Source organism: Luteolibacter arcticus (assembly GCF_025950235.1).
GTDB classification, from domain to species: domain Bacteria; phylum Verrucomicrobiota; class Verrucomicrobiia; order Verrucomicrobiales; family Akkermansiaceae; genus Haloferula; species Haloferula arctica.
This window is the reverse complement of record NZ_JAPDDT010000001.1, coordinates 746,512-802,988: the sequence shown is the minus strand read 5'-3', so window position 1 is coordinate 802,988 and position 56,477 is coordinate 746,512. Positions and strand designations below refer to the sequence as shown.

At 63.8% G+C, this 56,477-nt stretch carries 54 protein-coding genes (2 of these 54 only partly in view); 22 read left to right on the top strand and 32 right to left on the bottom strand.

The annotated features are described in order from the left end of the window. On the bottom strand, window positions 1-21 hold the 5' end (the start) of the coding sequence (locus tag OKA05_RS03305) for a leucine-rich repeat domain-containing protein (protein WP_264485674.1). Its footprint begins 3,393 nt before the window's first position; 21 of the gene's 3,414 nt are visible here — the first part of the coding sequence; it begins with the start codon at window positions 19-21; its stop codon lies beyond the left edge, outside the window. Between the two features lie 189 nt (window positions 22-210). Here OKA05_RS03305 and OKA05_RS03300 point away from each other — a divergent pair, with 189 nt between their 5' ends. Both OKA05_RS03300 and OKA05_RS03295 read left to right on the top strand, forming a co-directional pair. Continuing rightward, window positions 211-957: a CorA family divalent cation transporter gene (locus tag OKA05_RS03300; protein ID WP_264485673.1), complete on the top strand. Its 747-nt coding sequence runs from the start codon at window positions 211-213 to the stop codon at window positions 955-957. Next, the gene (locus OKA05_RS03295; RefSeq protein WP_264485672.1) at window positions 954-1,760 is read left to right on the top strand and encodes a M90 family metallopeptidase; all 807 of its coding nucleotides are present in this window, start codon (window positions 954-956) and stop codon (window positions 1,758-1,760) included. Before OKA05_RS03300 ends, OKA05_RS03295 begins: the two co-directional genes overlap by 4 nt. Window positions 1,761-1,779: 19 nt before the next feature. Here the strand turns inward: OKA05_RS03295 and OKA05_RS03290 are convergent, their stop codons facing one another. Continuing rightward, entirely contained in the window at window positions 1,780-2,109 is a 330-nt protein-coding gene (locus OKA05_RS03290) for a HigA family addiction module antitoxin (protein ID WP_264485671.1), read from the bottom strand. Window positions 2,110-2,122: 13 nt separating this feature from the next. Beyond that, entirely contained in the window at window positions 2,123-2,428 is a 306-nt protein-coding gene (locus OKA05_RS03285; protein WP_264485670.1) for a hypothetical protein, read from the bottom strand. A gap of 197 nt (window positions 2,429-2,625) precedes the next feature. Here OKA05_RS03285 and fabV point away from each other — a divergent pair, with 197 nt between their 5' ends. The 7 genes from fabV (at window position 2,626) to mnmE (ending at window position 11,164) form a co-directional block, all read left to right on the top strand. After that, window positions 2,626-3,813: an enoyl-ACP reductase FabV gene (gene fabV, locus OKA05_RS03280; RefSeq protein ID WP_264485669.1), complete on the top strand. Its 1,188-nt coding sequence runs from the start codon at window positions 2,626-2,628 to the stop codon at window positions 3,811-3,813. A 12-nt stretch (window positions 3,814-3,825) separates the two neighbouring features. After that, on the top strand, window positions 3,826-4,314 hold the full coding sequence (locus OKA05_RS03275) for a GYF domain-containing protein (protein WP_264485668.1): 489 nt from the start codon (window positions 3,826-3,828) through the stop codon (window positions 4,312-4,314). Window positions 4,315-4,329: 15 nt separating this feature from the next. Next, on the top strand, window positions 4,330-4,974 hold the full coding sequence (locus OKA05_RS03270; protein WP_264485667.1) for a GYF domain-containing protein: 645 nt from the start codon (window positions 4,330-4,332) through the stop codon (window positions 4,972-4,974). A 12-nt stretch (window positions 4,975-4,986) separates the two neighbouring features. Then, a complete protein-coding gene (locus OKA05_RS03265; RefSeq protein ID WP_264485666.1) occupies window positions 4,987-5,376 on the top strand; it encodes a DUF2752 domain-containing protein in 390 nt (129 codons plus the stop codon). Window positions 5,377-5,432: 56 nt separating this feature from the next. After that, window positions 5,433-6,536, top strand: a complete 1,104-nt coding sequence (gene hisC / locus OKA05_RS03260) for a histidinol-phosphate transaminase (protein WP_264485665.1) — start codon at window positions 5,433-5,435, stop codon at window positions 6,534-6,536. Between the two features lie 156 nt (window positions 6,537-6,692). Next, window positions 6,693-9,821 (top strand): hypothetical protein, encoded by a 3,129-nt coding sequence (locus OKA05_RS03255; RefSeq protein WP_264485664.1) that lies wholly within the window; start codon window positions 6,693-6,695, stop codon window positions 9,819-9,821. After that, entirely contained in the window at window positions 9,818-11,164 is a 1,347-nt protein-coding gene (gene mnmE / locus OKA05_RS03250; protein WP_264485663.1) for a tRNA uridine-5-carboxymethylaminomethyl(34) synthesis GTPase MnmE, read from the top strand. The genes OKA05_RS03255 and mnmE overlap by 4 nt, the downstream gene beginning before the upstream one ends. Before the next feature lie 142 nt (window positions 11,165-11,306). Here mnmE and OKA05_RS03245 read toward each other — a convergent pair whose 3' ends face one another. Continuing rightward, complete coding sequence (locus tag OKA05_RS03245) at window positions 11,307-12,149, bottom strand: sugar phosphate isomerase/epimerase family protein (protein WP_264485662.1); 843 nt, start codon at window positions 12,147-12,149, stop codon at window positions 11,307-11,309. A gap of 107 nt (window positions 12,150-12,256) precedes the next feature. Between OKA05_RS03245 and OKA05_RS03240 the strand changes: the two genes are divergently transcribed. The 4 genes from OKA05_RS03240 (at window position 12,257) to OKA05_RS03225 (ending at window position 16,977) form a co-directional block, all read left to right on the top strand. Beyond that, window positions 12,257-13,360, top strand: a complete 1,104-nt coding sequence (locus tag OKA05_RS03240; RefSeq protein ID WP_264485661.1) for a hypothetical protein — start codon at window positions 12,257-12,259, stop codon at window positions 13,358-13,360. A 63-nt stretch (window positions 13,361-13,423) separates the two neighbouring features. After that, a complete protein-coding gene (locus OKA05_RS03235; protein ID WP_264485660.1) occupies window positions 13,424-14,425 on the top strand; it encodes a sugar phosphate isomerase/epimerase family protein in 1,002 nt (333 codons plus the stop codon). Window positions 14,426-14,468: 43 nt separating this feature from the next. Beyond that, window positions 14,469-15,779, top strand: coding sequence for a hypothetical protein (locus tag OKA05_RS03230; RefSeq protein WP_264485659.1), 1,311 nt, complete (start codon window positions 14,469-14,471; stop codon window positions 15,777-15,779). Window positions 15,780-15,828: 49 nt separating this feature from the next. Next, window positions 15,829-16,977, top strand: a complete 1,149-nt coding sequence (locus tag OKA05_RS03225) for a Gfo/Idh/MocA family protein (RefSeq protein WP_264485658.1) — start codon at window positions 15,829-15,831, stop codon at window positions 16,975-16,977. A 160-nt stretch (window positions 16,978-17,137) separates the two neighbouring features. On the opposite strand, the gene OKA05_RS03220 is transcribed toward OKA05_RS03225, so the two are convergent. The 6 genes from OKA05_RS03220 to OKA05_RS03195 form a co-directional block, all read right to left on the bottom strand. Further along, window positions 17,138-18,049 carry a LysR family transcriptional regulator gene (locus tag OKA05_RS03220; protein ID WP_264485657.1) on the bottom strand — a complete coding sequence of 304 codons (912 nt, stop codon included), beginning with the start codon at window positions 18,047-18,049 and terminating at the stop codon, window positions 17,138-17,140. A 38-nt stretch (window positions 18,050-18,087) separates the two neighbouring features. Then, entirely contained in the window at window positions 18,088-19,626 is a 1,539-nt protein-coding gene (locus tag OKA05_RS03215; protein ID WP_264485656.1) for an FG-GAP repeat protein, read from the bottom strand. A gap of 141 nt (window positions 19,627-19,767) precedes the next feature. Then, window positions 19,768-20,778 (bottom strand): hypothetical protein, encoded by a 1,011-nt coding sequence (locus tag OKA05_RS03210; RefSeq protein ID WP_264485655.1) that lies wholly within the window; start codon window positions 20,776-20,778, stop codon window positions 19,768-19,770. Between the two features lie 132 nt (window positions 20,779-20,910). Then, the gene (locus tag OKA05_RS03205) at window positions 20,911-21,567 is read right to left on the bottom strand and encodes a phytanoyl-CoA dioxygenase family protein (RefSeq protein ID WP_264485654.1); all 657 of its coding nucleotides are present in this window, start codon (window positions 21,565-21,567) and stop codon (window positions 20,911-20,913) included. A gap of 1 nt (window position 21,568) precedes the next feature. Then, entirely contained in the window at window positions 21,569-22,594 is a 1,026-nt protein-coding gene (locus OKA05_RS03200) for a zinc-binding alcohol dehydrogenase family protein (RefSeq protein WP_264485653.1), read from the bottom strand. 9 nt (window positions 22,595-22,603) lie between these two features. Continuing rightward, window positions 22,604-24,787 (bottom strand): sulfatase/phosphatase domain-containing protein, encoded by a 2,184-nt coding sequence (locus OKA05_RS03195; protein ID WP_264485652.1) that lies wholly within the window; start codon window positions 24,785-24,787, stop codon window positions 22,604-22,606. Window positions 24,788-24,894: 107 nt separating this feature from the next. Between OKA05_RS03195 and OKA05_RS03190 the strand changes: the two genes are divergently transcribed. Further along, a complete protein-coding gene (locus tag OKA05_RS03190) occupies window positions 24,895-25,335 on the top strand; it encodes a DUF5069 domain-containing protein (RefSeq protein ID WP_264485651.1) in 441 nt (146 codons plus the stop codon). A gap of 103 nt (window positions 25,336-25,438) precedes the next feature. Next, window positions 25,439-26,833 carry an ROK family protein gene (locus tag OKA05_RS03185; protein ID WP_264485650.1) on the top strand — a complete coding sequence of 465 codons (1,395 nt, stop codon included), beginning with the start codon at window positions 25,439-25,441 and terminating at the stop codon, window positions 26,831-26,833. A 233-nt stretch (window positions 26,834-27,066) separates the two neighbouring features. Here the strand turns inward: OKA05_RS03185 and OKA05_RS03180 are convergent, their stop codons facing one another. Together OKA05_RS03180 and OKA05_RS03175 are read right to left on the bottom strand one after the other, a co-directional pair. Beyond that, the gene (locus OKA05_RS03180; RefSeq protein ID WP_264485649.1) at window positions 27,067-27,840 is read right to left on the bottom strand and encodes a 3-keto-disaccharide hydrolase; all 774 of its coding nucleotides are present in this window, start codon (window positions 27,838-27,840) and stop codon (window positions 27,067-27,069) included. A gap of 71 nt (window positions 27,841-27,911) precedes the next feature. Next, the gene (locus OKA05_RS03175) at window positions 27,912-28,904 is read right to left on the bottom strand and encodes a hypothetical protein (protein ID WP_264485648.1); all 993 of its coding nucleotides are present in this window, start codon (window positions 28,902-28,904) and stop codon (window positions 27,912-27,914) included. 170 nt (window positions 28,905-29,074) lie between these two features. On the opposite strand from OKA05_RS03175, the gene OKA05_RS03170 reads away from it, so the two are divergent. Then, on the top strand, window positions 29,075-29,779 hold the full coding sequence (locus tag OKA05_RS03170) for an outer membrane lipoprotein-sorting protein (RefSeq protein ID WP_264485647.1): 705 nt from the start codon (window positions 29,075-29,077) through the stop codon (window positions 29,777-29,779). 6 nt (window positions 29,780-29,785) lie between these two features. Here the strand turns inward: OKA05_RS03170 and OKA05_RS03165 are convergent, their stop codons facing one another. Beyond that, window positions 29,786-30,100, bottom strand: coding sequence for a type II toxin-antitoxin system RelE/ParE family toxin (locus OKA05_RS03165; protein ID WP_264485646.1), 315 nt, complete (start codon window positions 30,098-30,100; stop codon window positions 29,786-29,788). Continuing rightward, complete coding sequence (locus OKA05_RS03160) at window positions 30,097-30,312, bottom strand: hypothetical protein (protein ID WP_264485645.1); 216 nt, start codon at window positions 30,310-30,312, stop codon at window positions 30,097-30,099. Before OKA05_RS03160 ends, OKA05_RS03165 begins: the two co-directional genes overlap by 4 nt. Before the next feature lie 94 nt (window positions 30,313-30,406). Between OKA05_RS03160 and OKA05_RS03155 the strand changes: the two genes are divergently transcribed. Continuing rightward, a complete protein-coding gene (locus OKA05_RS03155) occupies window positions 30,407-31,573 on the top strand; it encodes an RsmB/NOP family class I SAM-dependent RNA methyltransferase (RefSeq protein ID WP_264485644.1) in 1,167 nt (388 codons plus the stop codon). A 27-nt stretch (window positions 31,574-31,600) separates the two neighbouring features. On the opposite strand, the gene OKA05_RS03150 is transcribed toward OKA05_RS03155, so the two are convergent. From OKA05_RS03150 to OKA05_RS03125, 6 genes are all read right to left on the bottom strand, one after another. Then, complete coding sequence (locus OKA05_RS03150) at window positions 31,601-31,831, bottom strand: DUF2905 domain-containing protein (RefSeq protein WP_264485643.1); 231 nt, start codon at window positions 31,829-31,831, stop codon at window positions 31,601-31,603. A gap of 9 nt (window positions 31,832-31,840) precedes the next feature. Beyond that, entirely contained in the window at window positions 31,841-32,773 is a 933-nt protein-coding gene (locus tag OKA05_RS03145) for a TIM barrel protein (protein WP_264485642.1), read from the bottom strand. A gap of 54 nt (window positions 32,774-32,827) precedes the next feature. Beyond that, complete coding sequence (locus OKA05_RS03140; RefSeq protein WP_264485641.1) at window positions 32,828-33,622, bottom strand: cysteine peptidase family C39 domain-containing protein; 795 nt, start codon at window positions 33,620-33,622, stop codon at window positions 32,828-32,830. Further along, on the bottom strand, window positions 33,619-34,404 hold the full coding sequence (locus OKA05_RS03135) for a thiazole synthase (RefSeq protein WP_264485640.1): 786 nt from the start codon (window positions 34,402-34,404) through the stop codon (window positions 33,619-33,621). Before OKA05_RS03135 ends, OKA05_RS03140 begins: the two co-directional genes overlap by 4 nt. 171 nt (window positions 34,405-34,575) lie before the next feature. After that, entirely contained in the window at window positions 34,576-35,322 is a 747-nt protein-coding gene (locus tag OKA05_RS03130; protein ID WP_264485639.1) for a DUF2071 domain-containing protein, read from the bottom strand. Window positions 35,323-35,392: 70 nt separating this feature from the next. Next, on the bottom strand, window positions 35,393-36,385 hold the full coding sequence (locus OKA05_RS03125; protein ID WP_264485638.1) for a malate dehydrogenase: 993 nt from the start codon (window positions 36,383-36,385) through the stop codon (window positions 35,393-35,395). A 246-nt stretch (window positions 36,386-36,631) separates the two neighbouring features. Between OKA05_RS03125 and OKA05_RS03120 the strand changes: the two genes are divergently transcribed. The 3 genes from OKA05_RS03120 (at window position 36,632) to hpt (ending at window position 38,468) form a co-directional block, all read left to right on the top strand. Then, on the top strand, window positions 36,632-37,441 hold the full coding sequence (locus OKA05_RS03120; protein ID WP_264485637.1) for a hypothetical protein: 810 nt from the start codon (window positions 36,632-36,634) through the stop codon (window positions 37,439-37,441). Between the two features lie 123 nt (window positions 37,442-37,564). Continuing rightward, window positions 37,565-37,885, top strand: coding sequence for a hypothetical protein (locus OKA05_RS03115; RefSeq protein ID WP_264485636.1), 321 nt, complete (start codon window positions 37,565-37,567; stop codon window positions 37,883-37,885). Window positions 37,886-37,934: 49 nt separating this feature from the next. Then, on the top strand, window positions 37,935-38,468 hold the full coding sequence (gene hpt / locus OKA05_RS03110; RefSeq protein WP_264485635.1) for a hypoxanthine phosphoribosyltransferase: 534 nt from the start codon (window positions 37,935-37,937) through the stop codon (window positions 38,466-38,468). Window positions 38,469-38,656: 188 nt separating this feature from the next. Here hpt and OKA05_RS03105 read toward each other — a convergent pair whose 3' ends face one another. From OKA05_RS03105 to OKA05_RS03050, 12 genes are all read right to left on the bottom strand, one after another. Next, window positions 38,657-39,448 carry a hypothetical protein gene (locus tag OKA05_RS03105; protein ID WP_264485634.1) on the bottom strand — a complete coding sequence of 264 codons (792 nt, stop codon included), beginning with the start codon at window positions 39,446-39,448 and terminating at the stop codon, window positions 38,657-38,659. 227 nt (window positions 39,449-39,675) lie between these two features. Beyond that, the gene (gene aroC / locus OKA05_RS03100; RefSeq protein ID WP_264485633.1) at window positions 39,676-40,779 is read right to left on the bottom strand and encodes a chorismate synthase; all 1,104 of its coding nucleotides are present in this window, start codon (window positions 40,777-40,779) and stop codon (window positions 39,676-39,678) included. A gap of 43 nt (window positions 40,780-40,822) precedes the next feature. Next, a complete protein-coding gene (locus OKA05_RS03095) occupies window positions 40,823-42,064 on the bottom strand; it encodes a glycosyltransferase (protein ID WP_264485632.1) in 1,242 nt (413 codons plus the stop codon). Between the two features lie 94 nt (window positions 42,065-42,158). Further along, a complete protein-coding gene (locus tag OKA05_RS03090) occupies window positions 42,159-44,867 on the bottom strand; it encodes a vWA domain-containing protein (protein ID WP_264485631.1) in 2,709 nt (902 codons plus the stop codon). Beyond that, window positions 44,864-45,253 carry a hypothetical protein gene (locus OKA05_RS03085; protein WP_264485630.1) on the bottom strand — a complete coding sequence of 130 codons (390 nt, stop codon included), beginning with the start codon at window positions 45,251-45,253 and terminating at the stop codon, window positions 44,864-44,866. Before OKA05_RS03085 ends, OKA05_RS03090 begins: the two co-directional genes overlap by 4 nt. 5 nt (window positions 45,254-45,258) lie before the next feature. After that, on the bottom strand, window positions 45,259-47,088 hold the full coding sequence (locus OKA05_RS03080) for a vWA domain-containing protein (protein ID WP_264485629.1): 1,830 nt from the start codon (window positions 47,086-47,088) through the stop codon (window positions 45,259-45,261). A 32-nt stretch (window positions 47,089-47,120) separates the two neighbouring features. After that, a complete protein-coding gene (locus tag OKA05_RS03075; protein ID WP_264485628.1) occupies window positions 47,121-48,002 on the bottom strand; it encodes a DUF58 domain-containing protein in 882 nt (293 codons plus the stop codon). After that, entirely contained in the window at window positions 47,999-49,546 is a 1,548-nt protein-coding gene (locus OKA05_RS03070; protein ID WP_264485627.1) for an ABC transporter permease, read from the bottom strand. Before OKA05_RS03070 ends, OKA05_RS03075 begins: the two co-directional genes overlap by 4 nt. Further along, on the bottom strand, window positions 49,546-50,565 hold the full coding sequence (locus OKA05_RS03065; protein WP_264485626.1) for an ABC transporter ATP-binding protein: 1,020 nt from the start codon (window positions 50,563-50,565) through the stop codon (window positions 49,546-49,548). Before OKA05_RS03065 ends, OKA05_RS03070 begins: the two co-directional genes overlap by 1 nt. After that, window positions 50,562-52,370, bottom strand: a complete 1,809-nt coding sequence (locus OKA05_RS03060) for a hypothetical protein (RefSeq protein WP_264485625.1) — start codon at window positions 52,368-52,370, stop codon at window positions 50,562-50,564. Before OKA05_RS03060 ends, OKA05_RS03065 begins: the two co-directional genes overlap by 4 nt. Window positions 52,371-52,443: 73 nt before the next feature. Next, a complete protein-coding gene (locus OKA05_RS03055) occupies window positions 52,444-53,451 on the bottom strand; it encodes an AAA family ATPase (RefSeq protein ID WP_264485624.1) in 1,008 nt (335 codons plus the stop codon). Between the two features lie 318 nt (window positions 53,452-53,769). Continuing rightward, window positions 53,770-55,332, bottom strand: coding sequence for an NAD(P)/FAD-dependent oxidoreductase (locus OKA05_RS03050; protein WP_264485623.1), 1,563 nt, complete (start codon window positions 55,330-55,332; stop codon window positions 53,770-53,772). 594 nt (window positions 55,333-55,926) lie between these two features. On the opposite strand from OKA05_RS03050, the gene OKA05_RS03045 reads away from it, so the two are divergent. After that, window positions 55,927-56,079, top strand: a complete 153-nt coding sequence (locus OKA05_RS03045; RefSeq protein WP_264485622.1) for a hypothetical protein — start codon at window positions 55,927-55,929, stop codon at window positions 56,077-56,079. Window positions 56,080-56,359: 280 nt separating this feature from the next. Further along, on the top strand, window positions 56,360-56,477 hold the beginning of the coding sequence (locus OKA05_RS03040) for a hypothetical protein (RefSeq protein WP_264485621.1). It continues 305 nt past the right edge of the window; 118 of the gene's 423 nt are visible here — the first part of the coding sequence; the start codon lies at window positions 56,360-56,362; its stop codon lies off the right edge, out of view.

Here is a 56,477-nt window from a genome sequence, read left to right as displayed (position 1 = left end):
GGCGAGGCAATTCTGGCTCATGGTGCGTCAGGTTCGGGGATGAATGACGCAGGAATCGAGAGGCATGAGCAGGCGCGGCTCCCTTTGGGACGGTCCCGCTGCGACCGTCGGACGGGTTTTCCGCATGGAGGCGTGCGATCCACGTCATGGTGTGCCGTGCAACACTTTGGGATTTCCGATTCGCGTCCGCCGGATTGAAATCCAGCCGCGATGTCGAAGTGCAGCGACTTTCCCTACCTCCCGCAGTTCTTCGAATGCGAGGACGAGATCTTGGATCAACTGAGCAACCGTCCCGGCAACCAGCGTTGTGTGGTCGGGCGAGATGAGTTGTTGCTGGTGGTCCACGAGGTCCCCGAAGCGGGTTCTCCAGACCGCGTGCCGCTGATCTTCTGGCGGAGGCAGGATGAGACGTGGATCGATAACGGCGGGCACAAGGGGCTGCGCAAGCTCGGCGAGCTGCTCGACCGCTATACCAAGCTCCTCGACGAGAAAGAGGATATCATCGACGAGGCGGACACCGCGCAGGAGATCTTCGACCTCGCGAGGATCGCGGCACCGCTGGGCCGGGCGTCCCGCAACCTTGGCCTGGCGATCGACCAAACGCTGGTGCACGATGAGGATAACCGCGAGTTGAGATCCTACCGCGACCGCGCCCGGGAAGTCGAACGTGCGTCCGAGCAGCTCAGCCACGACGCGAAGCTGACACTGGAGTTTTGGAAAGCCGAGCGTGGCGAGGAGCAGCAAGCGACGGCGGAGAAGCTCAACAAGATCGCGTTTCGACTGAACCTGCTCGCGGGCTTTTTCCTGCCCTTGGTGGCGCTTGGCGGACTCTTCGGCATGAATGTCGATCTCCCAGACTTCGTGGACGGCTGGTTCTGGGTGATCTTCTGCGGTGGCCTGACGCTCGGTGGCACCTTGGTGTGGCTGGTAGCTCGCAAGACGGGAGCGGGATCATGACCGATGGCTTGTGGATTCTGCTAGGTGGGCTGGCTGTGGTGGCGGTCCTTGTCTTCTGGCACGCCGGTTGCGCCGCGCGCCGTCGTCGCAAGCTGCAGTCGTTGCGCCTCGATGCGCGGCAGCGGGGGATCGTGGCCGAGGCCTTTCCGCTGTGGGAAGAGGTCCCCGAAGAGATCCGGATGGAGACCGAGGGGTGGATGCATGTCTTCCTGTCCGAGATGACTTTCGAGGCCTGCGGCGGTCTCGCCGAGGTGACGGAAGAAATGCGCCTCGCGATCGCGGCACCGGCCTGCCTGCTGATCGCGCGGCGACCGCAGGACTTCTACGAGAGGCTTCGTAGTATCCTCGTCTATCCGGATGCCTTCACCGTGAAAGACGAGTGGGGGATGGAAGACATCCGCCTCGGTGAATCGTGGGGCTACGGCAGCGTGGTGCTATCGTGGGAGACCGTGAAGCAGGGCGACCTGAATCCCGAGGACGGCCTGAACGTGGTGCTGCACGAGTTCGCCCATCAACTCGACCAGAGCGATGGTGCCGCGGATGGGGTGCCGGAGTTGGAGGAACTCGAGGACTACGGCAAGTGGTCGGAGGCCTTCCTTCCGGCGTACGATGCCTTCTGCGAGCGGGTGAATGCCGGCAAGCGCAGCGTGTTGGACGACTACGGTGCGGAGAGTCCGGCCGAGTTTTTCGCGGTGGCCACCGAGACCTTCTTCGAGCGCGCCAAGGGCCTGAAGCGCGAGGAGCCGGAGATTTATGCGGAATTGGTGAGGTTCTATGGGATGGATCCATCCGAGTGGAGGTGATCCATCTGCGCGGCGGAACTCAGGTGAGGGCTTTGACCTCCTGGCGGATTTCCGGCCCCTTGGTGTGGTAAGCCTTTTGGAAATCGTGCTGCGCTTGCAGGCGGATGATGAGGTCCGCCGGGACGCCGAAGCAAAACTGGAAGCGCAGGGCCATGGCGGCACTGACTCCCTTGCGCTGCCGGATGACGTCGCTGAGTTGGGCGGTGCTAATCTTCATCGCCTTTGCGGCCTCAGCTTGCGAGACGCCATGATGCTCAAGCGTGTCCCTGATGACGGCGGCGGCGGCGTTGGAGAGGGGCTTGGGGACCTTGAGCGGATCCCGGGCGATGGCGGTGACTTTCGTTTTCATGTCCGGTGAGGTTTCAGTGGATGTCTTCGATCTTGACCAGTTGGACGTCCTTCATCACCGAGTTCTCCCACTGGAAGGTGATGCGCCATGGGGATCTTCGCGAGTCCGCGTCGATGGAGTATCTGGAGCTGCCCTTCAGGCGGTGGTAGTGGAGGAAGGGCGTCAGGAGCAGGGTTTTCTCATCCGCTTCGTTGAGGATTGCGAGGCGTTCGAATGCCTTGGTCGTGTCGAGGGTTCCGAGTCGCTTGGCTTCCTTGCGGTTGAGTTCCCCGCCGAGAAAGATCGTCTCGGTGGTGGCGTCCGCAAAGTTCCTGATCACCGGGAGGAAAATACACGAAAAGGCGAACGTGACAAGCTTTAGGAGCTGGCCGGAGGTGCGAGGGCGGGGTGGAGGCGATGCGGGCCTGAACGGGAGGCGGGCTTTTGCGGTGCTTCTGCGGGCCGGAGGCTCCGCGGACCCAGCGGGGCAAGCTGCTTGCCTCCCGTGAGGAAAGCGGTCAGAAAACCCGGGCCGATATGATCATTTCCCCGAAAATCCGCGGATTCATCTGCACCACCGCTCATCCCGACGGGTGCGCCGCCCATGTCCAGGAGCAGATCGACTACGTGAAGTCGAAGCCCCCGCTGAAGAATGCCCCGAAGCGCGTGCTGGTAGTTGGGTCCTCAACGGGTTACGGGCTTTCCTCGCGGATCGTGCCGGCGTTCGGCGGCGGAGCCTCGACCATCGGGGTGTTCTTCGAAAAGGAGAGCAGCGAAGGCAAGTGCGGCACGGCCGGCTGGTACAACTCGGTCGCCTTTGAGAATGCCGCTGCCAAGGAAGGCCTCTACGCCAGGAGCTTCAATGGCGACGCCTTCTCGAATGAGATGAAGCAGCAGGTGATCGACGCCATCAAGGCCGACCTCGGCCAGGTGGACATGATCATTTACAGCCTCGCCTCACCGCGGCGGACCGACCCGAATACCGGCGAAGTTTACAAGTCGGTGCTCAAGCCGACCGGCGAGACCTACACCAACAAGAACCTCAACACCGACAAGAAGCAGGTCGATAGCGTGACCATCGAGCCCGCAAACGCGGACGAGATCGCGCAGACCGTGAAGGTCATGGGCGGCGAGGACTGGAAGCTGTGGATCGACGCGATGAAAGCTGCCGGCGTGCTGGCGGACGGCTTCAAGACGGTGGCTTATTCCTACATCGGCCCCGAGCTGACATGGGCGATTTACACCGATGGCACGATCGGCCGCGCCAAGCTCCACCTGGAGCAGACTGCCAAGGATCTGAACGCCGCCTTCGGCGAGGGCACCGCGGTCGTTTCGGTGAACAAGGCGCTCGTCACGCAGGCCAGCTCGGCGATCCCGGTGGTGCCGCTATATATCTCCATCCTCTACAAGATCATGAAGGCGAAGGGCCTCCATGAGGGCTGCATCGAGCAGATCCACCGCCTGTTCGCCGATCACTACGGCGCGGATGGCGGGCCTCAGCTCGACGAAAAGGGCCGCGTCCGCATCGACGATTGGGAGATGCGTCCCGAGGTGCAGGCCGAGGTCGAGAAGATCTGGGGCACGGTGACCACCGAGACGCTTGACGACGTGGCGGATTTCGAGGGCTATCAGAAGGAGTTCTACCGCCTCTTCGGCTTCGGCCTCGCTGGCGTGGACTATGCTGCCGAAACCGATCCTACCCGCTCGCTGCCGAGCGCTTCCTAACATCATAACGTCATGCCCCACTGGTACTACGGATCCTCGGCCGGTCAGAGCGGCCCGGTGGAAGAGCAGGAACTCCGGGCGCTGATCGCCTCCGGCGGCGTCAGCCCCGAGACGCTGGTCTGGCGTGACGGCATGAAGGATTGGCTGCCGCTCAGCTCGGTTCCGGAACTACGGGGGGATGTTGTGACCCCGTATATCACGCCGGGCCCTGGTGGCTACGTGCCGGGCTACTATCAACCGGTCGCGCCGACCAGCGGCTTGGCGATTGCCAGCATGGTCTGCGGGATCGTCGGGATCGTCGCGTGCTACATCCACGGGTTGTTGGGGCTGCCCGCCGTCATCTGCGGGCATCTCGCCCTTTCCCAGATCAATGGCAGCTCCCTGCCGATGGCCGGACGTGGCATGGCCATTGCGGGATTGGTGCTGGGCTACATTGGCATCGCCATGAGTGTGGGATTCATCCTGTTTTTCGTATTCGCCATTTCCTCGGCGTATCCCTAGATCATTCCCGACATCATGAACTGGTTTTACGCAAAGAACGGCTCGCAGCAGGGGCCGCTGTCCACCGAAGACATGAAAAGCCGAATCGCCATGGGCGAGATCGGACCAAACGATCTGGGGTGGTGCGAAGGCATGTCCGACTGGCTGCCGGTCGGACAGATCCCCCAGCTCAAGATCGAGGCACCCGTGAGGGAGGAAGGGCCGCCGCCGTCGGTATTCGGCGGAGCTCCGTCGCCTTACCAGGCCCCATCGTCGCCCGCGGGCTCGCCGACTCCAGCCCAGATGATCCCGGGCCAGCCCCCCTCCCAGGGCCTGGCGATCGGATCGATGGTCTGCGGCATTCTCGCATTCCTCGGGTGCTGTGTGTGGTATCTCGCCGGTCCGTTGGCGTTGGTCGCGGTGGTCCTCGGACACATCGCCATCTCCAAGGTCAAGGCCAATCCGGCGGCGAACGGTGGCAAAGGCATGGCCCGCACGGGGCTGATTCTCGGCTATCTGGGTTTGCTCGGAGCCGCTGTCTTCGCGGCATTGACCATTTGGGCATCGACCCTTTCTCCGCAAGAAACGGAGGACATGATCCTCAAGTGGATCCCCGAAGCACAGCGTCAGGAGTTCCGCGAGAAGTTCGAGGCGGAAAAGGCCAAGCAGCAGCAGCGCTGAATGATGCGCGGAGTGCAGCGCCCCTGGACCTTGCTGGCAGTGGCCGGCGTGGCGGGTGCGCTGCTCCTTCGCGTGTCGAGTTCCTGGTGGTCCACGGCCTTGCCGGGCTGCCTGATCCATGAGTGGACGGGCCTGAGCTGTCCCGGCTGCGGAGGGACGCGTTGCGCGGTGCGTTTGCTGCAGGGCGATCTGGCCGGCGCGTTGACGATGAATGCCGCGGTGGTGCTGATCGCCGCCGCGGGATTTGGCGTGGTCGGCAGGGCGGTGTGGCGTGAGTGGAAGGGGCAACCGGTCCATGGCGTGCCGCCGTGGCTCGCGTGGTCGTTGGCGGGGCTCGTGGTGGTTTTCGGCCTGGTGCGCAACCTGCCGTGGTGGCCCTTCACGCTGTTGGTTCCGTCGTGACGACGCTGCCCATCTTGCGGGTTGCGGGGCGGAAAACCGCCGCCTAGCGTCCGCGCATGGCCATCGAGCAATTCGCCAACCGCTTCGTCTGCGACCTGATCGCTTACGAGCCCGGAAAACCGATCGACGAGACCGCACGCGAGCTGGGACTGGATCCCTCCGACATCGTCAAGGTCGCCTCCAATGAGAACCCGCTGGGCCCGTCGCCGCTGGCGAAGGAAGCCATGCGCAAGGCGCTCGACGAGTCGCACATTTACCCGGATGGCGGCGGCTGGAAGCTGCGCAGCGCCATCGCGAAGAAGTTCGACCTGGAGCTTTCCAATGTGGTGCTCGGCAACGGCTCCAACGAGATCATCGAGATCCTTTGCCACAGCTTTCTCAATCCGAAGGCCGAGCTGATTGCCGCCGAGCACGCCTTCGTCGTCTACAAGCTGATGGCCACGCTGTTTGGCGCGAAATACGTGGAAGTGGCGGATCCCGGGTTTGTTCACGATCTCGAAGGGATGGCGGACGCGATCACGCCGGACACGCGGCTTTTGTTCATTGCCAATCCCAACAATCCCACCGGCACGATGGTCGGCCAAGAGGCGCTCGACCGATTCATGGCCCGGGTGCCGGAGCACGTGGTGGTGGCCTTCGACGAGGCCTACCACGAGTTCCTCGACGATGCCCCGGATGTCATCAAATACATCCGCGAAGGCCGCAATGTCTGCGTGCTGCGGACCTGCTCGAAGATCCACGGCCTCGCCGCGCTGCGGATCGGCTACGGGCTCGCGCCGAAGCACCTCGCCGAAGTCCTCCAAAAGGCACGCCAGCCTTTCAACACAAACGCCATCGCCCAAGCCGGCGCGCTCGCCGCGTTGGAGGATGCCGACCACGTCAACAAGACCAAGGCGATCAACAAGGAAGGTCTCGCCTTTTACGAGGCTGCTTTCCGCGAGCGCGGGCTGGAGTTCGTCCCGAGCGTGGCGAATTTCATCCTCGTGAAGGTCGGCGAAGGCGACCGGGTGTTCCGCGACATGCTCAAGCACGGCGTGATCATCCGTGCCATGAGTGGCTACAAGCTGCCGGACTGGGTCCGCATTTCCATCGGCACGCCGGCGCAGAACCGCCGCTGCCTGGAGGTGCTCGACAGTGTGCTATCAGCCGCAGCCGTCTAAAGATATCCCTTTAGGTGGTTTGACAGTCGAGACGGCTGGGCCTATTTCTAACGGCCTCAAAAGCTGATGCCGGGATCTGTCGCCTTCCAGGACCAGCGGGAATTCCGCTGCAATCATTGCAGCGGGAGGATTCTCGTCCCCAAAGACATGCCCCCAATGACCGGGCCGTGCCCGCATTGCGGCGGTACGATCACGTCGCCGACGGGCAATGAGGCGGAACCGCAGCGACTGGAGGCCAAGGTCGAAGTGCCGGCAGTGGTGGTGACCGAGAAGGCCGTGCCAGTGCCGGTGCCTGTGCCCGTGGCGGAGTCGAGCAAGCCGGTGGCTCCGCCGCCTTTGCCACCGTCGTATCTGGCGCGCTCGCCTTTTGCCGAGGAAGCTTCTCGCGTCGAAGAAGCGCCAAAGCACGACGCTTGGTCGCGGGCCGAGGAATTGGCCAAGTCTCATGTCCGTGAAAAGGCCCAGGCCGAGGAACGTGCGGCAGCCGCCGAGCGGGCCTTGGCGGCCGAACGGGCACTCGCTTCGGAAAGAGCCCGTAGCGGCGATTTGGCAGCGGAGGCAGCGAGGGCCAAGCAGAAGGCGGAGTCGGATGAAAGAGCCGCCGTGGCCGAACGGGCGCTCGCCGCCGAGAGAGCCCGGGTGGCCTCGATCGCCGCGGAAGCCGAGAAGGCCAAGGCGAACCAGCAGGTTTTCGCCGACGAAAAGGCTGCGTCCGCCCAGCGCGCCCACGCGGCCGAACTTGCGCTCGCGGCCGAGAAGGCTCGCGGTGCCGAGATTGCCGCGGAGGCGGAGAAAGTTCACGCCAAGCAACTGGCCGAAGCCGAAGCCAAGAATGCCGCCATGGAGCGGGCATTGGTCGCGGAACGTGCGCTCGCCGAGGAGAAATCCCGCGCCGAGGAACGCACCCGCGAAGCTGAGCGTGCCTTGGCATCCGAACGCGTGCTGGCCGAAGAGAAGGCCCGCGCCGAGGCAAGGGCCCGGGCGATCGAGGAAACGCTGGCCAAGGAAAAGGCCGAAGCGGAAGCCAAGTCCCGCGCTGCCGAGGAATCGCGGCAAGCCGAATTGGTGCTGGCTGCCGAGAAAGCTCTGATTGAAGAACGGGCCGCTGCTGCCGAGCGCGCCTTGGCTCACGAAAGGGCCCGTGCTGCGGAGACTGCCGCCGCCGCGGAACGTGCGCTCACTGCCGAGAAGGCGTTGGCCGAAGAGCGCGCCAAGGCCGAAGCACGGATGGCCGAGATCGAGCAGGCTTTGGCCATGGAGAGGGCCCGCGCCGAAGCGCAGGCAGTCGCGACCCGCAAGGCACTCGAGGAAGAACGAATCAAGGCCGAGGAGAATGCCCGCGCCGAAGCACGGGCCGCCGCCGAGAAGGCATTCGCCGCCGAGCGTGCCAAAGCCGAGGAAGAGCGCCGTCTCGCCGAAGAGAAGGCCCGTGCTGAAGCCAAGGCTGCCGCCGAGAAAGCTCTCGCTGCCGAACGTGTCCGGGCCGAGGAAGAGCGGCGTCTTGCCGAGGAAAAGGCTCGCGCGGAGGCTCAGGCGGCTGCCGAGCGAACCCTTGCTCTTGAGCGTGCGAAGGCGGAGGAGGAACGCGCCCGGGCCGAGGAAAGGGCTCGCGCCGAGGCCAAGGCCGCGGCCGATAAAGCTCTCGCCGCCGAACGTGCCAAGGCCGAGGAGGAACGACGCCTCGTTGAGGAAAGGGCACGTGCGGAAGCTCATGCAGCGGCCGAGCGCGAACTCGCTGCGCAACGCGCCCGCGACCAAGAAAAATTTGCTGCCGCCGATCGGGCGTTGGCGGCCGAGAAAGCTCTCGCCGAGGAGAAGGCGCGTGCCGAGGAAAAGGCGGCCGTGGCGGAACGAGCCTTGGCTGCCGAGCGCGTCATGGCTTCCGAGCGCGCCCGCGCTGCTGCCCAGGCCCTCGCCGAAGAGAAGGCAATGACCCAGGCGATGGAGAAGGCCCGGGCTGCCGAGAAAGCGGCCGCCGAAGAACGGGTCCGCACCGCCGAACGCGAGCAGGCAGAATCCGCCCGCAAGGCGCATCTTGCCGAGCAGGCGCTGCAATCAGAGAAAGCTCTGGCGGTGGATCGCATGCTTGCCGCGAGGCAGACGCTCGAAGTCCAGAAAGTGATGGCGCAGGAACAGGCGCTAGCCGTTCCGCGGCCGGCATCGGTGGCGTCTCCCGCCTCGATGGCCGCTGCGCCGGTGGGTGCCGCTCCTGGATCCTCTGCGGGCATGCCACCCGGCCCGGGACCGGTCAAACCTGCTCCGCCAAGGGAGTCCGTCTCCCACGACAGACCCGCTCCACAGCTCAAGGCAGCTCCCGCATCCCGCCGCAAGATCGTGGTACCCTGTCTGGTGCTCCTGGCGCTGATGGCCCTCGCCATGGGCACCTGGTGGTTCCTTTCCAACTCGATGAACCAGCAGCGGGCGGTCGCAAGGCCGACGCTCAATCCGAACATTCAGGCCCAGCTCCGGGAGAAGGAGTATTTGGAGACCGGTTGGCAGGCGGAAGCAAAGCAGATCCTCTCCGAGTTCCTTGCCGCCGATTCCGCTCCGGGCAAGGCCGCCTTTTCCATCAACGGCAGCGACTTGCTGATGACCATGGAGCAGTTTTACGGCCCCGGTCGCATTGACGACTCGGACACGCCGTTGTCGGGCTTCTCCGTGGAGCAACTCCCGCCGGAAGATCGCAAGCGCGGCATCTTCATGATGCGCTACGATCAGCCGCCGCAGTTCGAGATGCGCGATTTCTTCCGCCCGCTCGCCCCGGTCGAGGTCCAGACCGGCCTGGATGAGCCGGACCTGTTGCTTTCGTCGCTCGCTCGCGCGGACAATTTCACCTCCGAGCCGGTCAAAGTCCACGTCTTCCTCAAGCGTACGCCTGATGGCCTGCGCCTCGACTGGGAGACCTTCATTCAGACCAAGCACCGCACGTTCCGGAATTTCACCGAGCTCGCCAATCCGGGTGCCAGCGGCGTCTTCCGGCTGTTCGTGGTGGAGGACGTGCCCCAGCAGGGAAAGGACCGGACTGGCATGAAGACCTACCGCATGGTCGATCCCGCCCATAAGACGGACTCGATGCGGGTGGATGTCCCGGTCGATTCCGAGGCCGGCCGCTCGCTTTCCATCCTGAACTGGCGCGGCGTGAAGGATGCGCGGCCCAAGACCCGCACCGCCACGATCGAACTTGAGTGGACCAAGGATCCGGTGCCGGAACTCTCGGTGAAGCGATTCATTTGCTGGGAATTCCTTGGCATTGGTGGCCAAGCGGTGGACACACCGCGCAAATGACCGCGTCCACCACCGAGACCATTGTGGCGCTCGCCAGCGGCGGCGGCACCGCGGCGGTTGCCCTGATCCGCCTTTCCGGTCCGCAGGCAGAGGAAATCGCCGACCGCGCTTGTCGCGGGGCCGCGGGCCGCGCCGAAGAACGCCGGGCCACCCGCGCCAAGGTCCGCGACGCCGAGGGACGCGTGCTTGATGATGTCCTTCTGACCGTCTTTCGCGACAGCCGTAGCTTCACGGGCGAACCGGTCGTTGAGATTGCCTGCCACGGTGGCCGCCTCGTTACCCGCCGGGTGCTGGAGCGATTGTTGGAGTGTGGTGCACGATCTGCCGGTCCCGGCGAGTTCACCGAGCGCGCTTTCCTTCACGGCAAGCTCGACCTGACCCAGGCCGAGGCGATCATGGATCTGATCTCGGCGCAGAGCGATCTGGCCCTGCGCGCCGCCCATGAGCAGCTAGAAGGCGGCATCGGTCGCGAGGCCGTCCGCTTGCGGGAGGATCTCATCGGCGTGGTCGCCCACCTTGAGGCGTGGATCGACTTTCCGGAGGAGGACATCGATCCCGACACCGGCGCTCTATTCATGGCCCGCGTGGCCGCCGCCCGTGACGGGATTACGAAGCTGCTCGCCACGGCAGAGCAGGGGAGAATCCTCCGCGAAGGCGTCCGCACGGTCATCTGTGGCCGGCCCAATGCGGGCAAATCCAGCCTGCTCAATCTCCTGCTCGGCAGCGAGCGTGCCATCGTCAGCGACGAAGCGGGGACCACCCGCGATACCATCGAGGAAACGATCATTCTCGATGGAGTGCCGCTCCGCCTGGTCGATACCGCCGGCCTGCGCGCGGAAGCCGGTGGCGTGGAGCAGGAGGGGATCCGCCGCACGCTTCATGAGGCCGGCCGGGCCGATCTCCTGCTGGTCGTGCGCGACGCCTCGCTGCCTGCCGCCGAAAGCGCCGTCGAGCTGCCGGAGAGCAACCGCACTGTAACCGTTCTCAACAAGTCCGACCTCGGCGAACATGCCGACTGGTCGGACCACGGCGGTGTCCGGCTTTCATGCAATACGGGCGTCGGCCTCGATCAGCTCCGCCGCGTCATCCGCGAGGCGCTCGACCTCGGCGAGGCCGACTGGGGTGAACACGCGGTGGCGATCAATACCCGCCACCGCGACTGCCTGCGCCGCGCCGACGAATCGTTGGAGGCGGCGGAGGTCTTGCTAGAAAGCGCCGCTGCGCCTGAACTCGCCGCGCTAGAACTGCGGGGCGCTCTCGATGCCCTAGGCGAGATTGTTGGTAAGGTGGATACCGAGGCCATCCTCGGTGCCATTTTCAGCCAGTTTTGTATCGGGAAGTAGGGAAGGGCTTCGCTTGAAGTCTCAAGTCCCAACGAAAGCCGCGGAAACGCCAAACCCGCTGGCATTTCTTGGCAGTTCATTGCGCCCTCCAAGCGCTGACGCTGGAGGGCTCACCGAAAATCAACTGCAAGTAGCCAACGAGCTACTTCAGGCACTCGCGGATATACGCGATGCCCTTGGTGTAAACTTCCTCCGGTGAGGGGAACAGGTCGCGCCAGACGCGGGTCGCGGCGGCCAGCTCGGGCAGCGCGCGGCCGAAGGCCTCGATGGTCAGCCAGCCGGTGTAGCCTTCTTCCTTGAGCACCTGGATGCTTTCGCGTATCGCGGCGTGGCCGGTGCCCGGGGTGCCGCGGTCATTCTCCGAGATGTGCACGTGGCCGACGCTCTTGATGTATTTCATCAAGGTGGCGGCCGGGTCCTTCTCCTCGATGTTCGCGTGGAAGGTGTCGAACATCGTCGTGAAGTTCGGGTGGTTCACCAGCGCGGCATATTCGGCGCCCTGCCCCATGGTGGTGATGAAGTAGCACTCGAAGCGGTTCAGCCACTCGATCACCAGCTTCACCCCGGCCTGCTGGGCGTAGTCCGCGACCTCGCGGTGCACCTCGGCAGCCCACTGCCATTCGTCCTTCGTCGGGCTGTTGCCGGAAAACACGCCTAGCGGCTGGTGGTAGGGGCCCATCAGGATCTCGGTGCCGGCGGCGTGGCAGGAATCGACGATTCCCTTGAGGAAATCCACCGCTCCGGCGCGGTTGGCGGCTTCGGGGCTGCTCGGGTTGTGGGCTTCGTCAGGAATCACGGTCACCGCGGTCGAGCGCAGGCCTTGGTCGGCGAGGGCCTTGCCGACGACCTTGTAGTGATTGGTGTCGGCCGAGAATACCGGCAGTTCCACGCCGTCATAGCCGGCATTCTTCAGGGAGGTGAGGAGGTGAAACTGGTCTTCCTGAAGGGCGGGGGTCCAGAGGAGCAGGTTGAAGCCGATGTTCATGGTGGATTTGTGAGTAAAGGACCGGGGCTCGGGAGGGCTACACATTTTTGTAGGTCATGTGATTTTGCTTCCGTTTTTGTGAGATTTTTTCTGAATCGCCTGCATTGATGAACGATCTTGTCCACGGCGAGCCGAGCTGGAAGCTAACCCTAGACCGGGTAACGCTGTGGATTTCCTGCCGCGCGGGGCATATGGCACCGGTCGAGTTCAGGCTCGGCGACCGCACCGTTTCGCCCTACGCGCTGGCCCCGTGGACGCCCGATGAGGTGGACGAGGCACTCCCGCCATTGCTGACGGTTCTGCGGGGTGACTTCCTCTGCTTCCCCTTCGGTCCGCAGAAAAGCGCCCCGCCGCACGGTGTCGCGGCGAATGCCGAGTGGAAGATCGTCGCCGGCGGTGATGACCGGCTCCACCTCGGCATGGATGACCCAGATTCGGGTGGCTGGCTGGAGAAAATTGTCATTCTTCGGGAGGGTGAGACAGCGATCTACTGCGAGCATCGTATTTCAGGAGTCGAGGGCCACTACAGCTACGGCAATCATCCGGTGATCGACTTCTCATTGCTTACCGAAGGAGAGGGTTTGGTCAGCGTTTCGCCATTCCGCTGGGGCTCTGTTTACCGCGGTTTGTTTTCGAATCCCCTCAATCGCGAATATGGTGCGCTGAAGCCCTCCGGGACTTTCACCGACCTTCGCGAGGTTCCTCTCTCCACGGGCGGGACGACCGATGTTTCGAAGTATCCGGCGCGCCAGGGTTTCGAGGATCTCGTGATGATGCACGCGGCGCCCGCCACGGCGGAGCAGCCCTTTGCGTGGTCGGCTGCGGTGCTCGATGGCTACGTGTGGTTCTCGCTGAAGAATCCTGCCGACTTCCCCTCGACCATTCTGTGGATCTCCAATGGCGGCCGCCACGGCGCGCCATGGAATGGCCGTCACCTCGGCCGCATGGGCATCGAGGAGGTCTGTTCGTACTTCGCCGATCCCGTGGACGTTTCCCGCACCAACCCGCTCGCTGCGGAAGGCGTGCCCACGACGCGTCATTTCCGAAAGGATGAGACCGTCTCGCTGCATCTCGCCCAGGCAGTCGCCGCCGTGCCGGAGAAGTTCGGCCGCGTGACATCCATCGTTCCCGCCGGTCCCGGCAAGGTCGTGATCACCGGTGAATCCGGCGCAACTATCGAGTCGGCCGTCGACTGGAATTTCGTTCTCTAACATCAAGGCATCCGCAAACAGGACTTTGAGTCACCTACCACCCAACATCTACCACCCAAGATCATGAAACTTCACAATGCCATGTGGCCCGGCCTGGTCGGGAAGGAACCCGGCACCGACCATCCGCCGATCTCGCTCGAGCGCATGCTCGAAATGACCGCCGCCGCCTCCGTCAATGGCCGCAAGTACGACGGCGTGGACCTGTTCCTGTTTCACCCACACACCGATCCCGACGCTTCCGACGACGCGATCAAGGCGATGGCCGACCAGATCGCGGCGCACGGCCTGAAGGTCGGCTCGCTGGTGGCCCCGGTCTGGCCGGGCACCGTCGGCGGCCCGGCTTTCGGCTCCGATGACGACCGCAAGAACTTCGTTCTCGCGGTCGAGAAAGCCTGCCGCATCGCCGACATCCTCAAGGCGCACGGCGTGCGCGAGTATGGCCTCATCCGCATCGACTCCGCCGGCGGCGTTCACGACTGGTCGGAAGATCCTGCGGGTAATACCAAGAAGATCGCCGAGACCTGGCGTGAAGCTGGCAAGGTCGCTGCCCAACACGGCGAGCGCCTCGCTGCCGAGGGCGAGATCTGTTGGGGCGGCATGCATTCGTGGAAGGCGATGATCGACACGCTTGAAGCGACCGGCATGCCGGAGACCGTTGGCTTCCAGGCCGACCTCGCCCACACCTACCTCTACCTCATGGGCTACAATGCGCCCGAGGCCGCCTTGCTCAAGGAAGGCTACACCGACGAGGAATTCTGGCCCGCCTACAAGACGCTCACCGACGCGCTGCGCCCGTGGACCATCGACTTCCACGTCGCCCAGAACGACGGCACCGTCCACGGCACCGGCAGCCACGACAAGACCGGCCGCCATTGCCGCGCCGACGATCCAAACGGCAAGCTCGACATCGCCAAGTGCTCGGCCTTCTGGCTCAAGGACGCCGCCGCCCGCGGGATGAAGCACTTCTGTTGGGACGGTTGCATGTTCTCCAACGAGATCCTCGAGGACGCCCACACCTGGGAGACCATCCTCGGCAAGATGATCGAAGTCGACGAGGCGCTCTGAAGCGGCGGCCACTCCATTCACCATTCTTCAGTATCCATCTGCCATGGCTGCCCCGACTTCAATTCTTGCGGAGAAACTGCACGAGTATCCTCATCACGATGTCATCGACGGAGGATCGGATTCGATTCTCGATGATTGCCTCAATCAGAACGACGGGGTGCTGCAGCTTCTGCACCGCTACGCCGGCCGGACATTCTGCACGCCGGGCAAACGCCTTCGCCTGGACGAGAAATCCTACTATCCGGACTACATGGGCGGAACCGGCCTCGATGAAGTCTGGATGTGCTGCACCGTGCCCATTGTGACCGGCGTCCTGGATACCCGCACGGGAAAGGCGCCGTTCCGTGAAGGAGAAGCTCACGTTCTCACTCCGGGCGGGCAAGTCATCTCGCTTCAGGATCTGATCGAGACCAATCCTGAAGCCGTCATGGGAGAAAAGCTCGTGGCGCTTTCCCAATCCCTGTTCGGCAGGGTCACCTGGCCCATCGTGTCCAAAAAGTTCGACAACCTGAACCCCATTCCCCATCACCTTCACTGGTCGAAGTGGGAGGTTTACGACATCAATTCCTTCGACAACCCCGGAGTAAGCCCGTCGCACTACCACACCACGGCCATGGGGCTGTATCCGTTCGTCACCAAGGACCAGTTCCTTGCTTGCATGCAGCGTTGGGGTCAGGGCGAATACAACGGGGTGCGGCACTTGTCGCCGCACACGATGATGAAACTGGATGACGGCTTCGTGATGCCGAATGGCGTGCTGCACTCGCCGACGGATCTTTGCACGCACGAGCTTCACGTCACGATGGACGAGCATTTCCTGGCCGAGGACCTGACGCTCGACGGAAGGATCGGAGCGGCCGATGCATTCTACGCCTGCCGGGAAGAGGACTATCCGAAAGACCGGCACGAAGATTGGGAATACTTGGTGGACAAGTTCGACTTCGAGGCGAACCAGGATCCCGACTTCGTTCAGAAGAATTCGCGTCCGGCCATCACCGCCAAGGAATTTGCCGGCGACGGAGTGGACGCACGGTGGATTGTCTACGGTGACATCCTCGGTGACCAGAAGTGCTCCATTCTCCGTCTCACCCTTGCACCCGGAGCCAGGACGAGTTTCCGCCCGGAAAGCCCCGCGCTGTTCCACACGAACGGCGGACGCGGCCGGGTCGGAAAACTCGAAGTGCGCTATCACCAGGACATGAAGCTCGGCGAAATCTATCCCGAAATCGGATTCATCACCCAGGCCGCGATGAATCGCGGTGGTGTGGAAATCGAGAACACGGGAGATGAACCGCTCGTGCTGACCTTCGACTTCCCGCAACACGCGCATTCCCAAACACCCGGCGCTGCATGACGCCGTTTGAATCAAACATCAACCCAGCAGACGCACCCTCTTCCCCATCATGAAAAAGGAAATCCGCATCGGTCTCATTGGCTACGGCTTCATGGGCCGTACCCACTCGAATGCCTACTCGCAGCTCAGCCACTTCTTCGACACCACTCACGTCCCGGTCCGCCAGGCCGTCTGCGGCCGCGACGAGGCGAAGGTGAAGGCCTTCGCCGAAAAGTGGGGCTACGCGTCCTACGAAACCGACTGGCGCGAACTGGTGAAGCGCGAGGACATCGATGCCGTCGACATCTGCACGCCGAATGACTCGCACGCCGAGATCGCCCTCGAGTGCATCAAGCACGGCAAGATGATCCTCTGCGAAAAGCCGCTCGCCCTGAACGGCGCGCAGGGCGAGGAAATGGTCAAGGCGGTCGAGGCCTCCGGCCTGCCGAACTTGGTCTGGTACAACTACCGCTTCCTGCCCGCCGTCACGCTCGCGAAGAACATCGTCGATGCGGGCGAGCTCGGCCGCGTCTTCCACTACCGCGCAAACTTCCTGCAGGACTGGACGATCTCCGAAGAACTCCCGCAAGGGGGCGCCGGCCTCTGGCGCCTGGATGCCGCCGCGGCCGGTTCCGGCGTCACGGGTGACTTGCTCGCCCACTGCATCGATACCGCCCGTTGGATCAATGGCGACGTCGTCTCGGTCAGTGCGATGACGGAGACCTTCATCAAGGAGCGCGTTCACACCGCCACCGGTGAAAAGCATCCCGTGACCATCGATGATGCCTGCGCCTTCCTCGCGCGCTTCGAGAACGGTTCACTGGCGATCTTCGAAAGCACCCGCTACGCTCGCGGCCACAAGGCACTCTATACATTCGAGATCAACGGTGAGAAGAAGTCGCTGGCGTGGGATCTCCATGACCTGAACTACCTCTCGTACTTCGATCACGGCGTCCCCGGAGATCGCCGCGGCTGGACCAACATCCACGCCACCGACGGCGATCACCCTTACTCCGGCAACTGGTGGGTCCCGGGCCTCTGCCTCGGCTACGAGCACTCATTCACTCACGAGCTGGCGGAGTTCTTCAAGTCCCTCGATGACCCGACGGCCGAGAAGCGCTACCCCGACTTCCGCCACGCCCTCGGCACCCAGTATGTCTGCGACGCCGTCCTCGAGTCGGCCAAGACCGGCCAGTGGGTGAACGTGAAGAAGGCCTGAGCCAACGGATTCCCGAACGCCACCGGTCCGCATGGGCCGGTGGCGTTCTTGTCTTTTGCGAAGGCGCACTGGTGACAGTGCGGAGTGGTCCATGGAAGCGGTCCGTTCCGGTGCTTCCGCATTGTCACCAATGCGCCTACCCTAAGAAGCCTCGCTCCCTTCATCTAACACCCGCCGTCTTCACTTCGGCGAGTTGTTTCACGTAGCCCTTCAACTCCCGGAGGAACCACGCCACGATCGGCTTGGGCTCCCTGAGATAGACGGCCACGACCTGCACCGGGGCGAAAGCCGGGATGGGGATTTGCCGTAGTCCGCCGGAAGCCTGGACCCCGGGGATCACCACGGACATGCCCACGCCGAAGCCGTGTTTCACGTAGTCGCGGATCACGTCGAAGTTGCCCACCTCCACCTCCGTCTCCCAGATCAGTCCCGCGGTGGTGAGCCCTTCCCGGAAGCGCCGCGTGATCACGCTCTGCACGGGCGGCGCAATGAGTGGCAGGTCGAGGCTGCCGTCCTTGCGCTTGTGGCGTGCCATCACCTGCTTCCAGGTGGTGCAGGGGAAATCCTCCGGCACGAGCAGGGCGAGGGGCACCCGGAGAAGCTCATCCACCCGCAGCGGCGGAGGGAATGCACCGAGCACCGCGCCCACCGAGATGTCCGCGATCTGCTTCACCAGATGCTCTGCGATCTCGTCCATCTGGATCTCCTTGAGGCTGATCCGTAGCCCGGGTTTGCGGGCTTTCATGGCCAGCATCAACCCGGGAAGATGATGCCGCAGCACGGAAGGGCACGCGCCCAACTTCAAGTGGAGCGATCCCTCCTGGCGGATCTCGCCGGCGAGGTCGGGAAGCTGCGAGAAAAAAGGCTGGATGCGCTCATAGAGCATCTCGCCTTCAGGAGTCAGCTTGAAGGGACGGCGGATGAACAGCGTTACCCCGAGGTCCTTTTCCAAGCGGCAGATCTGGGCACTCACGGAAGGTTGCTGGATGCCGTAGGGCATGCTGCGCACTGCCGCGGTGATGCCGCCGAACTTCGCCACGTAGTAGAAAAGCTCGAGGTGATGGACGTTCATGCCTCTTTCGCTACATGCGCTCGCTGTCACGGACAAGCTCACCTGCTTTCAATGCGGAAGAAGCGTTGCTGGGGACCGACAGGGACACCTGTCTCGATGATCACGGGCAAGCCGGAAGTTCCTGGGAATACCGCTCCTTGGTCGGACCAGACCTGAAGGTCGGTGCTGGTGCGCAATTGGTAGTTGCCGGTGCCCGCGGGAGTGAAGGTAAGGCGACCCTGGCGGCTGAAATCGACCCTGCCGATCGTCGTGTGCGAGGGAAACCCGGTGAGCGCGATATCCGTGACGACCCGTTCAAGGCTGGAGGTGCGCGACCAGAACATCAGACGCTGCTCGTCCATGAAGAGCTCTGAATCGAAGCCGGTGTTCACCAAGGTGATCCCCGGCACGACGTCGATGGAGAACTTCCCGCCATTGACGGCCTGCCAAGCGCCCGACGACGCCTTTTCGAAGAGATAGATCGATCCTGCGTCGTTGACTCCCGCCACATCATCGTTGTTGGCGCAGACGGCGAGAACGTTGTCACGCAGCACCACCACGGCCCCGAATTCATCTCCGCCCGCCGCGTCCGGAGCGGTGATGCGCGCGGGGGTGAATCCCCATGCACCGGGACCGCCTTGATCCTTGGACAGGATGTAAACGACGCCCGCATCCTGTTGGGAGGGGGAGAGATCCCTGCCGATCGCGCCCACCGCGATCTGATCGCCCGAGATGGAAATGGTGCGCCCGAAGTTGTCGGACGTGGCTCCATCGGGCGCATACCGCCGGCCATTGGGGAGAAGTCCCCACCGGTCGGTGCCGCCCTGATTCCTGCTGAAGAAGAAGAGCGCCCCGCGGCCCAGGTCGGCGGGAGCTGAAGGAGTTTCCCGGTAGCCTTCGAATGGGGAACCCACGACGATGGTGTCTCCAGTAACCGCGAGGGTGTAAGCGAACTGGTTCAAGCTCACATCGGTGCCTACAAGTTTCACTCCGGGAACCTGGCCCCATTGGTTGGGACCGCCGCGATCCTTCTCGAAGACGTAAAGGAATTTCACCGTCGAGTTGCTCGCCTTGGCAGAGACGACCAATCGGCCGTCCCCGTAGGCCATGACGTCTCCTAGACTTTTCGAGAGCGCGCCATTCGGGAGCTGGTGATCCGTCGCGGTGATCTGCTTGATGAGTCCCCAATTGTTGTCCCCGCCGACATCCCGACCGAAGACGTAGACGGCACCCTGGTCGTTGTTCGTTCCTCCCGACGGAGTCAGGGCGTTGAACAGGGGATCGGATACGATCAGGGTGTTCCGGTCGGGCATCAGGACGTATTGGCCGAATTCGCCGGAGTTGCTTCCGGGGGAGGTCAGCATGTTCTTGCGCGCGAAGATCTCCCAAGTCCCGCCATTCCGCTCGTAGAGATAAACCCGGTTGTTTTCCGAGACCGCCATGAAGTTCCCGACGGCGACGATGTTGTCGCCGAAGGAGTTGTTCACCCTGAGTCCCCGGACGTTCTGGTCGAAGGCGGCGGTGAGGGATGTTCCTGCCTCGGAAAGCGATGCGAGGAACGTGGCAGCGAGGGCGATTCTTCTAACAGTCGTGATCATCGCCCGAGCTTAGGCTCCGGCGATACCGTTCAGTTAATCGAAAGAAATCCTCGCCTCCATAGATTCTATCTATGGAGGAGGACGGGTTGAGAACCGCTTTCAAGTGGCGGGTTCTTTGGGGCAAGGGAAGCGGGGCGCGTGCTAGTTCACCGGCACGAACTTCTCTCCACCATGCTCCCTGAGCTCAGTCCAGTGCCAGTTGAACTGATACCTCTTCTTGTTCCCGGCGCTCCACTCGACGTTGAAGAAGTAGATCCCGTCCGGCTGCCACTTGCCGGTCACGTCCTTGACCTTCACGTCCGAGGCGCTCTTGAAAAACAGCTCGCGGGTCTCAGACTTCCACGTGGATCCCGTCAGCCACGCCGCCAGCTCTTTCCCGTCCTGCGGACCGGTGAAGGACACCGCGAGCACGGTCTCGTTTTCGCCGCGGTGCTGCTCCCGCTTGATGCCGTCCTTCTCGTAGGAAATCTTCAGATGCTTCCGGTGATAGGGCTTCGGGTCGACGCCCATATCCTTGGGGCTCGCGGAGAAGTCCCTGCCATTGGCGACTAACTCCGCGATCTTGCGGGTCACGTCCGCCGACTGGTCGCCGCTGGCAAAGGTTGCCTTGAGGATGGTCACCTTGGACGGCGGTCGCGACCTCCCCGCCGCCAATCCGAAGGCCTGTTGCATCGACTTCAGTCGTCCGGCGACACCGTCCATTTCCTTCTTCAGCAGTATCGCCTGTTCGATCTCGCCCTTCTTGGTCTGCTCCTCCACCATCCGCTGCAAGTCCTGTCCGAAAGACTGCTCCGCCTTGACGAGCGCCGGGCGGATCTGCTCCGCCACCTTCGGGCGCTGCTCCAGGTAGATCTTCTCCAGCCGCGCGATGCCCGCATGCGCGGATTCGCCATCCGGTGTGCCGGATTTCGCGAGTTCCTCCAGCGCCGCCTCCGCTTCCAGCAGGTTGGCGGCGTTGTTTGCCGCCTTCGCCTCATCACGGATCTTCTCCACCGCGCCGCGGTATTTGTCCTCCAGTTCCGTCAGTGGGGCCTTCGCCTTCGTCCGCAGGTCTTCCGCCAACGATCGCACGTAGTCCAATTCCATTTCCACCGCGGGCGTGAGCTTCTTCGCTTCCGCCTGTGCAAGGCACGGCGAAAGGAGGAACGTCACAAGGGACAAGCCCAAGAATGGGACGGGGAGGTGCATGTTTTTACAAGCACCTCCCGAATAGGACATCCCAGCGGTGGGGTCAAGACGAGTCGGACGAGTCGGGCGCCGATGAGTTGATGGGTGCGATCGAGATCAGATGCTCCGGTGCCAACGTTCCGGCAACGACTGGCCGGAATAATAGACCAAGTGTAGCACCCGCCGGTGTCCGGGAGAGGTGGCTTGGGAGGAGGCGTGGAGCAGGAGCGGGCGCATGAGGAGTGCCTCGCCACAGAGGGCAAGACAAGGGACCTCGCCATGAGTCGAGGCGCTGGTGGCTGCATCGGAGGAGGGGATGTTGCCGAGGCGATGGGTCCCGGGGCTGATGCGCCGCGGGCCATTGGATTCGCCGCAGTCATCGAGGTGAAGGCGCACGGCGAGGAGGTCCTCCAGCACCTCCAGCGGCGGGCGGGCGTAGTGGACGCCGGACTTGCAGGAGGGTAGTTCGTAGCCCGGCGAAGATACCTTATCGGCGAAGGGGAACATCAGGTCCTGATGCCACGCGACCTTCCAATTCGTGTCCGGTGTCTTGTCGAAGGCGATGGCTTGGATGGCGACGGCGGTGGCGGGCAGGATGCCGGTGGCGATGAGCCGCCGCTTCATGGCGAGCGCCGCGGCCTGGACCGGCGGCAGGTCGAGCAGGCAACGGGTGCCGGCGGTGCCGGCGGCGAAGGCTTCACGGCGCAGGGACTCTAACAGATTCTCCTCAAGGCTGGCGTGGAGCCGGGTCCAACCGTCGTGTGCCAAGTCCATGTCACCACGCGGTGTCGAATACCCGCTTGCCGATCATCTTGCCGGCTTCGAGGTCGCGATGGGCGGCAGCGAGGGAGGCAGGCGTGAGAGTGCCGCCGTGCTCCTTCATGGTGCTGAAAATCCGGCCGGCATCGACGAGGGTGGCGACCTCCTTGAGAAGGTCGTGCTGCGCGATCATGTCCGGCGTCTGGAACATCGAGCGGGTGAACATGAACTCCCACGAGAAGGTCACGCTCTTCGGCTTCATGAGGCCGATGTCGGGCACGGTGGGCGATTCGACGATGGCGGTGATCTTGCCCTGCGGGACGATTGCCTTGGCCATGTTCGCCCAGTGGCCGGAGGTGTCGGCGAAGCAGGCGATGGCATCAACGGTGGCGATTCCGCGCTTCTCCAGTTCCTCGGTCCAATCGACCGAGTGGTCGATCACGCGATGCGCGCCCATCCGGCGGCACCACTCGACGGTCTCCGGCCGCGAGGCGGTGGCAATGACGGTGAAGCCGGTGAGAGCGGTGGCGAGCTGGATGCCGATCGAGCCGACCCCGCCCGCGCCGCCGATGATGAGGAGGTTCTTGCCCTTGCCCTCCTTCAAATCGCCGGCGGAAAGCTCGAGTCGCTCGAAAAAGCACTCCCATGCGGTGATGGCCGTCAGTGGCAAGGCCGCGGCGGCAGCGAAGTCGAGCGAGGCGGGTTTCTTCGCGACGAGGCGCTCGTCCACGAGCTGGAGCTCCGCATTGCAGCCGGGGCGGGTGACGTCGCCGGCGTAGTAAACCTGATCGCCGCGGCGGAAGTGCTTCACGTCCGAGCCCACGGCCTCGACGATCCCGGCGGCGTCCCAGCCGAGGATGCGCGGCGCGGTTTCGTCCTCCTTGCGGGCTTGGCGCTGCTTGTAGTCGACCGGGTTGACCGCCACCGCCTTGACCCGCACCAAGAGGTCATACGGACCGGGGACGGGATCGGGCAGGTCGAGTTCGACGAAGCAGTCCGGGTGATCGAGCGGGAGCTTTTGCGTGAGGGCGATGGCTTTCACGCTCCCTAATTACTTCACCTCCGGGGTGCCTGTCAGCTTCGCGATGTGGCTTTCCATCACCTTGGCCCAGATTTCGTAGCCGACGTCGTTCGGGTGGAGGTAGTCGGGCATGATCACCTTCGCGAGCACCTTGTCCTTGTCGAGGAAGGCGTCGCTGACCTCGAGCCACTGGACGCGCTCCCCATCCGCGAAGGTCTTGATGCGGGCGTTGATCTGGTCGTTGAGCTGGCGGAGGCCGTCCTCCGGCTTCGGAGCGCGCGGGAAAATGGACAGCAACAGGATCTTGGCGTCCGGCTTGCGGTCCTGGAGGAGTTCCAGGATGAGCTTGATGCCGTCGGCAACCTGCTCCGGCGGATCCTGGCGGTGGCCGGTGTTGTTGGTTCCGACCATCAGGACGAAGACCTTGGGATCGACGTTCTCCAGCTCGCCATTCATCAGCCGCCACAGCACGTGCTCGGTGCGGTCGCCGGAGAAGCCGAGGTTGAGCGAATTCCGATGGGCGTAGTACTTGTCCCAGGTGGCCTTGCCTTTGCTCTCCCAGCCCTGGGTAATGGAGTCGCCGATGAAGACGAGGTCGTGGCCGCCCTGTTTGGCGAGCTTCACCTTCTCCTCGTGGCGGGGTTTCCACCAGGCTTCCTTGAAGCGATTGGCGGGCACCGTGGAGGGGCTCATGCGGTAAAGGCGGCGCTGTTCGTCGTAGGCCTTCTTCATGTCGGCCAGGGTCGTGGCGTAGGCCGGATCATCGTGGACGGACTTCATCTCCTGCGGGTCCTTCTCCAGGTCGAAGAGGTTCCACTCCTTGGTCTTGGGGATGAACATCAGCTTGTAGCGATCGCTGCGGACGCCATCGTGCGCGGCCACGTGGTGGGTCGGCTCGCCACTATAGAAGTAGTAGATCGCCTTCCGCCAATCGGCCGGGGTCTCGCCCTTCAGCACGGGCAGCAGGCTCTTGCCCTGGATGGTGGCGGGGATGGGGACGCCGGCGGCCTCGAGGAAGGTCGGCGCGTAGTCGATGTTCTGGATGAGCGCTTGATTGCGGGTGCCGGGCTTCACGACGCCGGGCCAGCGGACGAGGAAGGGCATCGAAAGGCTTTCCTCAAAGATCCAGCGCTTGTCATACCAGCCGTGCTCGCCGAGGTAGAAACCCTGGTCGGACGAGTAGATCACCAGCGTGTTCTTCGCGAGGCCGCTCTTGTCGAGGTAATCGAGCACGCGGCCCACGCCTTCATCGACGGCCCGGACGCAGCGCAAGTAGTCCTTCAGGTAGCGCTGGTATTTCCAGCGGGTGACATCGTCGTCCTTGAGCTTGCCGGCCTTCATGTCGGCGATGAAGGCCTCGTTTTCCGGATCTCGCACCTTGTCCCATGCCTGCTTCTGGGCAGCGGTCATGCGCGCGTATTCGCCGTTGCCTCCCTCCTTGCTGAAGAACTCGGGGAAGAGATTCTCGCCCTTGAACTTCATGTCGTGGCCCCACGAGATGTTGCGGGCGATCGACATTTGCTGCTCCTTCAGGGTGGAACTACGTCCATCGTAGTTGTCGAAAAGCGTGGCGGGTTCCGGCAGGGGGGCATCCTTGAAAAGCTCGAGGTGGCGCAGGGCAGGGGACCAGTTGCGGTGGGGGGCCTTGTGCTGGCACATCAGCACGAAGGGCTTCGATTTGTCGCGGCCCTCCATCCAAGCGATCGCCTTGTCGGTGATGATGTCGGTGCAGTAGCCCTCCTCGCGCTTCCGGCCTGTGGCGGTGATGAAGTCCGGATTGTAGTAGCTGCCCTGGTCGGGGAGGATTTCCCAGTGGTCGAAGCCAGTCGGCTGGGTGACGAGGTGCCACTTCCCGATCAGCGAGGTCTGGTAGCCGGCCTTCTGTAGGAGCTTCGGAAAAGTCGTCTGGCTGCCGTCGAAGCGCGAGCCGTCGTTGTCCGGGAAGCCATTGATGTGGCTATGCTTGCCGGTGAGGATGGTGGCGCGGGAGGGGCCGCAGATCGAGTTCCCGCAGTAGGAGCGGGTGAAGACGGCGCCGTCCTTCGCGATGCGGTCGAGATTCGGCGTCGGTGCGACGTCTTTCAAGGGGCCGCCGTAGGCCGAGATGGCATTGAGGGCGTGGTCATCGGAGAACAGGAACACGATGTTCGGCCGTTCCGCAGCGAAGAGCGCAGGGGCGAGGGCAAGGGCGGCAAGCAGCAGCAGCGGGCGCATGGGTGCGAGAATACGGAAGCGAACCGCAGATCTGACAAGAAGAAGTGACCGGTCGGGCAAAGGGACCATTTGACGGGGATTGCTGCTGGGGCTTTTCTTGGCGCGCTATGAAATACGTACCCCTGATCAGCTCCGGCACGGCCGGCCCGCTTGGCGTTCTCCACCTGCCCCGCCTGTGGCTCAAGGTTTCCCTCGAGGCTCGTGGCGTGCTCGCGGACGGCTACCCCGGTGCCGGCCAGGGCTACGACCAGATGGTCATCGACGGCCTCGGCTTGAACCGCGATGCGGTGCTCTCCTACATCGCGGACGAGCATCCGACCTACCCGCAGTTCGAAGCATGGGTGAAGGCCCAGCCGGGCGCGAAGTTGGATGCGGGCAGCATCGGGACCCTGAATGCCGCCATCACCGGCTACATCCACGCGGACGACGTGAGAAAGAGCGTCCTTTCTGCCGACGGCCTGCCGGACGACGCCAGCGCGCCGAAGGACGCCATCAACCTGAACAATTTGGACGACTGGCACGAATTCCACGCCGCGGTGCTGAAGTAAGCTCCGGGGGGCGAGATTAAAGGGGTAATGCGCAAAACCCGGGATGCCCTGCGCATTACCTCATTTCCTTTGCCGCTCGTTTGCCGCTCTATTCCAGTCATCCATGACGGCTTCCGCACCCAGCCTTTCCGAGCTTCCCATTGCCTGTGTCCCGGTTCTCGATCCGGATTTCCTGCCTGCCGTTCTCTGGAATCGCGCCTATCGTGAGATGGCGGCCGGGGCGCGGACGCTTGATCTAGCGCTGGTCCGTCAGGATGGCACCGCCTTCCGCTGGTCCTCGCCGGTGCTGGCGGACACGCCGGAGAATGCGCCGCTGACGCTGCGCTACGTCGAGCGCGCGCTGAAGTTCTTGTTCTGGCAAAAGGGTGGCAGCCGCGTGCTGATCGCCGGCGCGCCGGAGTTGGTGCCTGCGCTGGCCGCGATCTACGGGGCCGGTGGTGCCCGCGAGTTCGACTGGAATTTCATCGGCAAGAAGATCTTCGGCGAGCCACTGAGCTTCACCGCCGTGGAGGCTGCCGACCTGCCCGCCGAATGCGGCGACGCGATGGCGCTGGGCCGTCACCTCGGTGGCTGCCGGATTGGCTTCGACCTCGGCGGTTCCGACCGGAAATGCGCCGCGCTCATCGATGGCGAGGTCGTTTTTTCGGAGGAAATCGTCTGGGATCCCTATTTCCAGAGCGACCCGGACTATCACATCGAGGGTGTGCAGGACTCGCTGAACCGTGCCGCCGCGCACCTGCCACGCGTTGACGCCATCGGCGGCAGCTCCGCTGGCGTGTATGTGAACAATGAGGTTCGCGCCGCGTCTCTCTTCCGCGGGGTCAGTGAGGCTGACTTCGAATCCCGGATCAAGGGCATGTTCCTCGAGTTGAAGGACCGCTGGGAAGGCATTCCCTTCGAGGTGGTGAACGACGGCGAAGTGACCGCGCTGGCCGGCTCGATGTCGCTCAATGAGAACGCCGTCCTCGGCGTGGCCATGGGCACCAGCCAGGCAGCCGGCTATGTCGATCCCAATGGCTCGATCCGCCCGTGGCTCAATGAGCTGGCTTTCGCTCCGGTGGACTACCGCGAAAATGGCCCGCGCGACGAATGGAGCGGCGACGAAGGTTGCGGCGTGCAATTCTTCTCCCAGCAAGGCGTCGCCCGCCTCGCCCAGGTGGCCGGTTTTGAGTTCGGCAGCATGCCCTTCCCCGAGCAGCTCGTGGAAGTGCAGACGGCCATGAAGGCCGGTGATGACCGCGCCCGGAAGATCTATCAGACGATCGGCACCTGCTTCGGCTATGCCATCGCCCACTACGCGGATTTTTATGAAATCGGCAGCCTGCTCATCCTCGGCCGCGTGACCTCGGGTGAAGGCGGCACGATCATTATCGAGGAAGCGGAGAAGGTGCTGGCCACCGAGTTCCCGCAAGTGCGCATCCAGCTCGTAGTGCCGGATGAGAAGACCAAGCGCCATGGCCAGGCCGTGGCGGCGGCGAGCTTGGCGGCGGTGGGGTGAGGGGAATAAGGAGCGTGGACATTCTGTCCACGCCGTGTCGACAGAATGTCGACACTCCATATCACGGACGACAGTCCCGGTCTGCGACGAGAGAATGTCGCTGCTTTGGCTGCCAAAGCAGGTCGGCCCACAGGGGAGAGCAGCATCGAAAGACCACTCGGGCCGGTCGGAAGACCGGCGCTCCCGGGGCTATCGGTGCCCCGGGATCCCCATGATGCTCCCGATGAAGGAGCTCACTCCGCCTTCAGCTCCAGCACCTCGATGCTGCGGAACTCCACGGGGTGGCTTTCCGACTGCAGGCTGATGTAGCCTTCGGTGAGGTTGTTGTTGCCCTGGGCCTCGATCAGTGGCTTCGCGTCGGCGTCGCCTTCGTCGAGCTTGGTATCGGTGTATTCAAACACCACCTTGCCGTTGATGAGATGCTTCACCAGCTTGCCGCCGTGGACTTCGGCCTCGGCCCTGACCCATTCGCCGACCGGCTTGGTCGGCTCCTTCGAGTTGTTGCAGTGCTGCTTTACCACCTTGCCGTCGATGGTGATGTAGGTGCTTGGCGTGCAAAGATTCCCGGTGGTTTTCACGCCGTTTCCGGCACCGAGGAGCTGGAACTCCAGAGAGGCCGGGAAGTTCTGGTCCTTGCCCATCGTCTTGGGATCTTGGCAATGCAGCATGATCCCGGAGTTCTGCGTGGCCCAGCCGGGTCCGCCCTTCACCTGATCGCCGACGAAGCGATACTCGAAGCGGACCTTGTAGGTCGAAAACTTGGTCTTGAAGAACAGGTGGCCGAAGGCATCGCCCCAGTCCTCGTAGTTCTTGTAGTCCACCTTGATCGCGCCGTCCTCGACCACGAAGGTCTTCTTCGGGTCCTCGCCGAGCGCGAGGCCGCGGATCTTCGGCGTCCAACCGTCGAGGTCCTTGCCGTTGAAGATGGAGGTCCATTTCTCATCCTGGCCGGTGGCGCAGGAAACCAACAGAGCCGCGAGCGCGGCGAAACGCAGGGTGATATTCATCGTCGTCGTGGAAAGGAAACAGAACCGGAACGCGCGAAAGCCGCCGGATATTGCTCGCAAGTGAGCTTAGCTCAGGCTTCGTCGCGGAAGGCCTCGGCGCGGCCTTTGCCCACGCAGTCATTGAGCCAGCCGATGAGGTGCTGCACTTCCTCGCTCTCGCGGCGCAGGCCATCGAGCGATTGCCAGTCGATGTGCTGGCGGGTGTGCGGGGCGGCGATGCGGTTGATCTGCAGGCGGTCCATCAGGGCCTCGGTTTCCCGCGGATGGGCATTGAGAATGTTGGCGGCGCGCGGCAGGTCATCCAGCGCCTGGGCGGTCAGGCCGAAGGAGATCACCCCGACACCGAAGATCGCATTCAGGCGGCGCAGGCCATCGGCCAGTGCCTCGTCCTCGACCGGCGCGGCGTAGATCAGCTCGCCACCCTGCGCCCACATCGACGCGGAAAGCGCTTGGAAAAAGTCCTCGCGGAAGCTGGCGAGCGACGGATGGATGCGCAGGCGCGCAGCATGCAGGCGGAAGGGAGGCAAGCCCAGCCGCTGCTTGAGCGAAAGCATCGTGGGATCGAGCGCAAACACCTCATCGGGGGCGTCGCCGGTCTCCCAATCGACCAGCACCACCTCCGGGAACTTCCAGAGGTTCCCGAGCGATGCGCCCTGGGCAAAGGCCTGGCGGAAGACGTAGGGAAAGCGGCCGTTAACCTCGTAGTAGCGGGTGACCACGGCGCGGAACTTCCGCAGGCGCTCCAGTGCCGAATCGACCGCTTCGTGGTCCGAGCTGAGGTCATCGAGTCGGCCTTGGCTCAAGGAAAGCAGCTCTTGGGCACCCGTGAGTGCGGGCACCGGGGCGGAGCGGCGGTAGTAGCCCTGGCCCTTTTCCACCTTGGCGATCGGCGAGGCCGGATCGCAGGACATGATCGAAAAGTGATAGCGCAGCGAGGCGTCCGAGTAGGCGCCATTGAGTTGAAGCCGCGCGAGCCGGATCAGCTCGGTTCCTTTGATCGCTTCCGAAGGATTGCTCGGGAGGAGTGGCGGGAGTATTTCCGTAAGCTGGGTGCGGAGGCTCATGGGGTTTCGGGACAGCCCCTGTGGGCGTGCAGGATTCCAAGTCGCCGCGTGGCGTTGCAGCAAGCCCCTAATGTCACGGAATTGAAAAAATCCCGGTCATCCGTGCCGCTGTTTTTGTGAATCTCGCCGGGAGCTTGCGATAGAACGCATCCGGCTCCACCCTATCGCCCATGAAAACCGTCGCTGCCCTCCTGTTCGCCGCCGCCGTAGCCCCGCTCCATGCCCAGCAGCCGGATGCGGCCGCGATGGTCCGCTCGATCCGGCTCTCCGCCACGCTCCAGCAAATGGACCTGACCGGCAGCGTGGAGAAGGACGGCGGGCCGAAGATGGGCCTGAACCTCTTCGTCCGCCAGGGCAACATGCAGTTCCAACTTGGCGACAAGGAGCGCTTTCACATTCGCATGGGCGACGAGAAGGCCGAGCTGCTCAACGTGATCGATGACAAGGGGACGACCCGTCCTTTCCCCTCATCAAAGCTGTCGCAGCCGATTGCCGGCACGGATGTCAGCTATGAGGATCTCACCCTCCGCTTCCTCTACTGGCCGAATGCCAAGTTCGAAGGTGAGGAGAAGGTCAACGGCGAGCAGTGCTACAAGGTCCGCCTGAACAACCCCGGCGGGGACGGTGCCTACGGCGTCGTTTACGTCTGGGTTCACAAGAAATATGGCGCCTTCTGGCAAATCCGCGCCCACGACCGCAAAGGGGTGCCGCTCAAGGAGTTCCAGGTGAATGCGGTGATGAAGCTGCCGGACGACAAGGGCTACACCATCAAGGAAATGCGGGTGAATGCGCTGCAAGGGGAACGGGTCAAGTCGATCACCTACCTGCGCTTTGAGAAACCCGCCGCGGCAGGGCCGAAGGGCAGGGGAAGATGAGAGCGCTCAAGTCTTGCTGCGAGCCTTCCAGTGCCGGTCGTGTCGTGCGGCGTGAAGGACTGCGATGACGAGAACGAAGTGCCGTTCTTCATCGACCTGATAGACCACACGATAGGGAAAGCGCTCGGGATATCGCCATCGGACGAAGGTTTTGCGATGGCGGTGACTGCCGGTGAAGGGGTCGTCGGTAAGACGATTCCAAACTTCGATCAGTTCCGCGATGAAGTCATCGCCCAAGTCGGCCTCGCGGGCCTCATACCATCGCGCAGCCTCGGCTACGTCTTCCTCTACTTCGGGACGGAACTCCACTTGCCAGCTCATCGGCGGGAGCGGTCAAGCAGGCGGCGCTTCATTTCCTCGAGTTCAAGGGCCGACGAGGGATCCTCGCGATGTCCCTCCAAACGGGCTTCCACCAGTTCCTCGTCCTGTGGTGAAAGACCGATGTCGTCGAGTTCCACCGCGGAGCGGATCAGCTCCTGGCGTTCGGCCACGGACATGGCGGGCAGTTCTGCCAAAACTTCGGCAAGGCTCATGGGCTCAAGCTAGCCAATGGGCCACCTCCTGTCAGCGGATTTGTTCCGGGTTTCATCATTGTCCCACGACGAATGACCGCGTCATCGTCCGCCCGTGAGGATTCACCGGATGTTGGCGGAGAGCGCGGCGGGCGTGTTGGAGCAGGTCTTCGACCATGGCCGGGTGCTGGACCGCGAGCTCGATGGGCTATTCCGGGCCAACCCGAAGTGGGGGAAGCGCGACCGCGGCTTTGTCGCGGAGACCGCCTTCGAGGTCACCCGCTGGCGGCGGGCGTTCGCGTTCCTCGGCGGTGACGAGTCGATTGCCGCGCTGTGCTCCGTCCACTGGCTGCGCTGCGGCTTCGAGCTGCCCGAGTGGTGGGCGAGCCATCCCAACGAGGTCGCCGCGCGCGATGCGGAACTCGCCGGCCAACCGCGGGCCATCCGCGAGTCGATCCCGGATTGGCTGGATGAACTCGGCGAGCGCGAACTGGGCGAGGCGTGGGACAAGGAAATCGACGCACTGAATCGCCGCGCGCCGGTCTTTCTCCGCGTGAATCGGCTCCGCATCGAGGTGGACGGTGCCATCGAGTGGCTGCACCGCCATGGCATTGAGGCCAGCCGTGTTCCGGGGGCTGCGGATGCGCTGGTATTGCCCGCCGGGAAGACCGTGCCGAAACCGCTCGTTGCCGAGGGCTTCGTGGAAATCCAAGACGCCGGTTCGCAGCGGATCGCGCCTTTGTTGGACCTAGAACCCGGCATGCGGGTCATCGATGCATGCGCCGGAGCGGGCGGCAAGGCGCTGCACCTCGCCGCGCTGATGCAGGGCAGGGGGGAGATCGTCGCGATGGATATTTCCACTTCCAAGCTGAGCGAACTCCGCCGCCGTGCGACGCGCGCTGGCACGCGCATCATCCGCACCGATTCGTGGCGCGAGGACACGCTGAAGCGCTACGCCGGTTGGGCGGACCGCGTGCTGATCGATGCCCCGTGCTCCGGCCTCGGCACCTTGCGCCGCCAGCCCGATCTCAAGTGGCGACTCACTGCGGCGTCGCTCGAGAAGACCAAGCGCCTCCAGCGCCGCATGCTCGATCACTATCCGGAGTTGCTGCGGCCCGGCGGCAAGTTCGTCTATGCCACCTGCTCCGTGCTAGGCTCGGAGAATGGCGGGCAGCTCCGGAATCTCACGGAGCGCGACCCGCGGCGGACGATCGAGGAAGAGCTGATCGTGTCGCCGGCGGAGACGGGATGGGATGGCTTCTATGCTGCGCGTTTGGGATGAGGAGTGCCGACAGGATATCGGCGCGCCTTACCCGAAGAACTTCCGGACCAGCGCCAGCAGTCCGCTGAGGACCACGCTCACGAGCAGGCAGGTCACCACGGGAAAGTAGAAGCCGCCCTTGTCGCCCTCCATGCGGATGTCACCGGGCAGGCGGCCGAGCCATGACAGCCAGCCCTTCCCGCCGGCGAACCACAGCACGGCACCGAGCAACGCGATGCCCAGCCCCGCAAAGACCAGCACGCGTCCGGCATTCTCCATACCCATGCCTTACGATCCCGCGAATGCCTTGCGGAGCAAGTCCAAGCTCTTCGGAATTGCGGTCAGCGGGTCCTCCTTGCCCTCGAATTCGAGCGAGACGTAGCCCTTGAAGTTCGCATCGCGCAGGATCTTCGCGATCCGAGGGTAATCGAGATCGAGCGTGTACCAAACGCCGCCGCCGAAGTAAGTCTTTGCTTGGAGTAGCACCGTGTCCGTGGCGAGCTTCGCCAGGCGGTCATACGGGTCTTCGAGGAAATTCCCGGTATCCAGCGTGACCCGCAGCCACGGCGAGTCGATCGCATCCACGACCCGCTTCACGCCTTCCGGAGTGACGCCGAGGCCCCAGTGGTTTTCGAGGCCGAGGGTGACGCCGCATTTCTCCGCGACGGGCAGGATCTTCTTATACGACTCGATCACCCAGCCGTAGGCGTCTTCCTCGGTGAAGCCTTCGAGCGGTTGCTCGACGCCGCGCTTGGCCATCAGGTCATTGAAGTCCTTCGAGGTGCCCCAGGTGCCGGAGTTCACCCGCATGGTCGGGATGCCCATGGCGTAGGCCTGCTCGATGCAGTCGGTCGTGTGCTTGATCTGGGTCTCGCGCTTCTCCTTGTCCGGTGAGAGGAAGCCTTGGTGGGTCGAGTAGCCCATCAGGTCGAGGCCTAACAGAAACGCGTGGCGCTTGATCTTCTGCAGCGTGGCATTGTCGGTGGAAACGAGCTGGCGCTGGAGCACCTCGAAGCCATCGAAGCCCATCCGCGCCGCGTGATCGAGGCAGGCAGGGATGTCGCGGAGTTCCTCGCGTTGGAAGCCCCAGAAGGAATACGAGGACACACCGATGCGGTTGGCGGGGAAGACCGGCTTCGGGATTGTTTCCTGGGCTTGGGCAGGCAAGGCGGTCGTCACTCCGGCAAGGGCTCCGGTGGCGAGGAAATGGCGGCGGTTCATGATGGCGCGAATGATCACGGAATCGCCGGAAAAGCAAGCTGGGTGTCCCGCTTCTTACTCCCGCTGCACCGACATGAAGAACGGCTCGAACTCGACCCACTTGCGAAAGTCCGCCAGTGACATGCGGACTCGCCCTCGCAGCGGATCGATGAAATGGATCTCCTCGGCCGTGATCTTCAGCACGGCAATGAAATGCCCGGCCATCTTGCTGCCGGTACCGAGGATGCCCGGCAGGTCTTCTTTCTCGGGTAGGCCCTCGGGCGAAAGGAAGCGCACCCGGTAACCCCTCTGGCGCAGGGAACGGGCGAGGTGCCAGGCCTCGGTGCTGCTTTGCGAGCTCCACGACTCGCGCGCGAGATCGCGCTCGGTGACTTCCTTGTCGCCAAGGAAACGCAGGATGTTCGCGGCGCTCGCAGGACCACAGGTGACCACGGAGCTTTGATAACACACGTCGCCCTCCCATCGTTCCTCCAAGGCGGCGACATCGAGCGGCCGGAATACCGGCTTGAGAAAGGGGATCGTCAGCAGGAACAGACCGGCCCCGGTGGGCAAGGGCTTCAGCAGCTTCGGCAGCAGATTTCGCCACGCTCCCGCAGCGGCACCAAACAGCGCGAGGAAGCCTTCGCCAAACGACAGCGAGCGGAGTTGATAGAGCAGGGGAGGCTCCGGCAGCCAGTGGAAATAGTAGAAGGCGAACCACGCACCCGGCAGGCACAGCAGTGTCAGCAGCAGCGCCACCGTCACCTGCACGCCACGGCTCTGCTTGTCCGTGAGCTTCCACGCCGCCACGTGCAGCGCGACAAAGGCCACCAGCACCAGGCCGAAGGCGACCGGCGCGCTGATGCTCATGCGTGATTGAGGAAACCGGTCAGCGGACTGGTGGCCGAGGCCGCATCGCGGCGTTCGGGCAGGCCGAGTTCATAGGCCTCGCGTCCGGCTTCGACGGCCTTCTTGAAAGCGATGGCCATCCTCACTGGATCGGAGGCGACGGCGATGGCGGTATTGATTAGCACGGCATCCGCCCCGAGCTCCATGGCTTCCGCGGCGTGGCTGGGCGCGCCCAGGCCTGCATCGACCACCACCGGCACGATCGCTTGCTCGACGATGATGCGGATCTGGTCGCGGGTCGCGACGCCTTTGTTAGAACCGATGGGTGAACCGAGCGGCATCACGGTGGCGGTGCCGACTTCCTGGAGTCGCTTGGCGAGGACCGGGTCGGCATTGATGTAGGGCAGCACGGTGAAGCCTTCCTTCACGAGGATCTCCGCGGCCTTCAGCGTCTCGATCGGGTCCGGCAACAGGTACGTGGGATCGGGATGAATCTCGAGCTTCACCCACTTCGGCAGGCCAGCCGCGGCGGCGAGACGGGCGAGGCGCACGGCTTCCTCCGCATTCATCGCGCCGCTGGTATTCGGCAGCAGCAGGTATTTCTCGGGATCGATGAAATCGAGGATGTTCGCATAGGGGTCGGCCTTGCCACTGAGGTCGGCGCGGCGCAGGGCCACGGTCACGATCTGGGTGCCGGAAGCGGCCAGCGCGTCGCGCATCGTCTCATTCGACGAGAATTTCCCCGTGCCCGTGAACAGGCGGGATGAGAACTCGCGACCGGCAATGACAAGCGGCTGGGACATCGGCGGCGGACTGTAGGAGAGCCGCCCCTGCTTGCAAGCCCGGGGGGGACTGGTCCGTAAGGAGCGACGACCTTACTGTCGTCGGAGTGTGGAGGTGTTTCCACTGGCAGCCCACTCCGTGCTTCGCCCGACCAGTGCACATCGACAGAAATGTCGATGCTCCTTATTAAATCACGCAGGCACCGCGAGCCGCCGGCCTTCCATGCCGTGCCACTCGTGCGGCATGTCGCGCATGATCAGGGCGTGATCAAAGACGGCGCTGCCAACGGGAAAGAGCGCCCGATCATCGAAATACGAGGAAGTCACGTTGGTGATCGCCAAGGGCCGGACCTTCCATTGGTAGGTCTCCAGGCGGATGCCATCGAGACGACAGCCGTCCTTCGTGGCAGAGTAGCCCACGCTGCCGGCTTCGAAAAACGCGGACGACTCTTCGAGCGAGCGGAAGCAGGACGAGGCGGGAAACTCAAACTCATCGGACTCCTCGGCGCTTACCGAGAGCGTCATGCCGCCATCGCGGGCGCGCGCCTTGATCTCGATGATGCCCTTGTCATCGCAGACGATGAAGTCCGCCAGATGATGTTCGCCGGGGAATACCCGTCCGCCAGCCAGGTGATTGGCGAGTGAACTGGTATCGCGCCGCGGAATGAAAACGCCTTCGCGAGTCGTGCCATCGTCGTCTTCCCAAAGCACGGCGATCCGGTGCGCCACATTCTCGCTGTTGATGCCGGCCCATGCGGGAAGTGTCCGCGGGCGAATATCTTCCAAGCGAATCAGGCAGATCCCCGCGATGGCGTGACCGCGATGCAGCTTCGGCCGGAGTCCCTCGGGCAACACAGCAGCGACCGCCCTCGGATCCACCCGGTAATTCACCAGCAGTCGGCGACGAATCAGGCCGGTAACGATGGGCAGGGAAAGCATGCCCCACCACCAAAGCAGAAAGCCGTGGGAAATCCCACGGCTTTTGCATGAATTTTTTATAACTTTCGGCTTAGGCGGGGATCAGATCCTTCACCGCCTCGCGCTCCTCAAGCAGCTCGCCGATGGTGGCGTCAATCTTGCCTTGGCTGAAATCGTTAACCGGCACGCCCTCGACCACTTCCCACGTGCCATTGGTGAGCGTGCGGATCGGCATCGAGGCCATGATGCCCTTGGCGATGCCGTAGTGGCTGCCATCGGAATACACGGCCACGCTGTGCCAATCGCCGGCCGGGGTTGGATTGACCAGGCTGACCACGGTATCGATGGCGGCATTCGCGGCGGAGGCCGCGGAGGAGGCACCGCGGGCAGCGATGATGGCGGCGCCGCGCTGCTGGACGGTCTTGATGAAGTCGCCCTTGAGCCATTCTTCATCGGAGATCACGTCGGTGACCGGCTTGCCGCCGATCTTCGCGTTGGTGAAGTCGGGATACTGGGTGGCCGAGTGGTTGCCCCAGATGCAGAGGTTGGTCACATCGGAGTGATGGGCGCCGGACTTCTGGGCGAGCTGGCTCTTCGCACGATTCTCGTCGAGGCGGGTCATCGCGAAGAAGCGGTCCTTCGACACGCCATCGGCGTTTGCGGCGCAGATCAGGGCGTTGGTGTTGCAGGGATTACCGACGACCAGCGTGCGGACATCGGAGGCGGCGTTCTTGGCGATCGCCTGGCCTTGGCCGGTGAAAATCTTGCCATTGATGCCGAGCAGGTCGGCGCGCTCCATCCCGGCCTTGCGCGGCACCGAGCCGACGAGCAGCGCCCAGTTGGTCCCACGGAAGCCTTCATTGAGGTCCGAGGTAGGCACCACCTCGCGGAGCAGCGGGAAGGCGCAGTCATCGAGTTCCATCACCACGCCCTTGAGGGCCGGCATGCCGGGCTCGATTTCGATCAACCGCAGGTTCACCGGCTGGTCAGGGCCGAAGAGGGCACCGGACGCGATTCGAAAGAGAAGGGCATAGCCGATCTGGCCGGCGGCGCCGGTCACGGAGACGGTGATTGGAGCTTTCATGGATTTCAACGGACGTTGCGGGGGGAGGTAAGCGCGCTCATCCCGGCCGGTCAACCGTGGAGCAACCGCGAATTCAAAGACCCCGCCCGACAATTTGGGGCTTTCCAATAGCCTCCCTCTTCTTACACCTGAAACCGTGAAATCGTGGTGATTCCGGCAGTGGCGATGGGATTTCTCGCTGGGAAACTCACCGAGAGGGAAGCTGCAGCGTCCGCTTCCGCCCATGATACCCCGGCCCCGGCGAAAGTGAGTGTGCGCCCTCGAACGGGTGCGGCAGTTCCCCATGCGACGAGGAAACGTGAGGTTTCCTCGCCCTTTGCCATTCCTGCCGAGCAAAACCAGGATGCGCTGATGGAATGGGTGGAGGGGATCGATGCCGGCAACTGGCGCTCGTATCTGGAGATCGCCACTTCGGAGCAGGCTCGCGATCGCCAGTTTCTCGATTTGCCCTCGGTCGAGAGCCTGCTCTTGCTGCGGCGGCTCGGGGAGATCGCTCCGGAGGAGACGATTCGCTCGCTGAACGAGAAGAAGTTCCTCAAGACCCTGCCCGAGGTGGTGGATGGATGGGCGCGCGTGGCTCCTCGCGAGGCCTTTGAGAGCTTGCTGTCGCGACGGCTCATGATTTCGACGGAGATCGAAGGTGCCTGCTTTGGCCGGGCCGTCGCGGTGATGTTCGCCACCGATCCCCAAGCGGTGTTGAACCGGTCGCCGGCGCGGGTGGGGGAGTATCCGTGCTCTCTCAGCGAAGGCGTCGCGAATGCCTTGCCTCGTTATGCCGGAGTGGAACGGGTCGAGGCACTTCTGGAATCCCGCTGGGATGATGTGGCAGGGGATCTTCGTACCAATTGGGGCCGCGCCGGGGAATTCACGGCATGGTCGGAAGTCTATACAAGGTCGCTCTTGAAGTCGGGCGAGCCCGCCGTGCAAACCCAGCAGATCATCGAACGCAGCGAACGCCTCCTCGCGCGGGAGAACCTCAACCCGCAGGTCCGCGGGGTCATCGAGCATCAGCTCGCGGAGTGGCGGAAAATGGCGGCGGGCACGAACGGGCAGTGATGGGTTTCTCGTGAAGATGCTCCGGTAAATCGAGGAGTTGTCCGATTTTCCGCTATGCCGGAAGCTTCAGGGATGCTAACCAACTGCCAGTCAATGGCGGTGCGGCGAAAAAGAGTCTCGGGAGTGAAATTGAAGCGTCTGGAAGCCCAGACGCGGGTGATTTCCGCGGCCAATCGCATCATTTTCGCGGTCATGGGCCTGATCCTCGGGATGGCTGTCGTCGCCACGGCACTGCCGCAACAGCGGCGGCTGAAGGACCTCGAATTCAAGCTCGCGCAAACGCTCGAAGCGGAGAAGCGGGTGTTGGCCGAAAAGGACTACCGCGAGACCGAATACCTCGCGCTCAAGGAGGACCCCGCGTTTCTCGAACTCAAGGCGACCGATCGCCTGAACCTGCATCGCGCGGGCGGCAAGGTATATCGCTTCAAGCGGACGCACGATTGATTGATCTGATCGCTTGATCCGGGCCGCTGGGATGCGGAGTCTCGCGGCCATGGAAGAAGATATCGAGCGCGTGTTGGTGGATGAGCAGGTGATTCACAAGCGGCTCGATGTGATGGCGCTTGAGATTCGCAAGGACTTCCCGGGCGAAGTGCTGGTAGTGGTGGTGCTCATGAAGGGCGCGTTCGTCTTCGCCGCCGACCTGCTGCGCCGCGTGCCGCGGATGCTGGAGATGGAGTGCATCAATGTCGCGAGTTACCACGGCGGCACCGAGAGCAGCGGCGTGGTCAGCTTTCTCGATCACAAGCTGCCGGATGTGAAGAGCCGCAAGGTGCTGGTGCTGGACGACATCCTCGACACCGGCCGTACGCTGAAGGCGGTAGTGGACCGGCTCTATCAGGAAGGGGCGTCGGAGGTGAAAACCGGCGTGCTGTTGTCGAAGGATAAGCCACACACGGACAACATCGCGGCTGACTACGTGGGGTTCTTGATCGCGGATGAGTTCGTGGTCGGATATGGGCTGGATTATCAGGGGCGCTATCGGAACCTGCCGTACGTCGGCGTGCTGAAGGCGGAGGCTCAGTGAGGTTTGGTAGGCGCATTGGTGACAATGAGGAAGCATGGGGGCTGCGGGCTTCAAGGGACCACTCCGCACTTTCACAAGTGGACCTACGCAAAGACATGGTAGGCGCATTGGTGACAATGCGGAAGCACAAGGGCTGTCGGCTTCAAGGACCATTCCGCACTTTTACAAGTGCGCCTACTGAAGAGCTGTTAGAGCCGCAGATCTGCGAGCATCTTCCTCAAATCGGGATTCGCCATCACATGATCCAGCCGTGGGTCGCGCAGGATGTCGGCGTAGCGTTTGGCTTTTGCGAGTTCACGCAGCCTTGCATCGTGAAGGATCAGCGAGCGAATTTCGGGCTCCTCCATCACGAGGATCGCCTTGGGCGGCGGCGTGCTGTCGCCGAGCGCGATGAGCTTGGCCAAGGTGACCCGGGCGTCTTCCGCGAGCGGGTCGATGCCTTGGAACCAGCCGGCCGGCAGGGCGCGATTGATGGTGTCCTTCAACTCGGCAAGGAAGGCCGAGGGCGCGGTGGTGCCCTGGCTGCCATCGACGAAGCTCCGGATCTCCGCAACCGAGCCGATATTCCGCAGGGCGGTGGCACCGGTGAACCACAGCAGCGCGGCTGGGATCAGGCTGAACAACATCGTGACCGCCCAGCGGACCGGCGAGCGCTTGTTAGACTCGGCGATCCCTTCATTCGGCCTGCCGAAGGGACGCACCGCGAAGTGCAGCAGCTTTCGCAGGAGAAAGAATGCCGCCCCACCAGCGAGCACGGGCGCGATCCACGGGCCGCCGGGGATATCGATCGCCGGGGCATGCCGCCATGCCAGATAGGCCGCGAAACCGCTGAGGCAAACCACCAGCGAGCCCGCGAAAATCCGCAGCAGGCCACGCAGCACCGCGAGGCTCGCACAGGCACCGAAAATCAATAGCGCCGCGGTCCCGAGGCTGACCTGCGGGATCGTCTCCAAATCGAGCGCGGCGAGGAGTTCCTTCATTCAATTACGCTGGGAGCGCGGAAGATTGGCGAAGGCATGTAGCCAATCTGGGCCGACCGTAGGTCGGGGCCGGAGGCCCGAGGGGGCTGGCGGAGCCCCCCGAGCCAAGCTCCGTCCCGCAGAAGCAACCCGCGGGCTGCTGATATCAGGCAGATGAATCATCGGACTCTATTTGGAAAGCTGCTGTTGGGGACCACTCTTCGGGCCAGCGGCCCGCGCTCCCGGCGTCAAGCGTCCGGAGCAGGGAAGCCACCGACCTGCCCGCGTTGGCGCAGCAGGTGATCGCACACGACCAGCACGGCCATCGCTTCCACCATCGGTACGGCGCGCGGCAGCACGCAGGCATCGTGGCGGCCGCGGCCCGCGAGTTCGGTGTTCTCGCCGTCGCTGGTCACGGTGTCCTGCGAGGTCATGATCGTGGCGGTCGGCTTGAAGGCCACGCGGAAGACGATGTTCTCGCCATTGGAAATCCCGCCCTGAATGCCGCCGGAGCGGTTGCTGGTGGTGCGGACCTTGCCCTCGACCATGCGGAAGGGGTCATTGTGCTCGCGGCCTGTTAGAAGCGTGCCTGCGAAGCCGGAGCCGATCTCGAAGCCCTTGGTGGCGGGAAGGGAAAGCATCGCCTTGGCCAACTCCGCCTCCAGCTTGTCGAAGACCGGCTCGCCGAGTCCCGGCGGGCAGCCGCGGATCACGCACTCGACCACGCCACCGACCGAGTTGCCTTCGCCGCGCACTTCCTTGATGCGCTCGATCATGGGCTCGACCATCGCCGGATCGCCGGTGCGGACGATGTTTCCCTCGATCATCTCCGCGGTCACGGAAAGGGGATCGACGTCTGCATTGAGATCGTGGATCGACTTCACCCACGCCAGCACCTCGATGCCGGGGCAGAGGTGATCGAGCACCTTCTTCGCCACTGCGGCACCGGCCACGCGGCCGATCGTTTCGCGGGCCGAGGCGCGGCCACCGCCGGAAAGGGCACGGACGCCATACTTCGCGTCGTAGGTATAGTCGGCGTGGGAGGGGCGGTATTTCACCGCCATCTCCTCGTAGGCACCGGGGCGCTGGTCCTCATTGCGGACCAGCACGGCGATCGGCGTACCGAGGGTGGCGCCATCGATCAGCCCGGAAAGGATCTCCGCCCTGTCCGCTTCCTTGCGCGGGGTGACGATATCGCTCTGGCCCGGCCGGCGGCGGTCAAGCTCGTGCTGAATGTCTTCCACCGTCAGGGGAACCCGCGGCGGGACGCCATCGATCACCACGCCGACGCCGCCACCGTGCGATTCTCCGAAGGTGTGGATGCGGAAGGCGTGGCCGAAACTCGATGACATGGGCGGGACTGTAGGCAGCCGGAGCCCCGCGCCAAGAGCGGTTTCACGGCTTCATTTCCTCGACTAGGTCGCAGGTCCGCGCCATCCAGCCCGCGGGATCGAAGCGCCGGGAGATCTCGGCGGCCCGTTGTTTCAGCGCGGGATCTGCCAGCATGCCATCGAGCACGGAAGCAATGTGGCGCGCCTTGAACTGCCGCGGATGCAGGCCGCCGCCGGTGCCGAGGTCGTGGATCCGGCTCAGATTGTCGAGCTGGTCGTGGGCCATCGGCATCAGGAGTTGCGGGACGCCCGCCCGAAGTGCTTGGGCGCAGGTGCCGACGCCGCCGTGGTAAACCATCGCCGCCGCCCGGGGCAGCACCTGGCTGAAGGGCACGTAGGAGAAATGGCGAATCCCATCCGGCAGATTCGCCGGGACGGTATGGGCAAAGCGGCTGATCAGGATGCCGCGGCGGCCCAACAGCTTCAGCGTCTTTACGGCTTCGTCAAAGAACTCGTGCCCGCGGTCCATCGCGCTGCCGGGGGTAAAGACGACCGGTGGATCTCCTTCGTCGAGGAAGGCCTCTAGCTCCTGCGGCACCTCGCGTTGGCTGCTTTCATCAAAGAGCGGGAACCCGGTCTGCCGCACCTGCGTCGGCCAATCCGGCTGCGGCGGGCCATACCATTCGGGGAACAACGCGATCACCCGGTCTGGCGAGTGCCAGCCATTGATCATTTCCCGCGTCGGCGGCAGGCCGTGCTGCTTGCGGAACCGATTCAGCTCGGGCAGCACGTGGTGGTCGACGACCTTCGCCGCGATCCACCATTGGAAGACCTTCAAGAAACGGGGCGCCCACTGCGGCACCGGCGCGCCATGCATGACCGGCTGCCGGTAGCTGCTGACCATCAGCGACGGGGCAAGGTGAACGCTCACGACCGGCACGCCTAACAGCTCGCGCACGGTCATTGCTCCCCATGCCAGCGAGCTGGCGAGGATGAGGGTCTTGCCCGGGATATTCAGCTCGCGGGCGACTTCCAGGATCGGTCCATAGCTCGGGTTGACGGCGTGGCGGATGATCGAGGGCAGGGCCTTGGTCGGATGCCAAAGGTGCGGGTCGCCCTGGACGCGCTCGAAATCCGCCACGGTGCCCATCCCGCGGAAGCCGAGCCCGGAACGTGTGACCACGTCTTCGAAGAACGCGCTGGTGGCGACGATGACCTCGTGCCCGCGCGCTTGCAGCGCCTTCCCGACACCGACGAAGGGGTGCACGTCCCCCGCGCTGCCCATGGCGTAGATCAGGATGCGCATGCGTGGGCGTTCTCGGCGGGGCGGGGCTGCTTGGCAAGTGTGCGTGAATGCATCGCGCCGAACACTTTCAATCGGATTCGACCCCTTGGGCGGGCTACTTCCGGTCCTTCGCCCGCTGATAACGGGAGCGGCGCTCAGCCGATTCTTCGGACGGTGTCTCGGCCGTAACGACCGGCTTCTCTTCCTCCTTGGCGAAGACCGGTTCGGCCTTCGCCGCCTTGACCTTCTTCGGCTTCACGACCTTTTCGCGCGGGGCGAAGTTTGGCATGGCGGGGAGTGGCATTTTCCAACCGGTGCGGGTCAGCAGGGCTTCCAGCACGAGGAAACCCAGCATGGACAGCGCGATCCACAGGCGGAGGGAAACATCCTGGCGGTTCGGTGGGCGCAGCCAGGCCTCTTTCAGATTGATCAACTCGCGGCCACCGGTCTGCGCCGAAACGGTCCGCAACTCGGCCAGCCGCTCGGGCTCGAAGGCCCACTCGACCGACGAGCCGACGGTGACGGGGCCGAAGGGCAGGGCGTGCTCGCCCACCTGGATGGCACCGCGGACGATCGCTCCTTCATCCAGATCCTTGGTGACCGAAAAATGCCCCGGCGCGATGCGCTTCCATGGGACATCGTAGGGCGCGGCACCCGGGCCGCTCTCCAACAGGCGCAGCTTCGGCGGCATCTTGGAGAGCTTCTGCGACCACTCCTCGGGATCGTAGAGCAGGTCGAGTGTCAGGCGCGTGCCATCGAGCCGGTGCTTCAGGCCGATGCCCGGCGGGAGGTCCGTGCCCATCAGAAATCGGGTCATGGTCTGAACGAAGTCGCCGTAGCCCTTCCAATCGCGGATCCTCTGAGAGAATTCGCCGCCGAGCGGGAAGGACACCGCGGCACTGCGGCCGAGCCCGCGGTGGGCATGCGCGACCAGCGGGGCGATGTACTCGTCCTTGCTCACCAGCGAGTGAGTCGCATCTTCGCGGAGGTAGGAAAGGTTGTAGCCGTCCACCTCCGGCAGCCAATCGAGCAGCTTGGGAGAGATCTCCGCCCAGCGACCGGTCGGCTGCGCGCCCACCGGATCCTCCACGAAGGCGGAGCGGGCGATGGTCACGGTTTCCTGCGCGAAGATCCTCGGGATATCGACCGGCTGGTCGGCAAAGAAGATCCGTCCGTCGCCGAGCTTGGCGATGTCCTCCAAGAGCTTGGAATCGACGTCGGCCTTGGTGCCCATGCCGATGACCGAGACGGTGCAGCCTTCCTTCTTCATCTCCCCTAACAGGCGCTTGTAGTCGCCCGGTTCCTCGGAGTCATTGGCATCGGAGAAGAGGATCACGTGGCGGGTGCCGGACTTGGAGGTCTTGAGCTCATCCCACGCGGCCTTGAGTCCTTCATAGACGAAGATACCGCCGCCCTGTGACTTCACGCTGCGGGCCCGGGCCTGGAGCTTGGCCTGGTTTGCCTTCACCTCGGTCAGCGGGATGATGGTCTCCGGCGCGCTGTCCACGGCGAGCACGCAGACCTGATCCATCGGGCCTAACAGCCCGATCGCATCCGCCGCGCCGTTGTTGGCGAGGTCCATTTTGACCATGCCGCCGCCGACGCCGACCGACATCGAGCCGGAGCGGTCGAGCACGATGGCGAGCGCCACGGACAGCTTACGGTGTTCGGATTTGAGCTCCATCGACACCGGCAACAGCGCATCGATGGACGATTGGAAGTAGCCGCCCGAGCCGAAGGACTGCTTGCCGCCCGCCATTAGGAAACCACCGGCCTGCTCGCGGACGAAAAAGTCGAGGGCATCGAGGAAGTCGTTCGGCACTTCGAAGGCCGGGACGTTGTTGAAAATCACCGCCCGCGCGCCGGTCAGGCGGCCGGGACGCAGGTCGGCGGGATTCGTCACGACATCGACGGTGAAGTCGAGTGACGCCAGCACCTTGGCCACCGGGTCGTCGGCATACTTGGTCACAAGCAGGACGCGAGGGCCGCCGGCGATCTCGATCCACCGCGAGGCCTTGTTGTTGCCGGGATGGGCATCCTTGAAGGGGGAATCACTGCCGACGACGACCTCGGCTTCATACTGGAAGGCCCCGGCGCGGGAGATGCGGTCGGTGAACTCGACCCGGCCCACGCCCTGGAGCAGCTTGACCTTGGTTTCCGTCAGGGTCTGGCCGCCGCGGCGGAGGATCAGGTTGACGGCAGTGTCGGAAGATCCGCGCACGGTGGCGGCGATCAGGAATGGCTCGCCAGCCTGCACGCGCTCGGGAAGCTCCAGCCGGGAAAGGCGGAAGTCATCGAGCGTTTCCTCGCGGATCAGGCGGAAGTCCACCGGGATGCCGCGCGCCTGCAATTGTTCCGCGGCCTCGTGCAGCGGCTCGGTGGCGAAGCCATCGGTGAAGACCAGCACGCGGGCCGGGCGGTTCTCCTTGGCCAGCGCGGTGATGTGCGACAGCGCGAGGCCGGTGCGGGTCAGCTTGCGCGAGCCGGTAAAGCTGGTGCCGTCGCTGCCCTGCTCGACGATCTCCGCACCGTAGTCGAAATAGTGCGCCTCATCCCGATGGCTCGGCTTGGCCTGGTCGAGCAGCCGCTTCCACTCGACCAGGTTCTTATCCACCAGGTTCTCGGTGGAGTCGGACCGGTCTAACAGAACGAAGAGATCCAGCGCGTCTTCCTGCACGTTCACCTTCGGATCGGCGAGGCCGAAGGCGGCGAGCAGCACCAGCAGCAACCGCAGCGGCGACCACAGGCGCAGGGATTTCCAGAACCAGCCGATGAAGAGGAAGGCGGGGACCAGCAGGAACCACTCTGGAGAGCCGAAGGTCATGGGATCAGCCAATGGTAGAAGGGCTTCGGCGCGTTTTCATCGATGAGCTTGTGGCGGCCGTTGACCCAGGCTTGTGAAAGGTTGCCACCTTGTCGTTCGACCAAGCGGATTTCGACACGTTTCTTGGGAGTGGTATCGACGAAGCCGTCGCATTTCAGTGGCACGGCAGGCCGAGACTTGCCGGGGAATTTGCGGAAGACAGTGAGGTCGCCCGCGGTGGTGATGCGTCCGGCATTCGCCCCGGTAATCCAATAGCTTCCTGGCGTCGCACCCCACCCGCGTTGAGTGACGGTCAGCGAGCCATTCTTCTGGCGGTAGGCGGTGGTCGTGGTGCAGGCGGTGAAGAGAAGCGGCACGATCGCGAGCAGAAATCGGTGGGAGTTCATGTCGGTCAGGCGTTGGCGGGTTCGGGAGCGGCGGCCTTTCTCGCCGCCACACGCTCACGGGTGAAATGCCACGAAATCAGCAGGGCGGCGAGCAGCAAGAGGAACCACGCGCGCCACCAGTGATCTTCCTCGGTGTGGCGCTCGACCGCGGCGGCGCTGCCTTGGTCGAGCGTGTTGGCCGGTTTGCAGTCGTTGAAATCGGCCTCGCGGGTGTCGGCGAAATGCACGCTGGCGGTGAGCAGCTCAGTCTCGCCCTGGCGGACGCGCAGGAAACCGGCCTCGAGCGGGGCGTCGAGCTTCACCCGCGTGGAAGCGGGAAGGGTGGTGGTCTTCACGACCTTGCCGTCGAGTCCGAGCGTTTCGACGGTCAGCGCCGGAACCTCGGCCCCGGTTTTGGCGGCGAGCGTCACCGGTTGGCCGCTTTCGAGAAGCTCGGCCATCGGCGCCACCTTCGCCTCACGGAGTTCCTCGGCGAAGCGGTGGAGCATCACGATGAAGGCGGGCAGGGTGGAGGCATTCGACAGGCGCAGGTCGAAATTGAAGCAGAGCTGCCGGATGGCCGGTTTGTCCGCGGTCGGCTCCGATTCGCGCAGGAAGATCAGCGGGCGCGTGTCCTGCTTCAGCAGCACCGTGTCGCTCTCGCGGAGCTGGAGCTGGATGGTTTCGCGCACCAGCAAGGACTGCCAGTTGAGCGCGTCGATCAGCGGGTGCCGCTCCGCGATGATACCTCCCTTCAGGTAGGCTCCGCCGCGGGTCTCGTCCTTCACGAAGACGATGGCATGCCCGCCGGGGAGCACCGGATCGAGCGGATCGTAGGAAAGAATCGTCAGGTCCGAGGTCGCGGTGTCGTTGACGGTTTCGGTGGCTTCGAGAGAACGCAGCAGCTTCTTCGTGAGCTCTTCGTAAGCGCCCCCGGTGGCGGCGAAGAGCGCGAGCTTCTTCGGCTGCGGGACCACGATCGGCAGCACGTCATCAAGCGTGAACGTGTCCGGTGAAAGCACGATCTTCAGGCGCTGGGCATTCTCCGGAAAGGCAGCCTGAAGGGTCATGATGGCGTTCGGCTCCAGATCGATCGCGCGCGGCTCGGTGCGGGAGCCGTCGGGCAACTCGACCTGCCAGGTCCGCGAACTACGATGACCGGAGTAGTTCCGCACGAGCGCTTGGAACACCTTCGCGCCTTCCTTTTCGCCGATGGTCACCCCGGTGAAACCGACATTGTCGATCGGCTCGCCGAGCGAAAGCAAACGCGCGTCGAAAGGCGGCTGCTCCACCGGCGTGTCGGTGGCATAGACGACGATGCCTTCGCGAGCGACGAGCGAGCGAGCGAGCCGCAGCGCCTGCGAGGGATCGGTCAGGCCGGCGCGTGGCTGCCAAGCGTCGAGGGTTTTGGCGAGTTCGTCCGGATTGTCGCCGGCGAAGAGTTTCGGCCGGCCCGGCGTGCTTTCCAGAACTGTCAGCTCCAGCGCGGTCGCAGGCCCTTGCAGGCCGGGCAGGGAGGCGATGAGCTTCTCCTTCAGCTTGTCCTTGATGACGGCCATCGAGGCCGATGAATCGAGCACGATGGCGACGCGCTGGGTGCTGCGCGCCTTTTGGTAGCGCGGCTCCGCCAGCAGCCACGTGAGCAGCAGCACGCCGAGGAGTTGCATCCACAGCGGGACCGAATTCATCAACCGGTCGAAGCGCCGGCCGCTCGCCGATTCGCGCTGGGTCTTTTCTAACAGAAATAGCGTGGAGACCGGGATCACCACTGCCTGGCGCTGGAGGAAATGAATCGCCAGCACCGCGGGAATCCCGAGGAGCGCCCAAAGGCCGGCGGGGTTGGTGAGGGTAAGCAAGGCGGACTAGATGGGAGATGGTGGATAGGAGATCACATTGCCGTCTCCAGCGCTCCGCTGGGCAGGGCCTCCGCAAAGAGCGCGGTCTGGAAGTCCGTCTCGCAGGCGACGCGGGCCATGCGGCACTGGTGGCGACGGCAGGCAGTCTTCCACATCGTGAAATGATTCGTGTAACTTTCCTTGTAGCGCTTCAGCACGGACGGCTCGATGCGGTGTTGATGGCGCGACTTGCGTTCGGCATCGATGAACTCGTAGTTGCCGGTCCACTCCGGTGCCGCCTCGCTTTGGAGGAAGGGAACCAGCAGGATCGGGCTGCCCTGGCGGGCGGCCAGCATGCGGATGCCGTGTTCCGGATCGCCGGGGAATAGCAGGTCCGACACGAGCACGCGGATCGCATTCCCATGGAAGGGGATGCGGGAAAGGTCGGGCGGCAGCGCGGAGTCGGCACCTTTCATCGCACGGGCTTCATCGAGCCAGCGATGGCGGGAGATGCTTTCCGGCGGGATCGGCCGCACGGCATCGCCGCGGACCAGGAAGACCGCGGTGTTCGCACCCGAGCGGCGGGCGGATTCGACCGCAAAGCAAAACAACTCGGCCACGCGCTCGGCCTTCTGCGGGTCGAAGAACATCGACTCCGAAGCGTCGAGCACCACATCCACCACGGGGCGCACTTCCTCGCGGTAGAGCTTCATCGTGTACTGGCCGGTGCGGGCGTAGGCCTGCCAATTGATATGCCGCGGATCATCGCCCGGGACGTAGGTCCGGTGGTCTTGGAAATCGAGCGACGAGCCGACGCCTGCGCCTTGGAACTCGCCGGCCTGTCCCTTCCACACCCGGGACCGCAAGGGCAGGCGCAGCCGTCCCGCAGCGGCGAGCGCTCGGGCGTGACAGCGGGTGAGTTCCTCGGCGGTCATGATGGCGACGATGTCTTGTTGGCAACGAAGTCCTCGGCTTCCCGCTCGACCTCGCGGATCGCGGGGAAGCTCCTCAGGGCGCAAATCAGGAGCAGGACGAAGTAAATCGAGGACGTGACGATCCCGGTGACGAGCACGGGGCCGAAGTCGGGTGAGGTACCGCTCGCATACCCTCCCGTTGCCGACGAATAGTGCTCACTTTGGATGTAAGCCACGACGTTCATCTGCACAGGAGGAATCCATGAAAAGAGCCAGACATACTCATCGCTGCGGGTCTCCCCCATGATCATGGCCAGCGCGATGGCGACGACGCACAAGAGGACGCCGATCAGAATGTATACTCCGAGTGGATTGCGAGCCCGTCGGAGGAAGACCCGCATGAACAAGGCCGGCAATAGCAGGGTGCCAATGGAGACCACGAGCATGACGGTGCTGATCGTGTCGGCACTGCTCATGTAGCGACCCATGGTGCCCGGCCGGGAGAAGAACACGCCGGTGATGCCGGCGATCATCAGGCCGGTGAAGACGACTCCCGACGGCCAGCCAGGATAGAGGAAGCGACCGACCACTTTCCCCAGATTGCCGAACTTAAGGAAAGGACGGCAGATCGGTGGCAGCAATTGCAACGGCTCGGTCAGTGCAATCATGATCGCCGGCACACCGACCAGCATCAGCATCACCGCCATCACCTCGCGGGGGACGTCCCCGGCCCAGCCGAGGAATGCGAGCACCGCCAGCATGCCCAGCGCAATCACACGCCGCGAGGTGCTATGGTTCTCCGCCATCGGCGCAATCATCGAGGCACCCATCGCCAATGCCATCCACGCCAGATAGGTGCCGATGGATAGGAAGATCAGCAGGGCCCAGCCGGCATGCTTTTCCTGCAACGTGCAGAACTCGATGAGATCGTCCAACTCATTGCCAAAGGTGACCGCCATGATCCCGGCCCCGAGATAGACGGCGACGCCCAGCGGCAGCAGCCCGCGGACGAGGATCGAGGGAATCGCCGACAACCCGACGGTGAGGGCGGTGAAGATCGCCGAGCCGACAAAGATCAGCCCGAGCAGCAAGAGCTCGGCGAACAGATCCATCCGCCCGAAGAAGTAGCGCAGGATCAGGTAGGGCACGATCGCCGTGAGCAGCAGCGCCGTTTGGCTGACGATGGCGACCCATTTCCCGAGCACGATCCGCCATGCGCCGAGACGGGTGAGCACCATCAGGTCGATGGTGTTGCCCTTGATCTCATTGTGCAGGGCACCGACGCCCCGCAACGGCTGCGCCACCAGGGCGGCCAGAGAGAAGAAGAAGAAGATCACCCGGCTGACGGTGAGCCCGGAGTCGCCGTCGGAACTCGCCCCGATCGCCGACAGCAGCACCACGGCGAGCAGGCCTTGCAGCGCCAGGAAAAGGATGACGAAGGTCTTCGCCCGGAGCCCCTGGCGCAGTTCTTTTACCAGCATCGGCGACAGCTTGTCGCTGAATTCGTCGAGCTGGCCGGCCACGGGAGGCGGCACGGCGGCGGGGGTAGCGGCGCTGGCGCTCATCAGTTGTTCGACGGTTCAGGCGGGGTGAAGGCAGGCAGCTCGGACTTCGGCGCGGTCGGCAGGGCCCCTTCGCCGCGGTCAATGCGGCCGAGCATGTCGATGAAGGCGTCCTCGAGATTGCGCTGCTCCTTGTGGAACTCCGTCACCTTCAGGCCGTCTTTAACCATGCGCGCGAGGATCTCCGCGGCACGCTCCGGTTCACTGGACTCGATGCGGATGCGCCCGCCGGCCTTGCGGCTTTCCAGGAACTCGACGTTCGGGTTCACCACGCACCAGTCGGAGATCGCCTGGGGATTGCCGACGACCTGCACGTCGTAAAGCATCCCGCCGGCCGAGTCGGTACCCTGCTTCAGGGTCTCCGCGTCGCCGTGGTGGACGATGCGGCCGCCGTTCACGAAGAGCAGCGAGTCGCACATCTCGCCCAGCTCGGAGAGAATGTGAGAGGAGATGAAGATCGTCTTTCCTTCCTGGGCCAGCACCCGGATCAGGTGCTTCAGCTCGACGCGTGCCTTCGGATCGAGGCCGGCAGCGGGCTCGTCCATGATCAGCACCTGCGGGTCATGCAGCAGCGCGCGGCCGAGGCAGAGGCGCTGGGTCATGCCCTTCGACAGCTTGTTAGAGAAGCGGTCGGCAAGCGGGATCAGATCGGTGAATTCCATCACCTCCTGCACCCGTGTCTTGCGCTCCTTGTCCCGGTAGCCGAAGGCGCGGGCGTAGAAGTCCAGATACTCGACCACCGTCATGTGCTCGTAGTTGCCGAAGTGATCGGGCATCCAGCCGATCAGCTTGCGCACTTCGTCCGGATGATGGACGACATTGATCCCACAGATCTCCGCCGTGCCCATGGTCGGATAGTCGAGCGACGCGAGGATGCGCATCGTGGTCGTCTTGCCGGCACCATTCGCACCGACGAAGCCGCAGACCGAGCCATGCGGGATTTCAAACGAGATCCCGTTCACCGCCTTCAGTTGCCCGAAGTAGCGGTAGAGGTTGTGAACTTTGATGGCGGCGTCACTCATGGCTTCGCGATGGGTCCGGTGATGTAGGTGCGGGTCTTGGTCCAATCGATGCCCTTCAGCGTCTCGATCGCCGGGGCATTCTCGGTCACGGCGATGAAATGGCCGGGTCGCTCGTGCAGCGAGGCGATGTCCTTCTGCAGGCCAAGCACGCGGCGGCTTCGCCCGGCGAGTTGCAGCGAGGCCTGATTGACGAACGCCATCACTTCCTCCGGCGGCACGCTGGTGCAGGTGAAGGCCTTGCCCGGCACGATCTTCTCCGCCTTCCACCAGCCATTGGCCGTGTCATGGTAGTAAAGCGTGCCGATCTCGAAATCAAAGGTGGAGAGGAACGAAGGGGTGCCACCTTCGCTGCGCGCCTCGATCCGCCCACGAGTGGGGATCACGGCCCTCAGGAAGTGGCCTTGCTCGGAGCGGCTCTGGAACCAATCGCCATCCACCTCCAGCTTGCCATCGGTGAACTTCTCCTCGTAGCGCATCCCGCCGCCGTCATTGTCAGTGGTCAGGCGTGACCATTGGCCGGTGGCGAGCGGAACGCTGGTGATCACCGCGGGCTCGCTCACGGTAAAGCCGCCGCCAAGCAGCACGCCGGTGCGGCTCACTTGCTCCTGCATGATGAAGGCGGAGTTCTCGCCATCGTCCGGCCGCACTTCCATCAGCACGGTGCGCATGCCGCGCCCGCCGAATCCGTCGATCAGGATGATCAAGGCGATCAGCAGCACGCTGGTGCCGAGCGCGATCAAGGGCGTGGTGATGAACAAGCGGTGCCGCCGCCCGGATTTCGCAAAGACAAACAGATTCACCGGCCCCACCAGCACGCCGAAGGCGACCAGGATCAGGATGAACAGACCGTAGTTGTAGCGCTGATCGCCGAACTCCGCCTTGGTGTGCCACGCGCCGCTGAAGTCGTTGCGGATGCCTTCATTCACAGGCGTCATCCGGGAGTGGTCATGAAACCGCTCGACCGTCGGCGCTGCATCTAGTGTCAAGGTGCCGCCGGTCGGCGCGAGCGGCACCAGCGTCACCCGGCCGAAGCTGCGGTCGGCCGTGCGTCTACCCTTGCCTTCGTCGGCAATCCCGAGCGTGGACAGGTCGGACGAAGTGGAGAGCGTGTAAATGATCAGCTCTCCTCCGAGGCGGTTCCAGCGCAGGATGGCCGTGCGCGCGCCGGGACTGGCATTTCCCCAGTCGGTATCGGTCATCGCGATCCCATCGTAGCCCGCATATGCCCGCCAATCCTCTGGCAGCGAACGCGCGTCGAATTTCCCCGCGAAGATTTCAGCACCTCCATAGTGCCTGCCGCTGCTGGAACTGGAAACCTGGCTATCCAGCATGGACGCATTCGGCGTGAAGAGCGGCTCGCTCAGCAGCACCGCGGGCTGGTTATCCCGGTAGCTGGTCCGCAGGTTGCCCGAGCTCCCGCCGTAGGAACCGGAGAGGCGCACCTCCATGGTCACGTTCCCGCCGTAGCGGTAATTCAGCAGGGTGGCGCACGGCACCAGCAGGTCATGGACGCTGGTCCGCTTGGCCGGGATCGTCAGGTCGAAGGAGGACGAGACCTCGCTGCCCTGGCCGCCGTGGCTGCCGTCGGAGGATTCCGTGGAGATCGTGATCCGCCCTTCCTGTTCGGAGGGATTGTTCACGGTCACGCGCACCGGCAGGAAGCCGCCGGGTGCCGGCCGACTGAACAGCGCCACCGCCTCGACCCGCGTCTTCGCCTTCGGGTCGGGCACGTGATTGAAGAGCACCTCCTGCGCCCCCAGCGGAGCGACGAGGGAGACCAGCAGGAAGAGCAGGCGTTTGAGCATGAAAGGCAACGGTGGAGATAGCGTGTTCCGGCCGCTTTGGAACTTGGAACTTCTTACTTGGAACTTCAGCGGATCACGCCGTCTTGAGAGTCTTTGGAGTCGCGCCGCCTTGGAACGGGATTTCCTCAATCAAAGCGCGCACGATGTCGTTATTCGTCAATCCTTCGACCCGCGCGTTGTATTCCAGCACGATGCGGTGGCGCAGGACGGCCGTGGCGACAAAGCGGACGTCCTCGAACGACGCGTGGGTCCGCTCGTTCATCAGCGCCCGGGCCTTCGCGGCCGAGGCCAGCGAGAGCGCGGCGCGCGGGCTCGCCCCGTAGCGGATGCCGCGGGCGGCGGAGCTTTGGCCCGGATGGCTGCCGTCCACGAGCCGGGCAATGTAGTTTGCGACCACGTCCGGCAGGTAAATGCGGCGCACCAGATTGAGCACCTCATCGAGGGTGGAGGCATCCATGATCGACTCGACCACGGGCTCGGTGCCGAGTTCGCGCTGGGTCACGATGCGCTCCAGCGTCTCGACGTTGTTGCGGGTCACCTCCAGCTTGAAAAGGAAGCGGTCGAGCTGGGCTTCTGGCAGCGGGTAGGTGCCTTCCAGCTCGATCGGGTTCTGGGTCGCCAGCACGAAAAAGGGCTTGGGAAGATCGTGGGTCTCGCCCAGCACGGTCACGCGGCGCTCCTGCATCGCCTCCAGCAGCGCCGACTGCGTTTTCGGCGAGGCGCGGTTGATTTCGTCCGCCAGCACGATGTTCGTGAACAACGGCCCCGGCTGGAACACGAAGGCGCGGCGGCCCTCGATTTCCTGGAGCACCGGGTTTCCCGTGATGTCGCCGGGCAGCAGGTCGGGCGTGAACTGGACGCGCTTGGTGCCGAGCCGCAGGGTCTTCGACAGGCCCTTGACCAGCTCGGTTTTGCCCAATCCGGGCAGGCCTTCGAGCAGGATGTGGCCCCGTGCCAGCACCCCGGTCAGCACCAGATCAACGAGTTCCTCCTGGCCGAATAGCACCTGATTGAGCGCTGCGGACAGCGAGCGGACGTGCTTCCCGGCGGTGGTGACTTCAGTTTCGGAGGCGTATTCCATGGGATAAGATCGTTCTAACGATGCGGATGCTCGACGGTGTATCGGAATTTCACGTGAAGGCGCGATGAAAATTCCCGTCGGATCTTCCACCAGGGAAGTCCGGCGGGGAGGGGATCTGTCGGGAAATGCCGAAGTCCCGGAGCGCCAAAGGGAGGCGGGAAGTGCCGGGTGATCAGTGATCGGTGATCGGTGGAAGAATCAGTTGCAGAGCCCACCGGCAGCGAAGGACCATTCAGGCCGGTCTGAAGACCGGCGCTCCCGGCCCCTCTCTCAAACTTAGCGCCCTTGGCGTCTTGGCGGTTCCGTTTTCTTCCCTTGTCACGAAACCTCAGCCACCTGTTGAGCCATTCTCTTCTCCATCGGATCCGGCAGCGCGGCCACCGGCTGGATGAACATGGTCTCCGCTTCCAGTTTCATCCACACCTTCATCCCGCCCAGCAAGTGCCGCACCGCCTTCATATTCGGCTCGAAGGGCACCCGGACCAAGTGTCGGTGCTTCAGGTTATTCTTCCCATAGGTCCCGGCCATCAGCCGCTTGCGGGCGATCGTCTCGAGACGCCGGTTATAAAAGCGCATGAACCGCGCGAAGATCGCTCCGCCGGTGCCGTTGTAGGGCATGGTCGAGTATTCACGGTCGGCGTCCGCATACACCGCCCGCACCGGGCCGATGAAATACGCCGCGATGTCCATCAGGAATGCCGCGTGCATGAGGTCCGAGTCGCCGAGATACTGATACTTGTTCCGGTAGAGACCGTGGAACCACCGCTGGTAGGACTGCGGGTAAATCTCATTGTGCGTCGCCAGCGCCATCTTCACGCACTCTCCGCGCAACCCCTTGAGGATGATCTTGTGGGCGCAGTAAGTCGCGTGGGCGCAGTAGTCCAGGCCCTGCGAATAGAGCGGATCCATGAAACCCGCCGCGTCGCCGGCCAGTACCCAGCCATCGCCACAGACCTCCGTGGCATAGTAGGGGAGGTGCTTGTAAATTCGGGCGTCATTCTCGACCGGCACCGCATCGGCGAACATCAGCTTGCCGATCGGGTGCGTCACCAGGTGCTGCTTGACCCGCTCGCCGACCGAGCCCTCCGACGGCGGCGCGAAAATCCGCTCGTCCCAAGTCACGCCGGCGGAGAAGTCGCCATTCGACAGCGGGATGATCCACGACCACCAACCGCGGCCCATCAGGTGATTCGTCGCGCTGGCACGCCCCACCGACGGGCCGTCCTTCAGGCAGGGTGCCTTCACCCGCGCCTCGTGGGAATCTAGCGTGAGCACGTTGCTGAAGCGCACCCACATCGAGTGCACCGGGTGATCCTCCAGCTTCCGCCACAGTCCGCGCTGGCGGGCGACCAGCGAAGCCTTGCCGGAGCAATCCCCGACCCAGCCGGCGGTGATCGTCCGCGTCTCGCCATTGTGCTTCAGCACGATCGCGTTCTTGCCCGCGCCATTCAGCTCGAAGGACTTGATCGATGCCGGCCGCAGCAGTTCGCAGCCCTCTTTCTGGGCCTGTTCCAGCATGTGCTGGTCCAGAAGTTCCCGGTCGAGTTGGTAGGTCGGGAAGCGCGCCTGTGAATTCGGCCCGATCTCCGAGCAAGAGTTCGGGCAATCGTTCTCTGGCGTGGTGAACCACATCCGCAGCCCGTGCTTCTGGAAATGCTCGCAGGAAAGATAGTGGGCGAGCCCTAGCACCCGGGTCAGGAAGCACCCAGCGACCTCCGAGGTCGATTCGCCGACCTTGCGGTCAAAGACTTCCGACTTCTCCACGATCAGCACCCGGGTCTCCGGCCGCGCCCGTTTCAGCAGCAGCGCCAGCGCCGAGCCCGAAAAGGCCCCGCCAAAGATGACGACATCATAGTCGGTGAGGGCGGGGGAATCATTCATGGTGGCCAAGCTGCGTGGAGCTTACCGACCGACTCACGCCGCGCAAGGGGCAAGCGACTCGCATATGACGCCGTGATGGAACGAGACAGCTCCCCCGGGGAGCGCCGGTCTCCAGACCGGCCCGAGTGGTCCCTCAATGCCCGCCTTCAGATCCACGCGCCCAGACCCACCGAGCCCGCACCAGCCGTCGAAGACCCGGACTGCGCACAGCCCTGCTGCCGCCCGAAGCCAGCAGCCCTCCTGCGGGGAAGCGCCCGGGTGCTTCCGCCGTCATCGACACGACGTAGGTGGAGAACAACGAAACGAGCGAAACAGACGAAATTCGAAAGACTCTGGGAGACCTCGTCTCGGGCTCACTGGGAATGCGGGATTCATCCCCTCCATCTCCGGCCGGAACCAGCCAGTATGGCCTCAGCTAAACTGACGGGCTGGCAGAAGCGTCAGCCCGCGTGGGAACGCCCTCCAGCCGATGACCCATCTCGCTTTGCAACAAATCCGGCACTTTTCTAACAGTTCCATGGATTTGTTGTTGTTCCAATCTCCGGCGACGCAGCAACTCCTCTCCTCAGGATGAAGCACGAACCGCCGAAACAGATGGAACCCCGACCGTTCGTGTCGAAGACGCCAGATCCTTACGCCAGCAAGGAGAAGCTCCGGCCGCTCAATGGGGTCGGCGGCGGCTGGCTGGTCATGGCATTGATTGCTGGAGCGATCCTCGCAGCGATCGTCATTGCTTCCAACTCATAGATATACGTTTCTCCGGGCACTTGGGTCTTGGGGCAGCCAGGGGAATATACCACCAGGGCAACCGCGAATGGACGCCAATCGACGCGAATGCGATCCAATGTGGCTGCCGGGTGGTCTCTTGGTCGATCCTCCCTGACGGCTGGGCCCTTGCTCCCCTTGGAGATTGGCTTCGATTGGCGTCCATTCGCGGATCGGATTTCCCAATGCGGTAGCCCTGTCCGGCGGGGAGGCTCCTTGTCAGGACGCCGGAATCTCTCCAGCCTCCGGAGCGCCTTCCCTGATGAAACTGCCGATCCTGCCGTTCCTGCTCGTCCTCGCCTCTTGCGCCGGTCCCGGAAGTTACCGGCCGGTCACCTCTGACACCGCGTGGGTCTATGAAGACCGTGCAGCCAACCCGA

Coding starts and splice junctions, on each gene's coding strand:
- OKA05_RS03300 (WP_264485673.1), top strand. CDS start 211: ATGTCGAAGTGCAGCGACTTTCCCTACCTCCCGCAGTTCTTCGAATGC.
- OKA05_RS03295 (WP_264485672.1), top strand. CDS start 954: ATGACCGATGGCTTGTGGATTCTGCTAGGTGGGCTGGCTGTGGTGGCG.
- OKA05_RS03290 (WP_264485671.1), bottom strand. CDS start 2,109: ATGAAAACGAAAGTCACCGCCATCGCCCGGGATCCGCTCAAGGTCCCC.
- fabV (WP_264485669.1), top strand. CDS start 2,626: ATGATCATTTCCCCGAAAATCCGCGGATTCATCTGCACCACCGCTCAT.
- OKA05_RS03275 (WP_264485668.1), top strand. CDS start 3,826: ATGCCCCACTGGTACTACGGATCCTCGGCCGGTCAGAGCGGCCCGGTG.
- OKA05_RS03270 (WP_264485667.1), top strand. CDS start 4,330: ATGAACTGGTTTTACGCAAAGAACGGCTCGCAGCAGGGGCCGCTGTCC.
- hisC (WP_264485665.1), top strand. CDS start 5,433: ATGGCCATCGAGCAATTCGCCAACCGCTTCGTCTGCGACCTGATCGCT.
- OKA05_RS03255 (WP_264485664.1), top strand. CDS start 6,693: ATGACCGGGCCGTGCCCGCATTGCGGCGGTACGATCACGTCGCCGACG.
- mnmE (WP_264485663.1), top strand. CDS start 9,818: ATGACCGCGTCCACCACCGAGACCATTGTGGCGCTCGCCAGCGGCGGC.
- OKA05_RS03245 (WP_264485662.1), bottom strand. CDS start 12,149: ATGAACATCGGCTTCAACCTGCTCCTCTGGACCCCCGCCCTTCAGGAA.
- OKA05_RS03240 (WP_264485661.1), top strand. CDS start 12,257: ATGAACGATCTTGTCCACGGCGAGCCGAGCTGGAAGCTAACCCTAGAC.
- OKA05_RS03235 (WP_264485660.1), top strand. CDS start 13,424: ATGAAACTTCACAATGCCATGTGGCCCGGCCTGGTCGGGAAGGAACCC.
- OKA05_RS03230 (WP_264485659.1), top strand. CDS start 14,469: ATGGCTGCCCCGACTTCAATTCTTGCGGAGAAACTGCACGAGTATCCT.
- OKA05_RS03225 (WP_264485658.1), top strand. CDS start 15,829: ATGAAAAAGGAAATCCGCATCGGTCTCATTGGCTACGGCTTCATGGGC.
- OKA05_RS03220 (WP_264485657.1), bottom strand. CDS start 18,049: ATGAACGTCCATCACCTCGAGCTTTTCTACTACGTGGCGAAGTTCGGC.
- OKA05_RS03215 (WP_264485656.1), bottom strand. CDS start 19,626: ATGATCACGACTGTTAGAAGAATCGCCCTCGCTGCCACGTTCCTCGCA.
- OKA05_RS03205 (WP_264485654.1), bottom strand. CDS start 21,567: ATGGACTTGGCACACGACGGTTGGACCCGGCTCCACGCCAGCCTTGAG.
- OKA05_RS03195 (WP_264485652.1), bottom strand. CDS start 24,787: ATGCGCCCGCTGCTGCTGCTTGCCGCCCTTGCCCTCGCCCCTGCGCTC.
- OKA05_RS03190 (WP_264485651.1), top strand. CDS start 24,895: ATGAAATACGTACCCCTGATCAGCTCCGGCACGGCCGGCCCGCTTGGC.
- OKA05_RS03185 (WP_264485650.1), top strand. CDS start 25,439: ATGACGGCTTCCGCACCCAGCCTTTCCGAGCTTCCCATTGCCTGTGTC.
- OKA05_RS03180 (WP_264485649.1), bottom strand. CDS start 27,840: ATGAATATCACCCTGCGTTTCGCCGCGCTCGCGGCTCTGTTGGTTTCC.
- OKA05_RS03175 (WP_264485648.1), bottom strand. CDS start 28,904: ATGAGCCTCCGCACCCAGCTTACGGAAATACTCCCGCCACTCCTCCCG.
- OKA05_RS03170 (WP_264485647.1), top strand. CDS start 29,075: ATGAAAACCGTCGCTGCCCTCCTGTTCGCCGCCGCCGTAGCCCCGCTC.
- OKA05_RS03165 (WP_264485646.1), bottom strand. CDS start 30,100: ATGAGCTGGCAAGTGGAGTTCCGTCCCGAAGTAGAGGAAGACGTAGCC.
- OKA05_RS03160 (WP_264485645.1), bottom strand. CDS start 30,312: ATGAGCCTTGCCGAAGTTTTGGCAGAACTGCCCGCCATGTCCGTGGCC.
- OKA05_RS03150 (WP_264485643.1), bottom strand. CDS start 31,831: ATGGAGAATGCCGGACGCGTGCTGGTCTTTGCGGGGCTGGGCATCGCG.
- OKA05_RS03145 (WP_264485642.1), bottom strand. CDS start 32,773: ATGAACCGCCGCCATTTCCTCGCCACCGGAGCCCTTGCCGGAGTGACG.
- OKA05_RS03140 (WP_264485641.1), bottom strand. CDS start 33,622: ATGAGCATCAGCGCGCCGGTCGCCTTCGGCCTGGTGCTGGTGGCCTTT.
- OKA05_RS03135 (WP_264485640.1), bottom strand. CDS start 34,404: ATGTCCCAGCCGCTTGTCATTGCCGGTCGCGAGTTCTCATCCCGCCTG.
- OKA05_RS03130 (WP_264485639.1), bottom strand. CDS start 35,322: ATGCTTTCCCTGCCCATCGTTACCGGCCTGATTCGTCGCCGACTGCTG.
- OKA05_RS03125 (WP_264485638.1), bottom strand. CDS start 36,385: ATGAAAGCTCCAATCACCGTCTCCGTGACCGGCGCCGCCGGCCAGATC.
- hpt (WP_264485635.1), top strand. CDS start 37,935: ATGGAAGAAGATATCGAGCGCGTGTTGGTGGATGAGCAGGTGATTCAC.
- OKA05_RS03105 (WP_264485634.1), bottom strand. CDS start 39,448: ATGAAGGAACTCCTCGCCGCGCTCGATTTGGAGACGATCCCGCAGGTC.
- aroC (WP_264485633.1), bottom strand. CDS start 40,779: ATGTCATCGAGTTTCGGCCACGCCTTCCGCATCCACACCTTCGGAGAA.
- OKA05_RS03095 (WP_264485632.1), bottom strand. CDS start 42,064: ATGCGCATCCTGATCTACGCCATGGGCAGCGCGGGGGACGTGCACCCC.
- OKA05_RS03090 (WP_264485631.1), bottom strand. CDS start 44,867: ATGACCTTCGGCTCTCCAGAGTGGTTCCTGCTGGTCCCCGCCTTCCTC.
- OKA05_RS03085 (WP_264485630.1), bottom strand. CDS start 45,253: ATGAACTCCCACCGATTTCTGCTCGCGATCGTGCCGCTTCTCTTCACC.
- OKA05_RS03075 (WP_264485628.1), bottom strand. CDS start 48,002: ATGACCGCCGAGGAACTCACCCGCTGTCACGCCCGAGCGCTCGCCGCT.
- OKA05_RS03070 (WP_264485627.1), bottom strand. CDS start 49,546: ATGAGCGCCAGCGCCGCTACCCCCGCCGCCGTGCCGCCTCCCGTGGCC.
- OKA05_RS03065 (WP_264485626.1), bottom strand. CDS start 50,565: ATGAGTGACGCCGCCATCAAAGTTCACAACCTCTACCGCTACTTCGGG.
- OKA05_RS03060 (WP_264485625.1), bottom strand. CDS start 52,370: ATGCTCAAACGCCTGCTCTTCCTGCTGGTCTCCCTCGTCGCTCCGCTG.
- OKA05_RS03055 (WP_264485624.1), bottom strand. CDS start 53,451: ATGGAATACGCCTCCGAAACTGAAGTCACCACCGCCGGGAAGCACGTC.
- OKA05_RS03050 (WP_264485623.1), bottom strand. CDS start 55,332: ATGAATGATTCCCCCGCCCTCACCGACTATGATGTCGTCATCTTTGGC.
- OKA05_RS03045 (WP_264485622.1), top strand. CDS start 55,927: ATGGAACCCCGACCGTTCGTGTCGAAGACGCCAGATCCTTACGCCAGC.